At 55.8% G+C, this 57,671-nt stretch carries 51 protein-coding genes and 4 pseudogenes (1 of these 55 running past the window's edge); 17 read left to right on the top strand and 38 right to left on the bottom strand.

Annotation, left to right across the window (positions count from 1 at the left end; all coding sequences use genetic code 11):
- Positions 1-1,635 carry the 5' end (the start) of a GH36-type glycosyl hydrolase domain-containing protein gene (locus tag FHT85_RS17875; protein WP_112410944.1) on the bottom strand. Its footprint begins 6,876 nt before the window's first position, so the window shows 1,635 of its 8,511 coding nt (coding positions 1-1,635); it begins with the start codon at positions 1,633-1,635; its stop codon lies off the left edge, out of view.
- Between the two features lie 572 nt (positions 1,636-2,207).
- On the opposite strand from FHT85_RS17875, the gene FHT85_RS17870 reads away from it, so the two are divergent.
- On the top strand, positions 2,208-2,666 hold the full coding sequence (locus tag FHT85_RS17870; RefSeq protein ID WP_162709652.1) for a hypothetical protein: 459 nt from the start codon (positions 2,208-2,210) through the stop codon (positions 2,664-2,666).
- 81 nt (positions 2,667-2,747) lie between these two features.
- On the opposite strand, the gene FHT85_RS17865 is transcribed toward FHT85_RS17870, so the two are convergent.
- The 10 genes from FHT85_RS17865 to FHT85_RS17820 form a co-directional block, all read right to left on the bottom strand.
- Positions 2,748-2,936 carry a hypothetical protein gene (locus FHT85_RS17865; protein WP_112336151.1) on the bottom strand — a complete coding sequence of 63 codons (189 nt, stop codon included), beginning with the start codon at positions 2,934-2,936 and terminating at the stop codon, positions 2,748-2,750.
- Between the two features lie 161 nt (positions 2,937-3,097).
- Entirely contained in the window at positions 3,098-3,847 is a 750-nt protein-coding gene (locus tag FHT85_RS17860; RefSeq protein ID WP_112410943.1) for an ABC transporter ATP-binding protein, read from the bottom strand.
- Entirely contained in the window at positions 3,844-4,677 is an 834-nt protein-coding gene (locus tag FHT85_RS17855) for an ABC transporter ATP-binding protein (protein ID WP_112336149.1), read from the bottom strand. Before FHT85_RS17855 ends, FHT85_RS17860 begins: the two co-directional genes overlap by 4 nt.
- Positions 4,674-5,600, bottom strand: coding sequence for an ABC transporter permease (locus tag FHT85_RS17850; RefSeq protein WP_112336148.1), 927 nt, complete (start codon positions 5,598-5,600; stop codon positions 4,674-4,676). Before FHT85_RS17850 ends, FHT85_RS17855 begins: the two co-directional genes overlap by 4 nt.
- Positions 5,597-6,664, bottom strand: a complete 1,068-nt coding sequence (locus FHT85_RS17845) for an ABC transporter permease (RefSeq protein ID WP_112410942.1) — start codon at positions 6,662-6,664, stop codon at positions 5,597-5,599. Before FHT85_RS17845 ends, FHT85_RS17850 begins: the two co-directional genes overlap by 4 nt.
- 21 nt (positions 6,665-6,685) lie before the next feature.
- Entirely contained in the window at positions 6,686-8,326 is a 1,641-nt protein-coding gene (locus FHT85_RS17840) for an ABC transporter substrate-binding protein (protein WP_112410941.1), read from the bottom strand.
- Positions 8,327-8,362: 36 nt separating this feature from the next.
- Entirely contained in the window at positions 8,363-9,433 is a 1,071-nt protein-coding gene (locus FHT85_RS17835; protein WP_112336145.1) for a dipeptidase, read from the bottom strand.
- Positions 9,434-9,623: 190 nt separating this feature from the next.
- Positions 9,624-10,649, bottom strand: coding sequence for an ABC transporter permease (locus FHT85_RS17830; RefSeq protein WP_112410940.1), 1,026 nt, complete (start codon positions 10,647-10,649; stop codon positions 9,624-9,626).
- 32 nt (positions 10,650-10,681) lie between these two features.
- Complete coding sequence (locus FHT85_RS17825) at positions 10,682-12,223, bottom strand: sugar ABC transporter ATP-binding protein (protein ID WP_112336143.1); 1,542 nt, start codon at positions 12,221-12,223, stop codon at positions 10,682-10,684.
- Between the two features lie 73 nt (positions 12,224-12,296).
- Positions 12,297-13,223, bottom strand: coding sequence for a sugar ABC transporter substrate-binding protein (locus tag FHT85_RS17820; RefSeq protein ID WP_112336142.1), 927 nt, complete (start codon positions 13,221-13,223; stop codon positions 12,297-12,299).
- 372 nt (positions 13,224-13,595) lie between these two features.
- Between FHT85_RS17820 and FHT85_RS17815 the strand changes: the two genes are divergently transcribed.
- A complete protein-coding gene (locus FHT85_RS17815; protein ID WP_112410939.1) occupies positions 13,596-14,102 on the top strand; it encodes a DUF1993 family protein in 507 nt (168 codons plus the stop codon).
- Between the two features lie 6 nt (positions 14,103-14,108).
- On the opposite strand, the gene FHT85_RS17810 is transcribed toward FHT85_RS17815, so the two are convergent.
- From FHT85_RS17810 to traA, 6 genes are all read right to left on the bottom strand, one after another.
- The gene (locus FHT85_RS17810; protein WP_112410938.1) at positions 14,109-15,677 is read right to left on the bottom strand and encodes an alkaline phosphatase family protein; all 1,569 of its coding nucleotides are present in this window, start codon (positions 15,675-15,677) and stop codon (positions 14,109-14,111) included.
- Positions 15,655-16,638, bottom strand: a complete 984-nt coding sequence (gene galE, locus FHT85_RS17805; RefSeq protein WP_112410972.1) for a UDP-glucose 4-epimerase GalE — start codon at positions 16,636-16,638, stop codon at positions 15,655-15,657. Before galE ends, FHT85_RS17810 begins: the two co-directional genes overlap by 23 nt.
- Before the next feature lie 150 nt (positions 16,639-16,788).
- Positions 16,789-17,472, bottom strand: coding sequence for a YoaK family protein (locus FHT85_RS17800; protein ID WP_112410937.1), 684 nt, complete (start codon positions 17,470-17,472; stop codon positions 16,789-16,791).
- Between the two features lie 145 nt (positions 17,473-17,617).
- On the bottom strand, positions 17,618-18,070 hold the full coding sequence (locus FHT85_RS17795) for a DUF2442 domain-containing protein (protein WP_246780021.1): 453 nt from the start codon (positions 18,068-18,070) through the stop codon (positions 17,618-17,620).
- Positions 18,012-18,257, bottom strand: coding sequence for a DUF4160 domain-containing protein (locus FHT85_RS17790; protein WP_312861352.1), 246 nt, complete (start codon positions 18,255-18,257; stop codon positions 18,012-18,014). The genes FHT85_RS17795 and FHT85_RS17790 overlap by 59 nt, the downstream gene beginning before the upstream one ends.
- A 206-nt stretch (positions 18,258-18,463) precedes the next feature.
- Entirely contained in the window at positions 18,464-22,348 is a 3,885-nt protein-coding gene (gene traA, locus FHT85_RS17785) for a Ti-type conjugative transfer relaxase TraA (RefSeq protein WP_112410935.1), read from the bottom strand.
- Positions 22,349-22,520: 172 nt separating this feature from the next.
- Here traA and FHT85_RS17780 point away from each other — a divergent pair, with 172 nt between their 5' ends.
- Together FHT85_RS17780 and FHT85_RS17775 are read left to right on the top strand one after the other, a co-directional pair.
- The gene (locus tag FHT85_RS17780; protein WP_312861351.1) at positions 22,521-22,763 is read left to right on the top strand and encodes a TraC family protein; all 243 of its coding nucleotides are present in this window, start codon (positions 22,521-22,523) and stop codon (positions 22,761-22,763) included.
- A 49-nt stretch (positions 22,764-22,812) separates the two neighbouring features.
- The gene (locus FHT85_RS17775) at positions 22,813-23,043 is read left to right on the top strand and encodes a conjugal transfer protein TraD (protein WP_095436082.1); all 231 of its coding nucleotides are present in this window, start codon (positions 22,813-22,815) and stop codon (positions 23,041-23,043) included.
- A 204-nt stretch (positions 23,044-23,247) separates the two neighbouring features.
- On the opposite strand, the gene FHT85_RS17770 is transcribed toward FHT85_RS17775, so the two are convergent.
- The 4 genes and pseudogenes from FHT85_RS17770 to FHT85_RS17755 all read right to left on the bottom strand — a co-directional run bounded on the left by FHT85_RS17770 (position 23,248) and on the right by FHT85_RS17755 (position 25,480).
- Complete coding sequence (locus tag FHT85_RS17770) at positions 23,248-23,880, bottom strand: RES family NAD+ phosphorylase (RefSeq protein WP_409527341.1); 633 nt, start codon at positions 23,878-23,880, stop codon at positions 23,248-23,250.
- Entirely contained in the window at positions 23,877-24,497 is a 621-nt protein-coding gene (locus tag FHT85_RS17765) for a DNA-binding protein (protein ID WP_112410932.1), read from the bottom strand. Before FHT85_RS17765 ends, FHT85_RS17770 begins: the two co-directional genes overlap by 4 nt.
- A 372-nt stretch (positions 24,498-24,869) precedes the next feature.
- Positions 24,870-25,283: pseudogene (locus FHT85_RS17760) on the bottom strand (type IV secretory system conjugative DNA transfer family protein); the annotation flags it as partial.
- 8 nt (positions 25,284-25,291) lie between these two features.
- The gene (locus tag FHT85_RS17755; RefSeq protein WP_112410931.1) at positions 25,292-25,480 is read right to left on the bottom strand and encodes a hypothetical protein; all 189 of its coding nucleotides are present in this window, start codon (positions 25,478-25,480) and stop codon (positions 25,292-25,294) included.
- A gap of 266 nt (positions 25,481-25,746) precedes the next feature.
- Here FHT85_RS17755 and FHT85_RS17750 point away from each other — a divergent pair, with 266 nt between their 5' ends.
- Entirely contained in the window at positions 25,747-27,033 is a 1,287-nt protein-coding gene (locus FHT85_RS17750; RefSeq protein WP_112410930.1) for a nucleotide sugar dehydrogenase, read from the top strand.
- 14 nt (positions 27,034-27,047) lie between these two features.
- Here FHT85_RS17750 and FHT85_RS17745 read toward each other — a convergent pair whose 3' ends face one another.
- Entirely contained in the window at positions 27,048-27,983 is a 936-nt protein-coding gene (locus tag FHT85_RS17745) for a UDP-glucose 4-epimerase family protein (RefSeq protein WP_112410929.1), read from the bottom strand.
- Between the two features lie 185 nt (positions 27,984-28,168).
- Here FHT85_RS17745 and FHT85_RS17740 point away from each other — a divergent pair, with 185 nt between their 5' ends.
- From FHT85_RS17740 to FHT85_RS17725, 4 genes are all read left to right on the top strand, one after another.
- Complete coding sequence (locus tag FHT85_RS17740) at positions 28,169-28,744, top strand: sugar transferase (RefSeq protein WP_112410928.1); 576 nt, start codon at positions 28,169-28,171, stop codon at positions 28,742-28,744.
- 219 nt (positions 28,745-28,963) lie between these two features.
- Positions 28,964-30,286, top strand: a complete 1,323-nt coding sequence (locus FHT85_RS17735; RefSeq protein WP_246780020.1) for an O-antigen ligase family protein — start codon at positions 28,964-28,966, stop codon at positions 30,284-30,286.
- Positions 30,287-30,461: 175 nt separating this feature from the next.
- A complete protein-coding gene (locus tag FHT85_RS17730; RefSeq protein ID WP_112410926.1) occupies positions 30,462-31,610 on the top strand; it encodes a glycosyltransferase family 4 protein in 1,149 nt (382 codons plus the stop codon).
- A 436-nt stretch (positions 31,611-32,046) separates the two neighbouring features.
- On the top strand, positions 32,047-32,367 hold the full coding sequence (locus tag FHT85_RS17725; protein WP_246780019.1) for a glycosyltransferase: 321 nt from the start codon (positions 32,047-32,049) through the stop codon (positions 32,365-32,367).
- 88 nt (positions 32,368-32,455) lie between these two features.
- Here FHT85_RS17725 and rfbA read toward each other — a convergent pair whose 3' ends face one another.
- The 6 genes and pseudogenes from rfbA to FHT85_RS30555 form a co-directional block, all read right to left on the bottom strand.
- Positions 32,456-33,340, bottom strand: a complete 885-nt coding sequence (gene rfbA / locus FHT85_RS17720; RefSeq protein WP_112410925.1) for a glucose-1-phosphate thymidylyltransferase RfbA — start codon at positions 33,338-33,340, stop codon at positions 32,456-32,458.
- Between the two features lie 88 nt (positions 33,341-33,428).
- Positions 33,429-34,319: a dTDP-4-dehydrorhamnose reductase gene (gene rfbD, locus FHT85_RS17715; protein ID WP_112410924.1), complete on the bottom strand. Its 891-nt coding sequence runs from the start codon at positions 34,317-34,319 to the stop codon at positions 33,429-33,431.
- Between the two features lie 3 nt (positions 34,320-34,322).
- Positions 34,323-35,378, bottom strand: a complete 1,056-nt coding sequence (gene rfbB, locus FHT85_RS17710; protein ID WP_112410923.1) for a dTDP-glucose 4,6-dehydratase — start codon at positions 35,376-35,378, stop codon at positions 34,323-34,325.
- A gap of 32 nt (positions 35,379-35,410) precedes the next feature.
- The gene (gene rfbC, locus FHT85_RS17705; RefSeq protein ID WP_112410922.1) at positions 35,411-35,983 is read right to left on the bottom strand and encodes a dTDP-4-dehydrorhamnose 3,5-epimerase; all 573 of its coding nucleotides are present in this window, start codon (positions 35,981-35,983) and stop codon (positions 35,411-35,413) included.
- Positions 35,984-36,155: 172 nt separating this feature from the next.
- Positions 36,156-36,293: a hypothetical protein gene (locus tag FHT85_RS30995; protein ID WP_409527340.1), complete on the bottom strand. Its 138-nt coding sequence runs from the start codon at positions 36,291-36,293 to the stop codon at positions 36,156-36,158.
- Positions 36,290-36,415, bottom strand: a pseudogene (locus tag FHT85_RS30555) (IS3 family transposase); the annotation flags it as partial. The pseudogene FHT85_RS30555 and the gene FHT85_RS30995, both read right to left, overlap by 4 nt.
- A gap of 102 nt (positions 36,416-36,517) precedes the next feature.
- On the opposite strand from FHT85_RS30555, the pseudogene FHT85_RS17695 reads away from it, so the two are divergent.
- The 7 genes and pseudogenes from FHT85_RS17695 to rffA all read left to right on the top strand — a co-directional run.
- Positions 36,518-36,753: pseudogene (locus FHT85_RS17695) on the top strand (IS3 family transposase); the annotation flags it as partial.
- Between the two features lie 128 nt (positions 36,754-36,881).
- A complete protein-coding gene (locus FHT85_RS17690; RefSeq protein WP_112410920.1) occupies positions 36,882-38,450 on the top strand; it encodes a hypothetical protein in 1,569 nt (522 codons plus the stop codon).
- On the top strand, positions 38,447-39,142 hold the full coding sequence (locus FHT85_RS17685) for a WbqC family protein (RefSeq protein ID WP_112410919.1): 696 nt from the start codon (positions 38,447-38,449) through the stop codon (positions 39,140-39,142). The genes FHT85_RS17690 and FHT85_RS17685 overlap by 4 nt, the downstream gene beginning before the upstream one ends.
- Positions 39,139-40,062, top strand: a complete 924-nt coding sequence (locus FHT85_RS17680; protein WP_112410918.1) for a glycosyltransferase family 2 protein — start codon at positions 39,139-39,141, stop codon at positions 40,060-40,062. Before FHT85_RS17685 ends, FHT85_RS17680 begins: the two co-directional genes overlap by 4 nt.
- Positions 40,049-40,681, top strand: coding sequence for a class I SAM-dependent methyltransferase (locus FHT85_RS17675; protein WP_112410917.1), 633 nt, complete (start codon positions 40,049-40,051; stop codon positions 40,679-40,681). Before FHT85_RS17680 ends, FHT85_RS17675 begins: the two co-directional genes overlap by 14 nt.
- The gene (locus tag FHT85_RS17670; RefSeq protein ID WP_112410916.1) at positions 40,678-41,343 is read left to right on the top strand and encodes an acetyltransferase; all 666 of its coding nucleotides are present in this window, start codon (positions 40,678-40,680) and stop codon (positions 41,341-41,343) included. The genes FHT85_RS17675 and FHT85_RS17670 overlap by 4 nt, the downstream gene beginning before the upstream one ends.
- A 583-nt stretch (positions 41,344-41,926) precedes the next feature.
- Complete coding sequence (gene rffA / locus FHT85_RS17665) at positions 41,927-43,072, top strand: dTDP-4-amino-4,6-dideoxygalactose transaminase (RefSeq protein WP_112410914.1); 1,146 nt, start codon at positions 41,927-41,929, stop codon at positions 43,070-43,072.
- Between the two features lie 204 nt (positions 43,073-43,276).
- On the opposite strand, the gene FHT85_RS17660 is transcribed toward rffA, so the two are convergent.
- From FHT85_RS17660 to FHT85_RS17615, 10 genes are all read right to left on the bottom strand, one after another.
- Positions 43,277-44,179 (bottom strand): hypothetical protein, encoded by a 903-nt coding sequence (locus tag FHT85_RS17660; protein WP_112410913.1) that lies wholly within the window; start codon positions 44,177-44,179, stop codon positions 43,277-43,279.
- A gap of 139 nt (positions 44,180-44,318) precedes the next feature.
- The gene (locus tag FHT85_RS17655) at positions 44,319-44,819 is read right to left on the bottom strand and encodes a GtrA family protein (protein ID WP_112410912.1); all 501 of its coding nucleotides are present in this window, start codon (positions 44,817-44,819) and stop codon (positions 44,319-44,321) included.
- An 88-nt stretch (positions 44,820-44,907) separates the two neighbouring features.
- A complete protein-coding gene (locus FHT85_RS17650) occupies positions 44,908-45,648 on the bottom strand; it encodes a bifunctional 2-polyprenyl-6-hydroxyphenol methylase/3-demethylubiquinol 3-O-methyltransferase UbiG (protein ID WP_162709654.1) in 741 nt (246 codons plus the stop codon).
- 260 nt (positions 45,649-45,908) lie between these two features.
- Positions 45,909-46,847: a rhamnan synthesis F family protein gene (locus FHT85_RS17645; protein WP_112410910.1), complete on the bottom strand. Its 939-nt coding sequence runs from the start codon at positions 46,845-46,847 to the stop codon at positions 45,909-45,911.
- A gap of 100 nt (positions 46,848-46,947) precedes the next feature.
- Complete coding sequence (locus FHT85_RS17640) at positions 46,948-48,951, bottom strand: class I SAM-dependent methyltransferase (protein ID WP_112410909.1); 2,004 nt, start codon at positions 48,949-48,951, stop codon at positions 46,948-46,950.
- A complete protein-coding gene (locus FHT85_RS17635; RefSeq protein ID WP_112410971.1) occupies positions 48,948-50,273 on the bottom strand; it encodes an ABC transporter ATP-binding protein in 1,326 nt (441 codons plus the stop codon). Before FHT85_RS17635 ends, FHT85_RS17640 begins: the two co-directional genes overlap by 4 nt.
- 32 nt (positions 50,274-50,305) lie before the next feature.
- Positions 50,306-51,355: a glycosyltransferase family 2 protein gene (locus FHT85_RS17630; RefSeq protein WP_112410908.1), complete on the bottom strand. Its 1,050-nt coding sequence runs from the start codon at positions 51,353-51,355 to the stop codon at positions 50,306-50,308.
- Positions 51,352-52,290: an NAD-dependent epimerase/dehydratase family protein gene (locus FHT85_RS17625; protein WP_112410907.1), complete on the bottom strand. Its 939-nt coding sequence runs from the start codon at positions 52,288-52,290 to the stop codon at positions 51,352-51,354. Before FHT85_RS17625 ends, FHT85_RS17630 begins: the two co-directional genes overlap by 4 nt.
- A complete protein-coding gene (locus tag FHT85_RS17620; protein WP_112410906.1) occupies positions 52,283-55,759 on the bottom strand; it encodes a glycosyltransferase in 3,477 nt (1,158 codons plus the stop codon). The genes FHT85_RS17625 and FHT85_RS17620 overlap by 8 nt, the downstream gene beginning before the upstream one ends.
- Before the next feature lie 28 nt (positions 55,760-55,787).
- Complete coding sequence (locus tag FHT85_RS17615) at positions 55,788-56,612, bottom strand: ABC transporter permease (RefSeq protein ID WP_312861350.1); 825 nt, start codon at positions 56,610-56,612, stop codon at positions 55,788-55,790.
- 273 nt (positions 56,613-56,885) lie between these two features.
- On the opposite strand from FHT85_RS17615, the pseudogene FHT85_RS17610 reads away from it, so the two are divergent.
- Positions 56,886-57,107 (top strand): annotated as a pseudogene (locus FHT85_RS17610) (IS701 family transposase); the annotation flags it as partial.
- Positions 57,108-57,671: the final 564 nt, after the last annotated feature.

Raw genomic sequence — 57,671 nt, 5'->3', positions numbered from 1 at the left:
ATCGAGGATTTCCAGATCGCGCTCGCTCTCTTCCTCCTGGCTGTCAGGCCAGTCGCTGAGCAGCGCGTAATAGACTTCGCCGCGCGGATTGGCGAGATAATGGACCTCGAGATTGCGCACGAGCTCGTCGACACTGTCGCGGTTGCCGATCAGCGTCGGCACGACGACCAGCGTACGGGCCTCTTGCGGAATGCCTTCCTTGAATTCGTAACCGACCAGACGCGCCGGCGTCAGATACATGGTGACGAAGAAATTGAAGAGGCCGGTGGCGCCTTCCGATGCCGGCAGCGAGAACATCAGCAGCAAGAGGATAGTCTCGGCCCACCCCATGCCGGCATGCAGCATGAAATAGCCGACGATACCGAGGGCCACGACGGTCAGGAACAGCACCGGCGCCGCGATCGACAGCCAATTGAGCTTGCGCCACTGACGCACGAAACTCACCGAAAGGGGCACACGATAGCCGATTGCCTTTTCCAGCTTCTGCGTCTGCTGGCCCATGATGAAGTCGCCGATATTCGGCTCACGTGCCTGCCCTTCGCCCGATGCCTTGGCGGCTTCGGTCATCGCCATGGCGATCTGGGCAATTTCCATTTCGGTCTTGTCGCAACGGCGCGCGAGCTTTTCGATACGGCGGCGATAGCTGTTGCGCGAGCCGGGATCGAGCTTGGCGTAGTCGGTCTCGTCCCAGAGCAGCTTGTCGACGGCGCTGACCTCTTCGACCCAGACGGACCAATCGGTATCGTCGATGAGACGCAGGCTCTTGATGATGTTGCCCATCGTCACATTGCCGGATGACAGGCGATTATGCTCGGCCATCATGACGCTTTCGGCGTCGGTGCCCGCCTCGGCAAGCCGCTTTTCAAGCCAGGTGACGGCGAGGCCCGACGTATGCGAGCCGTCGCGCAGACGGTAGAGGAACTGCGTGGCGAAGGTATTGTCCGAGGTATAGGGCTCAAGCGTCTTCAGGAACTCCGCGACCTTGGCGTCGTCGTTAAGACGGATCAGTTCGTCGACGGCGGCATTCGCCTTCTTGCGGGTGATACGGCTCTGCTCGACGCGGCTCGAAATGCGGCGAAGGTTTTCAACCAGGATATACCGCACCAGCGAGGGAACGGCCCAAAGCTCGCCGATTTTCAGCATCTCCACCGACTGGAAACCTTCCACGAGCGCCAGCAGGCCCTGATTGGATACGGTGCTATGCGTGTGGGCGACGTAGAGCCAGGCAAGCGCCATGGTGCGCGGCATAACCATGCCGTCGATGGTCAGCGTCTGCAGCTGGTCATAAAACTTCTTCGGAAAATCGCGGCGGACTTCCTGAATGGCCTCTTCGATGATGTAGTGGTTGTCGAGCAGCCATTCAGCCGCCGGCGTGATCGATTCCCCCGCATCGACATCGGCATTGGCCGAGCGATAGACGCGCAGGATCTCTTTCTCGTTTTCCTTGTGCCGGGCGAAGAAATCAAAGGGCGCAAAGCCTGGCAGCTTGGTTTTCGCGCCATTGCGGGCGAAGGCCGCGCCGCATTCCTTTATCTGCTCATTGGAAAAATAGGCGGCGCGGATCGCATCATTATGATCGATCTGCTTGGCATCAGAATCGCGCGGCGTAACGGTGGAGAGATTTTGAGATGTCATGGATTCGGGTTCTGGGTCCAAACAGAGTGAGTGGCATTGTCGCCTTTATCGTTTTTGCCCTGCCCGACGCAAGAATTCACGCATTTGGACCCTTTTGCTTCGCTTCCCGGCGGGCGAAGGGGGTGAATTCGAAGTGACGGCTTAGAACAAACTTATACAGGCGAAGATTTTCACGGGGCGTTCTTAAAGATTGCGGCGACTATTCGTCATCCTCCAAAAGGGTGTCCGTGAAACTGGATACGCGACCAAATGGTTCCGGCAGCGATCCGCAGAGGTCAACGACAATCGATCAAGGTCATGAGGCATTCTCCCTAGGCTGATTCATCCCGTTTCGGAAATTCAGCATGGTTCGGCATATTGAATCCTCCATATCCCGCAGAAGATGAACTTAAACTGAACCCCATAAAAAGATTCGCAAATTCCTGTCGGAGCGCATCGCTTTTCGAAGCTGCGCAGAACTGAGCCCATACCTGCCTGTTAATGGCAACCCCGCAGGGCCAAGACACATCCTCCCTGTCATGCCATCACAGCGATTCGCCTTCACTCCGGAAAGAGAGACAATACGCAATAGCATGGCGACCAGCCGAGCCGCCGAATGGCAACGCGCCAACCGCTTACGCGAACGTATGTTGGGGGAAGTTTACTGTTTTCACACGGCACATTCTATCGGCCGAGCAAATTTCTTTGCGCGGCAAAATGATGCCAGGAAAACGAAGTGGAATTTACCGGGGGTCGCCGAGAAATCGGCCAAACAAGCGGCAGTATTCCCTGCCGCTTCCAAAGGCACCACCTTAAACGACGATGCCGCAAACAATGGCCGCGACAAAGAGGAATGCAGCCGAAAACAGGACGACGTGAACAGCCGTTTGAATCTTTTGCCGCGTATTCGCAGCGCGCTTGGAACCATCGAACTGATTCACATGCGTATTCGAAATACCCAAATTCGCCATGTGTCGCCTCCGTTCGTTTCTTATATGTCTCTCAGGTCAAACCCGGGACGGATATTCATACATATCCTATCAATTAGGTAGAGATGAATTTCCGTCCAGAACGCGAGCCGAGAAAAATTAAACCATTTGAAGTCAAGGACCCGAAAGATCGGCAACGCCTAATCAGCAGAGAATGCGGCGGGCCCAAATCAAGCTACGCTCGATGGCGCTGGTATCGGCCGTCTGCTCTTCGGCAGATCCGGCCTGACGGCGGCTGTTTTCGTCGGAAAGAGAGGCGGACCGTGCACCTTCCTGTTTCGCCGGCACCGGCGGATGAAGATAGCCCATGGTCATGCCACCCATGAAAAACATGCCTGCCTCCACTTAACGTCTGACCCGTCGTCGGGATCACGAAAGTTAACTGCCATTAACGAGATCATGACAGAATTGCGGCAGGTGTCAATAGTCTATACGATTGGTCGTGTTTAACCGCCCCATTCGTTAATGCGGCGAAGGCGCAAGGTGCCGCCCGCTTAGCCGCGGACGAACCCCTTGCTGGCGATCATCAGATTGCGCGTGTAATCTTCCTTCACGTCACCCGCCGAAAGCTCCTTGGCGGTCAATCTCTCGACGACAGCGCCGTTGCGCATGACGGCCAGTCGCTCGCACATGTGGGTGACGACGCCGAGATCGTGGCTCACCATCACGAAAGTAAGATGGCGGTCCTTGCGCACCTGTTCGAGCAGGTTCAGAACTTCGGCCTGCACCGAAGCATCGAGCGCCGAGGTCGGCTCGTCGAGCAGCAGGATCGACGGTTCGACGATCAGTGCGCGGGCAATGGCGACGCGCTGGCGCTGCCCGCCGGAGAGCTGGTGCGGATAGCGGAAGCGAAAACCTGTTCCGAGGCCCACCTCATCCAACGCTCTCGCGATCCGGGTTTCGGCATCGCCGATCCCATGGATCGACAGAGGCTCCAGCAGCAGCCGGTCGATCGTCTGGCGCGGATGCAGGGAGCCGTAGGGATCCTGGAACACCATCTGCACCTGGCGATAGAAGGCCTTGCTGCGCCTGGCGCCCTTCAGCTGCTCGCCGCCAACCTGGATCTTGCCGTCCGTGATGGGCGCAAGACCGGCAACGGCGCGCAGCAACGTCGACTTTCCGGAACCGGACTCGCCGACCAGGCCGAAGGATTCGCCCTTGTTGACCTCGACGCCGACGGCATCGAGCGCATAATAACCGTCATAGACGACACTGAGGCCATCAACTACGAGTGCTGTCGTCATGCCGCCCACTCCGGCTTGCGGTCGAGCACCGGCAGCGGATGCCGGTTTTCGCCGATGACGGGCATGCAGTTCAGCAGGCCGCGCGTATAGGGATGCTGGGCATTGTTCAATTCGGAAGCCTTAAGTTCTTCCACGACCTTACCTGCATACATGACGATCACCCGGTCGCAGAAAGACGACACCAGCCGCAGGTCGTGCGAGACGAAAATCAGCCCCATGCCACGCTCGGAGACGAGCTTGTCCATGATCCTGAGGACATCAAGCTGGACGGTGACGTCGAGCGCCGAAGTCGGCTCATCGGCAATCAAAAGCTCCGGTCCGGCGATCAGCATCATGGCGATCATGACGCGCTGGCCCATGCCGCCCGAAACCTCGTGCGGGTGCAGGTCGTAGACACGACCCGGATCGCGGATCTGCACGGCTTCCAGCATGGCCATGGCGCGGTCCCGCGCCTCGGCCTTGCTCACCTTCTCATGCGTACGCAGGGTCTCAGTGATCTGTCGGCCGATGGTCATGACCGGGTCGAGCGAATATTTCGGGTCCTGAAGCACCATGGCGATGCGCTTGCCGCGCAGCGAGCGGCGTTCCCTGGCCGAAATCGATAGGAGGTCGATGCCGCTGAAATTGAGCCTGTCGGCGGTGACGAGGCCATGCGGCGGCGTCAGCCCCATGATGGCGCGGCCGGTCTGCGATTTGCCGGAGCCGCTCTCGCCGACGATGCCAAGACGCTCGCGGCCGAGCGTGAAGGACACGCCGCGCACGGCATCGATGACGCCAGTACGGGTCGGATAGCGAACTTTGAGGTTCTCCACGGTCAAAAGTGTCGTCATTGCCCGCTCTCCTTCGGATCGAGCGCATCGCGCAGGCCGTCGCCGAGCAGATTGAAGCCGAGGCTGACGATGAGGATCGCAATGCCCGGCATGGCCGCCACCCACCATTGATCGAGATAGTATTTGAAGCCACTTGCAATCATCACCCCCCATTCGGGCAGCGGCGGCTGCGCGCCGAGCCCGAGGAAACCGAGACCGGCGGCCGTTAGGATGACGCCGGCCATGTCGAGCGTGACGCGGACGATCACCGAGGAAATGCAGAGCGGCATGACATGGCGGAAGATGATGCGCAGCGGCGAGGCACCCATAAGCTGCACGGCGGCGATATAGTCCGAACGCCGCACCGTCATCGTCTCGGCCCGCGCCAGGCGCGCATAGGGTGGCCATGAGGTGATGGCGATCGCAATGACCGCATTCTCGATGCCCGCGCCGAGCGCGCCGGCGAAGGCAAGCGCCAGCACCAGCTTCGGAAAGGCAAGGAAGATATCGGTGATGCGCATCAGGATTACATCGACCCAGCCGCCGAGATAGCCCGACACCATGCCGATAATGAGCCCGATCGGCGCCGAGATGATCGCGACCAGAACGACGATATAAAGCGTCCAGCGCGACCCGTAGATGAGGCGCGAAAGGATATCGCGCCCGAGATCGTCGGTGCCGAGAAGATAGCCCGGCGTGCCGGGGGGCTTCAGATAGGCATTGGTCAGGTCGCCGATCACGGGCGAATGCGGTGCGATGACATCGGCAAGTGCTGCCACCAGCACGAGGGCGATAATGATGAGGAGCCCGATCACGGCCAGGCGATTGGCGGAAAACTGCCGCCACGTGACATAGGCGCGCCCTAGCCTCGCCTGCCGGCGCGACTGTGGCCGATCGGAGAGCAGCCAGTCCCTCAAGGTGGGTTGGGTGGTCTCGACAGTCATTTGCGTCGGGTCCTTGGGTCGAGCGTCCGATACAGAAGATCGGAAATCAGATTGATGCCGATGAACACCGTGCCGACGACGATCGTGCCGCCGAGAACGGCATTCATGTCGGCATTGCGCAGCGAGCTGGTGATGTAGAAGCCGATGCCCGGCCAGGAGAAGACGATCTCCGTCAGCACGGATCCCTCGAGTAGCCCGGCATAGGAGAGCGCGATTACCGTGATCAGCGGCACGGCGGCGCTGCGCAGGGCATGCCCCCAGATTACCCGCGTTTCAGAAAGCCCCTTGGCGCGGGCCGCCACGATATATTCCTGGCCCAGTTCGTTCAGCATGAAGCTGCGGGTCATGCGGCTGATATAGGCAAGCGAGAAATAGCCGAGCAGCGACGCCGGCAGGATGATGTGCCGGAAGACGTCCCAGAAGACATCCCATTGCCCCTGCAGAGCGCTGTCGAGCAGGAAAAAGCCTGTAATCGGCGTGAAACTATATTCGAAGGCGATGTCGATGCGGCCGGGATAGGCCACCCAGTTCAGCTTCGCATAGAAGATGACGAGCGAAACCATAGCCAGCCAGAAGACTGGCACGGAATAGCCGACGAGGCCGATCACGCGGACGATCTGGTCGATGAAGCTGTTGCGGCGCACCGCGGCAAGTACGCCGAAGGGAACCCCGAACAAGGCCCCGATGATCGTGCCGACCGTCGCAAGCTCCATCGTCGCCGGAAAGACGCGCCTGATGTCATCCATGACCGGATTGGTTGTCAGAACCGACGTACCGAAATCGCCGCTGAGCGCGCTCACGAGGTAATAATAGAACTGCAGATAAAGCGGCTGGTCGAGATGCATCTCGCGCCGCAGGCGCTCCAGTATCTGCTGCGGCGCATGATCGCCGGCGATCGCCAGCGCCGGATCGATCGGTATGACGCGTCCGATGAAGAAGGTGACGGCCAGAAGACCAAGATAGGTGGTGACGGCCACGACGAGGAATCGTAGTAGCCCCATGAAAAAGGGAGCGGCACGGCCCTTCTTGGGCCGCACCTGCATTTTCCGTTCGACAGTGCTCAAAGACCTAGTCCTGCCGGATCATCACTTGGAGATCGGCCAGACGAAGTTGTTGTCGAAGCTCGGACCAAGCTTGAAGTCCTTCACGTCCTTGCGATAGCCGGCGACTTCCGTCTGCTGATAGAGGATGATGAAGGGGCTTGCTTCCAGGAATTTCTTCTGGATGTCCTGATACATGGCGCCACGCTTGGCCGCATCGCCTTCGAAGAGCGCAGCCTTGGCGAGCTTCTCCAGTTCGGGAGTGGTCCAGGTGTTGCGCCAGACCAGCGTCTTGTTGCTGCTGGTATCGGAATTGTCGTCGTTGGTGGTGAAGGTATCGGCGTTGGAATGGGGGTCCCAATAATCCGGGCCCCAGTTGCCGAAGTAGATATCGTGGTTGCGGGCACGATACTTCGTCAGCTTCTGCTTGCCGTCACCAGGGATGATCTCCACCTTGATGCCAGCCTGGCCGAGCGTCTGCTGGATCGCGGTCGCGATGCCCGTATCCGGCTCGATGCTGCGCACGTCCATGGTGATCGAGAAGCCGTTGGGCAGGCCTGCCTTGGCCAGCAATTCCTTGGCCTTGGCGACGTCGAGCTTGAACGGATTCTCATCCAGAGAGCCAAGCATGCCCTTCGGTTCGAAAGTCTGATGGATCTCGCCGATACCCTTGATCAGCGTCTTGCCGATGGCGTCGTAATCGACCAGATACTTGAACGCCTGCTGTACTTCCGGCTTGGCCAGATTGGCGTTCTTCTGGTTGAGGCTCATATAGTAGATGGTGCCCTTCGGCGCGCTGGTCGAAGCGAGCTGCGCGTTCTTCTCGACAGCCTGGAGGTCGGTCGGAGACAGGTTACGCGCGATATCGATATCGCCGTTTTCAAGCGCCAGGCGCTGTGCCGAGCTTTCCTTCATGAAACGATAGATAACGCGGTTCAGCTTCGCCTTTTCGCCGTAGTAATTGTCATTGCGCTCCAATACGACGGCCTCGTTGGCGCGCCATTCACGCAGCTTGAACGGACCGGAACCGGCAAAGCCGGTCTTCAGCCAGCTGTTGCCGAAGTCGTTGTCATATTTGTAATCGGCAGTCGGCGTTGCCGGCTTTACATGCTGCAGGACCAGCTTCTTGTCGACCACTTCGGCAACGGTTGCCGTCAGGCAGTTCAGTACGAAGCTCGGCGCATAGGGCTTGTCGACGGTAAAGGTGAAGGTGTTCGCATCGGTTGCCTTGGCCTTCTCCGTCACGTTGTCGCCCGTGATGCCGAACTGCGTGAGAATGAAGGCCGGGCTCTTGTTAAGCTTGACGACACGCTCGAAGGACCATGCAACGTCTTCAGCCGTGATCGGATTGCCGGACGCGAACTTCAGGCCGGGCCTCAACTTGAACGTATAGGTCAGATGATCGTCGGAAACCGACCAGCTCTCGGCGAGGTCACCCTTGATCTTGGACGTGTCGTTGATGTCGAGACGGACCAGCAGGCTATAGGTGTTGCCGGTGATTTCCGCAGCCGACAGTTCATAGGCTTCGGCCGGATCCATGCTCAGAATATCATCGAAGGCAAAGCCCTCGACCAGCGTGTCCTTGGGCGTCGCGGCATAAGCGTTCGGCGCCGCCATCAGCAGAAGCGAGAGAGCCACGCCGGCAGACAGTGCGCGCAAACCGCGGTTCATCTTGGTCATCATCATTGTTTTCATTCCCCTTTTTTAAACTCTACGCAATATTCAGGACGCACTCGAACGGCTGCCTTCCTTCCAAGCGGACGCCAGGACGCGAAGCCAGTTCTCCCTGCACAGCTTTACAAGATCGGCCTCACCATAACCAGCGTTCCGAAGGGCTTCAATCAGCTTCTGATTGCCTGCGGCATCGCCGATCTCAGCTGGAATCGTGGCGCCGTCGAAATCCGATCCGAGGCCGACGCAATCGATGCCAAGGCGGCCGACGAGATGATCGACATGCCGCACCATCGCCTCGAGCGGCGTATCGGCATCCGAGCGCGCATCGTCGCGCAACATCGCCGTCGCATAGTTGAGGCCAACGATGCCGCGGCTCTCCTTGATGGCATCGAGCTGCTTGTCGGTGAGGTTGCGCGCGACAGGCGTCAGCGCATGCGCATTGGAGTGGCTGGCGACCAGCGGCTGGTCCGAGGTCTTCGCCACATCCCAGAAGCCTTTCTCGGTGATGTGGGCGAGATCGACCAGGATGCCGAGCTGGTTGCAGGCGCGGACTAGCGCAAAGCCGGCGTCGGTCAGGCCAGGTCCCGTGTCCGGGGAGCTCGGATAGGCGAAGGGCACACCATGGGCAAAGACGTTGTTGCGGCTCCAGACAGGGCCGAGCGAACGCAGGCCGGCCGCATAGAAGGTTTCAAGCGCGACGAGATCGGCGTCGATCGCTTCGCAGCCTTCCATATGCATCACGGCCGCGAAAATTCTTTTCTCCATGCAATCGCGGATCTCGGCGGTGGAACGGCAGAGTTTCCAGGCACCGGCGCGATCGAGCCTCAGCGCGATCGCCGCCATTTCCAGCGCGATGTCGAGGGAAGGCGCACGTTCCAGCGGAGCCGCCAAAGGCGTGGCATAGTGGCCATTGCTATCGGGATCGGCAAAGACGAGATCGCCCGACGGAATGTAAATGGCGCAGAGGCCGCCGGCCAAAGCCCCAGCACGCGCTCGCGGGGCATCGATATGGCCGCTCGACGTCCCATCCCTGAATTCGGCAACCGGATCGGCGCCGTCGCGCGCGTGATGCCAGAGCCTCAAGAGAACGTCGTTGTGACCATCGAATACGGCTTGCATTGTCTATCCCGGACGAAGCGCTCGAGTGAGCGAATGGAAAGCGGCCAGAATAGAAAAGCTGACAGGATTCGCCATACCCAAATGAAAAAAATTTGCATTTGCATGGAACTGCATATTCGAATGGAAAAAGGCGGGGCAAACACCCCGCCTTGAAGGCATGCTTTACAACGCTGATGATGTGTCGGGCATTTCAGCGCTTGGCCCGCTTCTTCTGGCGGTAGACGTCGATGGCAACGGCCGCGACGATGATGAAGCCCTTGGCGATTTCCTGGTAATAGGCATCGACGTTGAGGAAGGTGAAGCCGGAGATCATCACACCGAGAATGACGGTGCCGATCACGGTACCGGCGATGCGGCCGACGCCGCCGGTCAGCGACGTGCCGCCGATGACAGCAGCCGCGATCGCATCCAGCTCATAATTGACGCCCATGCCGGCCTGCGCCGTCTGCACGCGGGCGGCGGTGATGATGCCCGCAAGGCCCGCCAGAAGCCCGGCGATCGCATAGACCTTGACCAGATGCGCCTCGACATTGATGCCAGACACGCGCGCCGCCTGCACGTTGGCGCCGATCGCGTAGGTGAACTTGCCGTAGCGCGTATAGCGCAGCACGATGTGGAAGGCGATCGCGATAATCAGGAAGACGATGACGGGCCAGATGCCGGAGCCGATGAAATTGAACTGATCTGTGAGGCCCGAGATCGGCTGGCCCTTGGTGTAGAGCTTGGACAGGCCGCGGGCTGAGACCATCATACCAAGCGTCGCGATGAAGGGCGGAATCTTCGTCTTCGTGATCAGCTGCCCGTTGATAAAGCCGGCAAGAAGACCGATCAGCAGGCCAATGCCGATCGGCACGAAGAAGGGCATATCGGTCAGCGCGGGATAGACGGCGCGCGCCCATGTCGACGACTGTGCGAAGCTCGCGGCAACCATGGCGGTCAGCCCGACGACGGATCCTGACGACAGATCGATGCCGCCCGTGATGATGACCTGCGTCACGCCAACCGAGATGATGCCGATGACCGACACCTGCAGGATCATGATCTTCAGGCGCTGCAGGTTCATCAGGAAGCTCTGGCCGACGAAGATCCAACCGAGGATCTCGCAGAGAAGCGCGATGCCGATCAGCACCAAGAAGATGCCGAGTTCGGGCGGCACGCGGCGCCTTTTTGGCCGTGTGACTGCCGGAGCGGCCGCCTCTGCAACTTTGCTAACCATGGTTCAGTCCTCCCTTGCGATGATTGGCGGCGTCACTGCGCGGCCAGCTCCATCACCTTCACTTGAGTTGCATCCGCGCGATCCAGGAAGCCGGTGACCCGTCCTTCATGCATGACCATGATGCGGTCGCTCATGCCGAGCACCTCGGGCATTTCCGAGGAGATCATGATCACGGCGACGCCGTTGCGCGCCATTTCGGTGACGAGACGATGGATCTCCGCCTTGGCGCCGACATCGATGCCGCGCGTCGGCTCGTCCAGGATCAGAATGCGGGGATTGGTGAGCATCCACCGGCCGATCAGCGCCTTCTGCTGATTGCCGCCGGAAAGATTTTCGATGCGCTCATCAAGGTTCGGCGTCTTGACGCGCAACTTTCTAGCCATCTCCTCGCAGGCCTCTTCGATCGCGCCTTCCTGCACGAAACCGCCGCGCACGAACTGGTCATGCAGCACCGCGACCTGCATGTTCTCCAGCACGCTGAGGATGAGAAGGCAGCCCGTATCCTTGCGGTCTTCCGTGAGGAAGGCCATGCGGTGGCGGATCGCTGCGGCCGGCGAGGAAATCTCGGTCTTCTTGCCGAAAAGCTCGATCGTGCCGGACGAGGCGGGCGTCACGCCGAAGATGGTTTCGGCAACATTCGACCGGCCCGATCCGACAAGCCCGGCAACGCCGAGAATTTCACCAGCCCTGACGTCGAAGGAAACATTGGAGAAGACGCCATCGAGGCTCAGATCCTTGACCGACAGCACGGTTTCGCCGATCGGCACCTCTTCCTTCGGGAACATCTGCGTGATCTCGCGGCCGACCATCATGCGGATGATATCGTCGCGGGTCACATCGGTCGAAGCGTGCGTGCCGATATATTTGCCGTCGCGGAAAACCGAGAATTCGTCGGCAATCTCGAACAGCTCATTCATCTTGTGGGTGATATAGACGATGCCGATGCCCTGGGCGCGCAGATCGCGGATGATCTGGAATAAATGCGCCACCTCACGCTCCGTCAGAGCCGAGGTCGGCTCATCCATGATCAGCACGTCGGAATTATAAGAGACCGCCTTGGCAATTTCGACCATCTGCCGGCTCGCGACGGAAAGCTCACGGACCTGGATCTCGGGATCGATGGAAATGTTGAGGCGCTGGAAGAGCTCCTCGGTCTTGCGGCTCATCTCCGCGTGATCGACGAGACCGAACCGGTTCTTCGGCTCACGCCGGATCCAGATGTTCTCGGCAACCGTCATGAAGGGCATCAGGTTCAGTTCCTGATGGATCATGGCAATGCCGTTTTCCAGCGCGTCGAGCGGTGACTTCAGCCGGATTTCGACGCCCTTGAGACGTACCTCGCCCTGATCGGGAATATAAATGCCGGCAAGGATCTTCATCAGCGTCGACTTGCCCGCGCCATTCTCCCCCATCAGCGCATGCACCGTCCCGCGCTTCAGGCGGAAGGAAACGTCGTCCAGGGCGACCACGCCGGGAAATTCCTTGCGGATGCCTTCGGCGCTCAGCAGATAGGTGGCATTGGGGACAACGCCGCTGGCGCGCACCGCCGCCATGGTGGATGGGCTCACAACCATTTTTCCCTCCCGGGCAGATCGGATTTCAAGGGATGCGGGCTTTACGGCCCGCATCCGTCGATCACTTTCGTCCTCAGTTCTTCTTGACGAAGTCCTTGACGTTGGTCGGCGTGACGAGCTGGAAGGGGATGTAGACCTTTTTCTCGATCTTATCGCCCTTGGCGAGCTTTAGTGCGGCGTCCACTGCACCCTTGCCCTGGCCGGCAGCATCCTGGAACACGGTGACCTTCAGGTCGCCGGCCTGCATGGCGGCAAGCGCATCCTGCGTGGCGTCGACGCCGGCAACGATGATCTTGTCCAGCGACTTGCCGGACGCCTTCAGCGCCTGGATGGCGCCGATCGCCATTTCGTCATTGTTGGAGATGACGGCATCGAATTCGATGCCACTGGAGAGCCAGTTGGTCATCAGGTCGGCACCCTGGGTGCGCTGCCAGTTGGCGGTCTGCTCCTGAACGATCTTGATGCCCTTGCACTCATCGGTCGCCACGACATCATGGACGTCCTTGGTGCGCATGCGGGCAGCCTGGTTGGAAAGCTCGCCCATCATGATGACGGCCTTGCCCTTGCCGCCCAGCAACCGGCAGACTTCCTTGGCCTCCAGCGTACCGGATTCCTGTTCGTTGGAGGCGACGAAAGCCTGCTTGTCCGGAAGGCTGTCGACGTTTGCCGGCTCGCGGTTGACGTAGACGAGCGGGATCTTGGCATCGGCGGCAAGCTTGGAAATCGCGGCCGTCGCGTCGGTATCGACCGGATTCACGATGATGGCATCGACCTTACTGGCGATGAAGTTCTGGATCTGGCTCTGCTGCTTGGCGATATCGTTCTGCGCGTCTTCAACCTGCAGGGTGACGCCCTTGTCCTTTGCGTAATCCTGCATGCCATTGCGCAAAACGGTCAGAAAGTTGTCGTCGAACAGAGCCATCGAAACGCCGATGGTTTGGGCGTGGGCAGCGGTCGACAGCAGAAGCGCCATCGCAGAGCCAAGGATAAATTTCTTCATGTCTTCCTCCCAGATACGGTGCCCGGCCACACCCCTCCTAAATGCCGGAGCCCCCGGTTTCGACCGCGGGGCCTTTACTCAATCGGCTGTCACTCCCATGGCAGCCATATCGAAAACGGAACAAACAAACCGTAAAATTCTTTATCCGGAATATTCATTCCATTTTTCAAGACAAAGGTCAACAGCAAATTCTCGCCCCCGAAAGGGGCGCGGGCCACGACGAGTTTCTCGTCTCTGCTGCTGTAAGAAACGGCGGCCAAACCCTACATACGGGCGCCGACACCATGGAACGGTTATTCCATCGACATGGGAACGGAGTAGAATGTCGGCAAATCAAACGGCCGCGCCGCGGCCCCGCAATGGAGAACACGCATGCCCTCAATGTACAGTTTCTCGGTCCCGATCTTTCAACGCGGCCTGCAAAACCTTTCGGCCTATCTGGACAAGATCGAAGCCCATGCGGCGGAAAAAAGCATTGAGGCGGAGGAGCTCGTTTCCGCGCGGCTGATCGACGACATGCTGCCGCTTTCCGGCCAATATCAGCGCGCTTCCGATACGGCGAAGCTTACCATTTCCCGTCTCGCCGGCATCGATGCACCGCGTTTCGAAGATAACGAGACGACCGTCGCAGACCTGCGCGAACGTCTGAAGAAAACACAGGATTTCCTGGCGACGATCACCCCGGCGACGATGGAAGGAAGCGAGACGCGGGAAGTGACGGTCACGCCGGGAGGCAACAAGATCGTTTTCAAAGGTGAAGATTATCTGGCGAAATTCGCGCTGCCGAACTTCTTCTTCCACGTGACGACGGCGCACGACATCCTGCGCAGCCGCGGCCTGGCGGTGGGTAAGATGAATTATCTTGGCGCACTCAGCTAAAATTATTTAGGGCCGGAGCGAAACCGGCCCTTTTTCCGTCAACTCCGTATAGGCAAGCGTCTGGTCCAGATGCTCCGCCCGAAGAGAAAGCAGCTTTTCGGCATAGGCAAGCCTGGTTGCCGCGTAGGCGCTGTCATTGGCGACATTCGAAAGCTCGGCCGGATCCTTCTCAAGATCGAAGAGCAGCGGCGGAAGCCCGGCGCAATGGATGTATTTAAAGCGCTCGTCGCGCACGACGGCCAGATTGCAGGCATTGGACCGCAAGTTGAAATGCCGCTCGGGAATGCCCTGCGCAATATCGCGGAAATCGAACTCCCAGAAGGCTGCATCGCGCCAGTTTTCCGGTTCGGAACCGGAAAGGAACGGCAGCAGGCTGTTGCCGTCAACATGGTTTGCCGGCACGACGCCAAGCCGGTTGCACAGGTTCGGGAAAATATCCGCAGCACTGGTGAAATGCTCTACCTGGCGGCCATGGGTGGCGGGTTGGCCGGGGTCACGAATAACGAGCGGCACATGATAGCTGCCATCGAAGAAGCCGCCCTTGCCGAGCATCCAGTGATCGCCCATCATCTCGGCATGGTCGGAGGTGAAGACGATGACCGTATCGTCCCAGGCGCCGGCGTCCTTCAACGCCTGCCAGATCCGCCCAAGCTGCGCGTCGACCTCGGCGATCATGCCGTAGTAAATCGCGCGGATGGCCGCAAAATCCTCGGACGTCCACTCATCGATGCAGCCTTTGCCGCCATACATGAAGCCGCCCTTGCCGATCAAGGGTAAGCCGAACGCGAGCAGCGGATGCGCTGCCATTTCCGTCTCGCGGTCGGCAGCGCGCACAAAAGCCGGGCCGTCGGCCGCCGAGAACATGCGGTTATACGGCTCCGGCACCGAGAAAGGCGGGTGCGGCCGCAGGAATGAAACATGCGCGAACCAGGGCTGATCCTGCTCTCCAAGCCAGCGGATGAACTCGCCCGCCATGAAAGCCGTCTGCGTCTCGTCCTTGGAATAGGCAGGCGCATTGTTGGAAATTTCGCCGGGCTCGGCGCCGACGGGAATGTGGATATCGCGGCTGACGGCATCGGCATGGCCGCGCGACCGCAGCCAGGATAGCCATTGTTTCTCATGTTCAGGCAGAAGCTGCCGCGCCGTAAAGCCCGGCAACACGCCCTCATAGGTCGTCAAATGCGGATCATGGGGATCGCGGTCACGCGGATCCGGTGCGGTGTCGGTATAGCCGAACAGCGTCGGATCATAGCCGGCCCGGCGTGCGGCAAGCGCGATATTGTCGAAACGTGCGTCCAATGGCGAACCATTGCGGCAAACGCGATGGTTCATCTGATAGAGGCCGGTATAGAGCGTCGCCCGCGCCGGCGAACAGGGCGCCGTTCCGGCATAATGCCGCCGGAAGAGCACGCCGTCCTGGGCGAGCGCATCGACATTCGGCGTCTTTACGCATTGATGTCCGACGGCGGAAAGGCAATCTCCCCGCCACTGGTCGGCCGAAATCAACAGGACGTTCGGACGTTTGCCCGCAGCACCAACGAAAGAACGTCGTTCAGTGCTGGTTGGATTTGGCATGCCAGTTCCATGCGGATTGGATGATCTCCGTCAGATCGTATTGCGGCGACCAGCCGAGAACATCGCGGGCCTTGTCATTGTTGGCCACCAGCGTCGTCGAATCGCCCTCGCGGCGGCCGACATATTCGACCGGGAACGGACGGTTCGACACGGTTTCGATCGTGCCCAGCAGTTCCTTCACCGTCGTCCCCGTGCCCGTGCCGAGATTGAGCGCGACGGAATCGCCGCCTTCAAGCAGGTATTCCACGGCGCGCACATGGGCATCGGCGAGATCGAGCACATGGATATAATCGCGCACGCAGGTGCCGTCGCGCGTATCATAATCGCTGCCGAACACCTTGAAGCCCTGACGCCTTCCAAGGGCCGCATCGATGGCGAGCGGGATAGCATGGGTTTCCGGCGTATGCCACTCGCCGATGCGCCCCTCGAAATCGGCGCCGGCAGCATTGAAATAGCGCAGTATGACGGAGCGCAGCCCCTTGTACTGGTCGTAATCGGCAAGCGCCTGCTCGACGATATATTTCGTGCGGCCGTAGGGATTGATCGGCACCTGCTGGTGGCTTTCGTCGAGCGGCACGCTCTGCGGCAGGCCGTAGGTCGCGCAAGTCGAGGAAAAGACAAAAGCCTTCACACCGGCCGCCTGGGCCGCCGAAAGCAGGGTCAGCGTGCCAATGACGTTGTTTTCATAGAAAGAAACGGGATCCTTGACCGACTCGCCGACCTCAATCAGCGCGGCGAAATGCAGGATGGCGGCGGGCTTGTGCTTGGCCAGCACCTCGTCGAGACGGGCGCGATCGCGGATATCGCCTTCCTCGGCGGGACCCCATTTGACGAATTCACGATGACCGTTGGAGAAATTGTCGTAGACGACGGGCTTGAACCCCTTGTTCGCCAGATCCAGACATGTGTGCGAACCGATATATCCGGCTCCGCCGACCACAAGCACCGTTTCTCCTGCCATGACCATCCCTTCTTAACTCACAAGGATTTGCCGCCTAAAGCGCGACGGACCAGTTCGATCCGACGGTTACACTTAGAGAGCTGTAGCCGACTTGCAAGGCGCAAGAAAGGAGCAAGATTGGTAGTATCAAGAGCAAGCCCAGGCCGAAAGCTAAGCCGGCTTCACCTCCACCTTGCCGGTATGCATGAGAATTCCCGCAAGCGCCAGAACCGGCGGCAGCAGGAAACAGGCCATGCCGACAAACAAGAATAGCGCCGCCGCCAGCGCACAACCGAAGGCAAAACCGCCGACCGCAGTCCCCATGCGGCCCAGCCGCGCTTTCATTGCCGCTTTTTCCTCCGCCTTGGCGCCTCGCAGCAGATCGGCGATGTCGATCATGATCTGCGTCGTCGTGCCCGTCATCATCGTCGTCGGCGGCGTCGAGCCGAGGTGAATGCGGTGCGCCGTCGTCTGAATGGCCATGGCGGCGACAAGCGTCATGCCTATCAGAAGCGGCTGCCAGCCATCTCCATCGCCGAACGGGCCAAAGCGCAAAGCGAGGATCGCCGCAAACGCGAGTAGCAGGAATTTCAGCGTCAGGATGATCCGCAGCGTCGGCAGATTGCGCCGCGAGAGCTCGCCGCCAATGAGACGTGCGAGGATGACGACGGCACAGAAGGTCGGCAGCGCCAGAAGCTTGGCCAGCGCGCCCGAGGTTCCAAGCGCCAGTGAAGCGCCGAGCGTGACGAAATTGCCCGTCACATGCGCTGTGAACAGTCCATGCAGGGCAAGGAAGCCGGCGGTATCGACATAGCCGCCATTGATGCTCAGAAGGGTAGGCAGACTCGGCTTCATCGCTTTCTCGCTCGCTTTGATCGTCTCCGACCTTATCGCGCCGAACAGCCGCCGATGTCGAGATATTTGCGGAATTAGGTAGCAACTGCCACCAGCGAAGTACCTGCCTACCAAGGCCTCCTTTTCAGGCGGGCTGGAGGAGCGACTACGCGGCTGCACTCTTCTTAGGGCGACCACCCTTTAGGCCATTGAGTCTCGATGAACTAGCTTTCGCACCGGACTTTGCCTTCCCACCAGTCGAACCCAATTGCGCTGCCATCCATTTTCTGGAACCCAAAACTCCGTCCATCAGAGCTGGCACATAGAGATCGGCATCGATATCCGGCCAGTGAAGCCCAAGGCCCTTGGCCTCGACAAGGACGTTGTTCAATTGCGAAGCGTTAGCACCTTGGAGCCCTTGCAGTTTCTCGACGGGGAAGCCCAGGAACGATCCGTTGTTGAGCACCACAACAATGGCGTCATGCTCTGCGTCGTAGCGGGCCGACGTGGCATATGGCCCCATCTGCGACTTCATTCCGCTCATGTTGGCCATGTCGAACTCAAGATCGGAAATCTCCATGGATGCGTCTCCACGCTTCGCAGATACTTTTTCGCGCATCGTTCAAACTCCTTACGATCCTACCGAGTTCTGGTTTTCCGAACCCTCTGTTCTCTCTCAGCTCTGGCGGCCCATCAGGGCAGTTCATAATGAAAACCGCAGAGCAGCCGTTGCCAATGACGTGTACATGGGCAGGCCGATGATCGTTGGGATAAATGACCGCTCGCAGCCCTGCGAAATTCAACACCGTTGGCACCTATGTTCACTTTATATCAAAACCTAAGCGCTTAGGAAAGCGGCCTCTTTCGATCGCTGAAGAATTGAAGTCATGGACCGTCGCACTTAATCAGTGGTTGAATTGTCCACATTGATTTCGATCGACTGCCGATCACCCTGGCATAGTCCGCGGCATGTTCAGACCCTGTCATTTTCCTTTTAAATCTTTGGACGTTCTCAGAGATCAATACCACGGGCACGGTTGATCGTTCGACTTTGGCGCTCAGCGATAATCTCTTCTGTCCTATCTATAGCGACGGCACGCTGGACTGTGCGCAATTGACCAAGGATGGCTTTGAAGACCGCTTGCTGAGACTTGGAGACCATATTGGCAACATCGGTCTCGTTGCGCAAAATTGCGCCCGGTCCGAAGCGAGCATCAAGTGCCTTGCTGACAAGAGAAAATTCGCGTCGGACATCTCGTGACAAAGACCGGACCAATCGTGCCAGCTCGCGCGGGCTCTTCTCAGCCTCGGACGTGATGTGCCGCAGCTCATTCTGGGCAATTCTCGTCAACCCTGGAATAGCTATTGCCATCCGTTGCCGCTCGATGACGACCGCCGCTTTTTCGGCCTCAAAAGCGCTCAAGTAATATCGACCAAGAGAGTGAATGTCGGCACCAACCGTGTTAACCGCCTGCAATGCTTTCCTGCGCTCCCGGCCACCAGCGAGCAGCCTATCCATCGTTCTGCCGCTACCGCGCAAAGGGCCATAGGCCGTTGGCTCTGTGGCAACAGCACGTGCGATACGCTCAGGGTCGATCTGCTTCAGCACCAGATCTTCGATCATCGTCACGGCTGTTGCGGGATCGCGCCAGATCACGGATCCCGTCGCGGCGAGTGCTGCTCTTTTCTGTTTGTAATGCTCAGTCTCGGTCACGCGCATTCGCGCCTCCTCGTCGAGGCTTTCCTTGAATTTCGTGACCGCCGGCAACATTGCGGGAGATGCGAATTGGGCGAGACGCGCCTCTTCTGCAAACGATCGGGTAAGGGAGTTCCCTGCGGGTAATAGATCGGAAGCATCCGCCCCCGGAGCGGGCAAGGCGTCTTTGTCGTGTGTTGCGTGAATAGCAGCATTCCGCTCCGAAGTTTCGATTGCGACCCCGAAGGGCACGTTCGCCCGTTGCCAGAGCCGCGCCAGATGATCACTTTGTACGGTGAGCCAATTGGATAGACGCTCAACCTGTACCTCGACGGCGTGACTATAATCCGCGATGGTGTCGATGCCGCGCCGCCGTGCGAAATCGAACGCCACGGATTGGTAAGACGCCTCGTTTTCGAAATCGAGCGTTGTCGTCTTGTCGCCGGGGCGCGACAGGCGTTCGACCAGTTGCGCATAGAGCGTCGGAGGGCGATGTTCGGCGGCAAGCTGCTCTGTCCGAACCTCGGCCTTATCAATTGAATATGCCGTCCAAATATTGCGGTCGACAACGCGATCCTCAAAATGCCTCGCGCCGGTTTCCTCATTAACAACAGGCATTTTAACGGTGACTTTTTCAGTCCCCTCCTTGCGCACGGTCACTGTATCGCCGACCGCCACGCCGGCCTCCTCAAGGGCCTTGGGCAGATTGACGCCCCAAAGGCGATGCGTGGTTCCATCGTTCGTTCTGACGTCAACATAAGGGGAAGGACCGGCGTCGTCCCGCCTGCGAAACTTCGCAAGCCCTGTTTCAACGAGTTCGCCGGTGATGCCAGCGGCATGTTCGACGCGCGCCGGCTTGCCCCATTCGAACTTTGGTTGAAAATCTTCCCTTGCCGCATAAAGATCGACACGCTCGCGATGACGCGTCATGGCAACATAAGTCAGGTGTCGGTCCATCATGCCGGTTGCCAGCACGAAAGTGCGGTCGAAGGTGGATCCTTGGGTCTTGTGAATCGTTGCGGCGTAGCCGTGGTCGATATTGCGATAAGTATCTTCGGAGAACATGACATCCTGGCCACTGTCCAACCGAACGAAAAGAAATGGTTTCCCACCTCGAGCCGCGGTCGATATGACCGTTCCAAACATGCCGTTCTTGACATGCTGAACAGTCAGGTGAGGGGCTTTGGGTTCGACGAACCGCGCATTTTCCAGGAAGATGATCCGGTCTCCCTCACGGAACTCACGCATGCCGCGTTCTGTGCGAAACGACCTACCCTCCCCAAGCGCATCCTGGTGCAACATGACGGCACGGATCGCGTCGTTGAGGCGCCTCACATCGCTATTGGTGTGGGCGAGAACCATCAACTCGTCGCCACGCAATTTTCGACCTTCGGCCTGCGCCTTCGCAATGGCATTAAGACGAGCGCTGGCCCAATCGGAGACGATGTGCTGAACCGCATCATTGCGCGTGTCACTTTCGAGGAGATGGCCATGGTCGCTATAGGCCCTCAAGGCTTCCCCAACATTTCCACGGGCAAACAGACGGGACGCCTCTCGCGCCCATTCATATCTCTGGCGGCGAACGCCGACCAATTCGGCAGCGCCGATGCGCTCGACGATGGCGCGGAAGGCAGCACCCGCCTGGATCGGCTGAAGCTGCATCGCGTCGCCGACAAGAACCGCTTTTGCGCCAGCATCCTCGACGCGTTTGAGAAGACGCGCCATCTGTTCCGACGATACCATGCCCGCTTCGTCTAGAACCAGCACGTCGCCCTTCTGCAGCAGGTCATAGTCGTTTTTCCAGGCAAGCTCCCAAGCAGCAATCGTACGCGAACGGATCCCGGAACTACCGGTCAATGCCTCCGTCGCCTTGCCGGCGAGCGCCGCTCCGAGAACGCGCCTGCCGTCTCGCTCCCAGGCGAGACGTGCCACGCTCAGCAATGTCGATTTGCCAGCGCCCGCAATACCGACGACTGCGGCAATGGCGCTATCGGCCGTGATATGCCGAACCGCGGCGACCTGCTCAGCGTCCAGGCGAATGGCCTTATCTGACGCTGCCTCAATCTCACCCATCACGGCATCAACTTGGGACGGCGATACCGCGAAACCACCGATGTTCGAAAGATTGAATGCCGACCGCGCCATGTGGAATTCGGTTCTGATCGTCGCGCGCGTCGTGAAGACTGCCGGCAGCTCGACCCCACCGGTTTCCGCACTGATCTGCTGCGGTCGCAGCATTACCAAATCGTCCGACGCCATCAGTTTCGCGCGGATATTGGCAAAGACGATTGGATCATCAACGTGGCGGTGGAGCGCACGGGCGATCTCGGCCTCATCGAAGGTCGAGCGCTCGTTGCTGAGTTGCCTAAGCAATAGACCGGGGTCGGCAGCGAGGCGATCCGCAGCCTCGTAACGCTGCGCCAATGCTGCAGGGGCGGAGTAGATATCGGCACCTTTGCGTAGAAGCGCCGTGCGGGTGGGACCGAGATGGCGCTGCCCCATTCCCTGAAACCCCTGCTCCTCGTAGGAGCGGCCGTCTATGCGGATATCGTGACCGGCAAGTGCCAGATGGTGGGTTACCGTTTCAGCCCAGGCAAGCTTCCACTCCTCCATCGTTTCCTTGTTGCCCGCCCACGGACGGTAAACAATTGCTCCTTTCGGCCTATCGGGGGTTTTGAGGCGCAGCGGCTCGCCCCGGTCGTCGACGACAGCGACGTGCTTTGGCCCAAAACCTTCCGCGGTCAGTGGACGCAGCGTGGTCATAACGTGGACGTGCGGATTGCCCTTCTTGTCGTGATAGACCCAGTCTGCCACCATTCCACGCGACACTAGGTTCTCGCGAACGAAGTCGCGCACGAGGGCGATATTCTCCTTACTGCTGAGCTCGTTTGGAAGCGCAAGGATGAGCTCGCGGGCTAACTGTGCATCACGCCGGTTCTCGAAACAATCGACAGCATTCCAGAGCGCTTCGCTGGCGCCGGCAACCGATCGTCCGTCGATTGCGGTTCGCAACCATGCCGGCGTATCCTCGGGCAGAGCAAGTTCCTCGTGGATGAGTTCGTCCGCCCTTGCGAAGTGGCGGAAGTTAGTCCCCGCCTGCTCATCCATCATCTTGGTACGATGACGATAGGCTGCGGCCGAGACAATGCTCTGTCCCGCTCCGCGGCTGATCAATTTCGCTCTCAAAAACATAATAGCCATTTTTGACTCTATCTTTTCAAGCACATCAGTACCGGACAGATATCAAGACATCTGGCGAAAAGGCCTAGAAAGAGACCAATTTCCGGGATGAATTCCACTTTTCCTATATGATTTCAGTCGATTTGACTACCGTATTTAATTCAATATAAAAGATCCATCAGACTCGACCCTGATGAAAGAAAGGACAGATATGCGTGCAAGAACCACGGTGTCCGAGATCGACACACAGATCGAGCAGCTCAAAGAGAAACGAAAGACCGTGGTCGCCAAGGCCAATGACCGTTTCGCTAGCGCGGCACGGAGGGCAGGTCTCGCCGAACTGAACATTTCCGACGCCGAGCTCAATGAGGTTCTCGCCGAAATCACAGCGCGATTTCGCGACCGCGAAAAAAGGACAGCGGGCGAATCCGCTTAAGAGGCTCGATCAGCGGATTATGCTTCTCGAACGAAGGCGGCAGCGCGAGATGACAAGCGATCGCAAGCGTGAAACGCGCGAAAAGATGATCTTCGGCGGATTGATCATCAAGGCTGGCTTGAGAAAAGCCGATCGCGCGTTCCTGCTCGGCGCCTTGATCGAAGCCAGCCGGATCCCGCCAGATACCGCGCAGTACCGTGAGCTTCACAAGATTGGTATGGAAGCGTTCCGAGCCGATGCACGCATGAATAATTCGGAGAGCAAGGATCTGGATGTTTGACCCAGGCTTTGATCCCGCCGGCGATACCCCCTCTGACACGTTCGTCTTTACATCGAGGCCTTTGCCTCGCTCGGTCTTGGGACGATGATAGGGGGCAATAGCTTCGCGCGTTGAATCCACTGAAAAACAGCATGGTTCGCCGAAGCGGACGTAGCCGCCGATCATGACCGCGCACCGCTGATACTTCCCGCAGTTGCTGTAGCTTTACACGTCAGCAGAAAGGGACTTGCCATAGCGGTGGAGCAGCTGCGCGACGTCGCTTTGCATGGCAGACAGGGGATGCGTCGCCTTCGCCTCGAAGGCGATCGGTTTGCGCTCGAAGACCGCGTAGCAGACCTCGCTGGGATCATGCCGGGACAGATAGGCAATCCCGTCCGGCTCCTCCGGATGCTCCCAGAGCGCATCGGCCCATGCGCCGCATGGCTCATAGGGGCCGGTGGAGATTGAATTATCCGTGCCGAGGATCTGCAGCCCGGCGCCGTGCATCGTCACCATGCGCAGAGCCGTCCGGCTGGTGAGCTCCGTTACCGACCGGGTGACAATTTCGCGTTCTGCAACCATCAACCGTTGCGGGTTGCGCAGGATCGTCTCGGCGAACGCGCCTGCGAAGGCGTGGCCGATATAGAGCACGCCGAATCGTCCACTTGCGCTATCGAATCGATAAATTGGATCTTGGCCGGCTCCCGGTCCGAAAAACACCGGATCAAAGTTCGATCGGTGAATCCGATGCAACACCGATCCGGCCGGAATGATCGTGATCGGTAAGTTCGCATTCTTCAACCAATCGGGCGGCGGCGCCGCCGCCCCGGACGGTCCTCGCACCGGCGGAGCCATCAGGCGAAGCCGTCGCCGGTATTGGCGCGGACTAGCCGCTCGACCGCGCCGAGATCACCCTGGCGCAAAGCCTCCAACGGCGACCGGCCGCCGAGCGCGCTATCCTGCGCAAGCAGGAAATCGAGCGTAGCCCAGGCGCCTTGGTCTGCGAGACCGCGAACGACCTCGGCTATCCCCGGCAAAACCTCTCCGTCCCGGAACTGGCAGGCTGGATATTTCCAGTCGCTTCCCTCCCGGACGCCAAGGATCGCGTTGCCCCGACGCCGCTTGTCGATCGCTTGGCGGGTGATGCCCGCAATTTTGCCGGCTTCTTCGGCGGAAAGGACGCCGCCGGCACGCAGGAGCAGTTGGTTCCGATGCTCGACATTGCGCGCGAGCGCCGGGACCATCGGGTCGAGATTGCTCACCGCCTCCCCGATAAACTCGGGATGGCTGAGGATTTGCGCGAGCGTTCCTGCGCCCGTCGGCGCGCCGAGAGCCGCCGTGAGCGCCTTCGACGGTGTTGTCGCGGCAATCCGTTCGAGTGCCGACATTGCACGACGCAGAAATGCGGCCTGAACGGAATCCGGGTCGGTCTGGAAACTCAGCACGAGCTCAGTTGGATGCGGGGCGCGAGGCATAGTGGCCTCCTCTGGTTGTCTTAGGATTTATATAGTAACGAAAACTACTGCGTCAACTCGCTCGATGGGGTTCTTTTTACATCATTGACGAGAAACGAGGGCTTCGTCTGCATAAGTTAGGGGCGATCCCTCTTCAGGGCGCGGCTCTACTCGCGTCCTGCCGGTCACTGCCGGAGCCCGCAAGCGGTCTCCGCGCATGCGGTCAGGCTCCTCTCGCGGGGGTATGATCAGCGGGCGGCGAGCGTCCGGCAGGGCTCGACGAGTGCTCATGACGAAGCGACCCCTGCCTGTGCCGGTCGCTGGAGTGGTCGCAGCGTCGGCGGCACGGTTCGGCGTTGAGCGGCGCCGGGCGACCGGGAGGGCCGAGGAAGTGCGGCCGGGACGAAGCGGTGCATTGCCCGCGGTGAAGACGATCTGCTCGTCGGCCCGTATCCGCAGCACTTCATGCGGCTGGATCAGCGGCCGCGCTGCAAGCTGCTTCGATCGCGTGCGCGACGAACCTGACGCCCGCGACGACCGGCTGACCTGGTCGATCTCGACCGTGGTCGTGCCGCAGCGCTTCGAGATGTAGTCGGCCGTCTCCGGATCATTCACTGCCGCGAAGCTAATCCAACTCGCGCTTTCGAACCATTTGCTGGCGGCATCGCGCCCGCCATAGGTTTCGCGCATCTGGCCGATGCTCTCAAACAACAGCAACAGCGTGATGCCGTACTTGCGGCCTTCGTCGCGCGCCGTCTCCAGGATCCGCATGAAGCCGAGACGCGCGACCTCATTGAGGAGGAACAGGAGCAATCTTACTCGCCGCGCTCAGCCTCGAGAGCGGCAATTTCGTCGGAAATTTCCTCGATCCGTTGCCGGAGCTCCGCTTCGGTACCGTCGTCCACCTCGCCTTCGCCGAAACAATAGCGCGCTATATGCAGCTCAAGCCTGGCTTCGAGCTGCTCGCGCTGGGTACGGAGTTGTTTAAGATAGCTGTTTCGCATTGCGAACCGCGCTTTCAGAAAAAATAAAATAAGCCTCACCCAAATAAGTGGGGTCGAAACCAGAAAGTTTCGATAGGCATCCTATGCATTTGCGCCAAGGCTGCAGCCCAACCTGCGACAAGGCCATATTTCCAAGCCATTGCAAAGCGGCTGATCGGTCATCACATTCATGCGACCCACACCTGAAATGACCCGGAAGGCAGATATTAGGCACTGACATCAGCTTTAAATTCGGGCTAATTCAGGCGGAGTGTTCGAGGTATGTTGTGTTGAACGAAAAAATTGCCGTCATTGGCCTCGGTTATGTGGGCCTGCCCGTCGCGATTGCGCTTGCCGAAAAATTCCATGATGTCGTTGGCTTCGACATCAAGGGCTCCCGTGTCTCCGCGCTGAAAGCGGGTGAGGACGATACCCGGGAGGTTTCCACCGAACGGCTGCGGTCGAGCGGACTGCGCATCAGCAGCGAGATCGAGGATCTTAGGGATCGCGATATCTTTATCGTCGCCGTGCCGACGCCGATCGACCAGAACCGGCAGCCGGATCTGCGGCCTATGATTTCGGCCTCCCGCACGGTGGGGAAGGTTCTGCGCAGGGGTTCGATCGTCGTCTACGAATCCACAGTCTATCCCGGCGTCACTGAAGACGTTTGCGGCCCTGTGCTGGCGGAGGTTTCCGGGCTGCGTCAGGGCGAGGATTTCCATGTCGGTTATTCGCCGGAACGCATCAACCCCGGGGACAAGGAGCACACCTTCGAGCGGATCGTAAAAGTCGTCGCCGGCGACGACGCGGAAACGCTGGAAAGGATTGCCGCCATCTATGGCGCCGTGGTCGAGGCCGGCATCCACCGCGCCCCCAGCATCAAGGTGGCTGAAGCCGCCAAGGTGATCGAGAATACCCAGCGCGACGTCAATATTGCACTGATGAACGAGCTTTCGATCATTTTCGAGAAAATGGATATCCGCACCGCGGATGTGCTGAAGGCGGCGCGGACCAAATGGAACTTCCTGCCCTTCACTCCCGGCCTGGTCGGTGGTCACTGCATCGGCGTCGATCCCTACTACCTGACGGCCAAGGCGGAAGAACTCGGCTACCACCCCGAGGTCATCCTTTCCGGCCGCCGCATCAATGACGGCATGGGTGCCTTCATTGCCCAGAAACTCATCAAGATGCTGGTCGCGGCGAAAAAGCCGATCAACGGGGCGCGCATCGGCATATTCGGGCTGACCTTCAAGGAAAATGTACCCGACCTGCGCAACAGCCGCGTGCCGGACATTATCAGTGAACTGCGTCAATTCGGCCTCGAGCCGCTGGTGCACGACCCGATGGCGAGCTATTCGGAAGCTGAAGAAGAATATGGCATAAAGCTCAAAGAACTGCAGGATTTCGGCAAGCTCGACGCCCTCGTGCTTGCCGTTCCCCACAAATCCTATTTGGCCGAAGGGGCCGCCCAGATCCTCGATCTCTTGAGCGAGAACGGTGTCGTCGTCGATGTGAAGGCGGCGCTCGATCGAGCCAATCCTCTGCTGGAAGATCATTCGGTATGGAGCCTGTAAGCTGAAAGGTCAGTTCAGCGCCCCTCCGTCCCCGCACCGGCGACGGTTGCCGTCAGCCCTTCTTCAACCGAGTAAGGCGGCGACCAACCGGTGAGCGCGTGCGTCTCGCCGATGTCGACCTGAAGCGAGCCAAGCAACCGCTGCGCGGCGGCTCGACGTCCCAGAAGTGCGGCAAGTCCCTCGAGCAGCGCAGGCGGTACCGACAGCATCCAAGCCTTGCGCCCCGCGGCAAGAGATACTTTGGCGATCAGCTGGCCGATCGAAAGATCGTCGCCATCACTGATCAGGAAGACGCGGTTACCGACGGACAAATGCTTCGCGCAGAGCAGCATGAAATCGACGAGATTGCCGACATAAACGAGCGACCTGCGGTTTCGAACCGCACCGAACGGCCAAGGGAACGGCCGGGCAGCCCATTTCATCAGGCTAGCGAAATTCGCCTTGACGCCGGGACCATAGACGAGCGGCGGCCGGATGATGACGACCTCCATGCCCGTTTCGGCTGAAATCGCGAGCAAGGCTTCCTCGGCCTCCAGCTTCGAGCGGCCATAAGCATCTTCCGGATGCGGCACATCCGCAGCCTTGAAGGGCTTTCCCTCCGCCGTCTCTTCGCCGTTGACCTTGATCGAGCTTAGGAAAATGAAACGTTTCACGCCCGCGCCGGCTGCCTGTCGCGCCAGGTTGACGGTCGCATCGACATTGACGGCGCGGAATGCGGCCAACGGATCGGCGGCGCTCTCGTTCATGACATGGACGCGGGCCGCCAGATGGATAACGGTACCGACACCGGTAAGCGCGTCGGACCAATCCGTGTGGCTATCCATAGCCCCGATGGCGACGAAGCCCGGGCGGAAGCCGCGGCTGACCGGCCGATACTCCATCCGCCGGCGGGAAAGCTCCGCGCACAGAGCCTGCCCGACAAAACCCGTCGCACCCGTCACCAGGATCATCCGTGCACTGCCTCCGCTGTCTGCACCAAGATTAGCTCAGACATGCTTTGCACGGGATACTCGCTCGGAACAAGGGCGGGGAATCTTGCGGTGTATGGTTGTGCTTAGAATCTCAATATGAGATGCACAGGCAATGACGACCTTCATCACCCTTAGACCAGAGGGCGATGCAACGATAAGAGACGATGCTTTATACGATCGCCAAGCGCCTTTTCGATTTTCTCGCCGCTCTCGCCGCGACCATCATCTTTTTCATTCCGATCCTGATCGTTGCTCTCGCAGTGCGGCTGACCTCGCCAGGTCCGATTCTCTATTGGTCCGATCGGGTCGGCCGGAAAAACAAGATCTTCCGCATGCCGAAATTTCGCAGCATGCGCACCGATACGCCGGCGGTCGCGACCCATCTGCTCAAGGACGCGAATATCTATCTGACGCCGATCGGCTCCTTCCTGCGCAAGTCGAGCCTCGACGAGCTACCGCAGCTCTGGTGCATCCTGAAAGGCGAGATGAGCATCGTCGGCCCACGCCCGGCGCTGTTCAATCAGCACGACCTCATAGCCCTGCGCACGGAACGCGGCGTCGACGCGCTGCTGCCGGGCTTGACCGGCTGGGCGCAGGTCAACGGCCGTGACGAACTGCCGATCCCCGAGAAGGTGGCGCTGGACGAAGACTATCTGCGCCGACGCTCTTTTTTCTTCGACCTTAAGATCATTTTCCTGACAGTCTTAAAAGTGGTTCGACGCGACGGAGTTGCCCATTAACAAACAATCGGCAAAATCGACATCGTTGACGCATCGGCATGGGAAAATTGCCGTATTCCTGCCCCTTTGCGGCCATAGGGCCCGCCCTGGGAGCGAGAAATGCCGAATGATGAACCGATTCTGGGATGAAGGCGGACGACATTGGACGACTCGCGCATGAACAAACCGCATGCTGACCTTGCAGCCGAGCCAATCGGCGTCACAAAGGCTGGAAGCAGCATGACGAAACCGGTCGCGATCATCGGCGGCATTCTGTGGCTGCTGGTCGCCTCGCCGACCGTGGTCGAAAGCGACGCCTATCGCTATGCGACGGCGCTTCTCTCCCTGATCGCCCTCTATTATTACATGAAGGCGCCCATACGGCCGCGCACGGACTGGATCGGCTGGCTTTGCATGGGCTGGGCCTTCTATGTCATGGCACGGTTCCTCATTACCTTCTGGCTGACGCCGCAGCACGATATCGGCGCCTCGGATTGGCTTTATGCCTTCCCCTTCTTCTTCCCCATCATGGGCGTCGCCTTCCTGCTTTATGAGGAGCTGATGGAGAAGATCGTCGCGGCTTATTTCGCCGTGGTCCTCATCATGCTGGTCGCCACCCAGCATCTGCGCGAGGTCTTTGCCGGCGAAACCATCCGGCCGTTGATCATGAACAACCAGATCCACGGCGCCGTTGCCTGCGGCATGATCGTGATCTTCACCCTGTTCTGGCTGCTGCACAACCTGACGGACAAATCGAGTGACCGCCGGATCGCCCGCTTCGCCTGTATCGTTTCGCCCTTCATCTTCGCGCTCTGTTTCATCGCCATCTACGGCGCCAAATCGAAAGGCGTCTGGCTGGCACTTGGCATAACACTGCCTGTCCTGGCGCTCATTACGCTCACCTATTTGCGCCTGAAGAGCGGCGTCACCATCATCATCGCCGTCGCAGCCGTGTTGATCGCCGGCATCTATGGTGTCAGGCACAATCTCGACAAGACGGCCGGCCCGACTGTATCGGCAGCCATTTCCATAGTCGAAAATGTGGCCAACGGCCATGAGATGGGCGGCGTGGTTTCGAACGCCATCAGCTCGAGCAATACGCCGGTGTCGATGGACGAACGCCTGCAGCTCTGGTCGAACAGCTGGGAAGTCTTTTCCTCCGCACCGATCTTCGGCTGGGGCAATCGGTGGTTAGAGCGCTGGGCCGAGACGCGCTATTCCCATGTCCAATACACGCTGCTGCACAACGGCTACCTGGAAATCCTCGTGCGCTACGGCCTGTTCGGTGCAGCAATCATGGGCTTCATGCTCGCCACCTTCATCCGAGCCATCTGGCGCGCCCGCAAGGCCGGCATCATCCCGCGCGCGGCATGGCACGCCTATATCGCCTGCCTGTTCTTTTTCTCATTGACGCTCCTCAGCAACTCCAACAACCGCCTGGCGATCGGCGAAAGCCTGGCCTTCGCAAGCTCCGCCTTCGCCTGCTGGTGCCACATGCGACTGAAGGGGGAGTATTTGACGGCAGGGAAGTCTGCGCCGAGAGCCGCGACAGCCGCCATCTAAGCAATCACATATATCATTGAGAGCTAAACATTAAGGCGCGGGAGGTCTCATTGAGCCACCAAGAAGAGAACACTGACCACGAGATCTCACCCGAAACGATGCACCAAAACTTGAGTTGCACAAATGACGTGGCTCATCGCTCCAGGCGGGCGTCCGATTTTCTTGAGTCGTCACAATGGCTAAGATAGCTTTCATAGTTGCCGAGGACTGGTTTTTTGCCTCACATTTCCTCCCCATGGCACGGGAGGCAGTGGCGCTCGGTTTCGAAGTGGTCGTCATGACGCGGGTTTGCCGCCATGCCACGGCAATCGAAGCGACCGGTGCGAGAGTCATTGCCATCGACCTTAACCGCCGCAGCCTTAACCCTTTGGCCGCACTCGCGGTGATTAGACGGCTAATCCATATCTTGAAAACAGAACGCCCGTCACTTGTGCATTGCATTTCTTTGAAACCAATTCTGCTCGGTGGAATGGCCGCTGCCGCATCGGGAATCAATAAGCGCATATTTGCGATCACGGGGTGGGGTTATCTTGGTGTGCGGCAGAATATCATCAGCAAAACCGTTCGAGCCGTGGTCCGTTTGCTCATTATGAGGTTGATACGTTCGTCGGAAACAACGTTTCTATTCGAAAATGACGACGATCCAAGGTTTTTGGGACTTCATGCACACGACGACGCAGTGGAAATAGTGGGAGGAGCCGGCATCGATCCGGATGATTATCCGATCCAGCCGCTTTTGGAGGGGAAGCCACTTCGCATCGCTGTGGTCGCCCGGATGCTATGGTCAAAGGGCGTGGACACGGCTGTAGAGGCTGTCCAGCGCGCGCGCGCCAACGGCGTGGATGTGGAGTTGTCCTTATTTGGCAATCCGGATTTGGCCAATCCAAAGGCGATCACTGAGGCAAAACTCCGTGAATGGTCGACAGAGCCCGGCATAACCTGGCGCGGCGCAACGTCGGATATCTTAAGCGTTTGGCGCGAGCATCACGTCGCTTGTCTTCCATCCCGAGGCGGAGAAGGCTTACCGCGCACACTGCTGGAATCAGCCGCATGTGGTCGTCTGTCTCTGACAACGAATGTTCCTGGCTGTCGAGGTTTTGTGCGCCACGGGATAGACGGCTATGTTTTGCCGGTTGCGGATTCAGTTGCTTTCGCGACCGCAATAGCTGAGCTGGCCGCGCGTCCGGAGCAGATAGGCTTGATGGGCTTGAACGCGGCTGAACGCGTTCGAGAAGGGTATACGACCGCGAAGGTCGCCTCCGCTGTCGGCCGTCGTTACCTGACGATGATACAACCTACTTGGCGGAGCAATCCGGGCAAATAAATCAGCGCTGGCCTTAATGAGATCGCCTGAAGGCGCGGCGCCCATCTCCATACAGGTGGCAAAATTTTAGAGCAATCCGACGTGGTGCAAATCTGTTTCGACACCATCCGTGACGGTGTGAGTAAGGGAAAATTGTTGGTCCCCTACCATGGCATTGAAGGGAAACCCAGGCCGGCGAAAGCAGGTTCGCTTTGCAAACACGGTTCGATACTCAAATACCTACAAATGTCATATAACGGCGGAGGCGACAAACCATTTCCGAGCGCGTGAGAGCTGCACAGGTCAGTACCAGCCTTAACGTCGGAGAGGCCCGAACGCCTGATGCATACGTTGATCGCCAAAAGCGACCGCAGCCGCTTTAAGCATAACGTCGTCAGTCTGATGTCGATGGAACGCCGTGGCAGCACAAGCGACGTGCGGCAGGTCTGGGTGGCCCATGATCTTGCCTGCTTGCCGACAAGGGGACGAAGGGCTGCCGCGTGCCATTCTGGAGGCGGCTGCCTGCGGCCGGGCGATACTTACGACCGATGTGCCGGGCTGCCGTGATCTCGGGCGCGATGGGCTAGAAAGCTGGCTGGCGCCACCGTATGGTGCCCGTGCCATCGCGGAGCGCATCTGTGCGCTCGCGCAAGATCGGCAGTTGTTGGGGCAGGCGAGTGTCGATGCGCGCCAGCGGATCGCCTCGGATTTTGCCGAGGCGCATGTGATGGCACAGGTATTGGCGCTCTATCAAAGTTTCGCGGCAAAGCCAGCCTGATGTCCAGAGAAACAAACCGGAAGTCTGACGAGCCTACCGTCCGCCTGAACCGCCGCTAAAAAAGCAGCGGTTCACTCGATTGGCCAACTCAAAAAGTGATGTCATTTCGCGCTGTCGCGAGCTTCATCAGATACTGACCATAAGCGCTTTTGCCGAGTTTGATGGCGAGCTCTTCGAGCTGATCATCGCCAATATGACCCATGCGGTAAGCCACTTCTTCCGGGCAGGCGATCTTGAAGCCCTGACGTTTTTCCAGCGTTCCGACAAAGTCTGCGGCATCGAGCAGGCTGTCGGGCGTGCCGGTATCGAGCCAAGCGTAACCACGTCCCATCAGTTCCACCGACAACTGGCCGCGCTCGAGATAGGTGCGGTTGACGTCGGTGATTTCGAGCTCGCCGCGCGGCGACGGCTTCAGATTAGCGGCAATATCGATGACTTGTTCGTCGTAGAAATAAAGACCGGTGACCGCCCAGTTGCTTTTCGGCTGAGCCGGTTTTTCTTCGATCGACAGCGCCTTCATCGAACTATCGAACTCGACCACGCCGTAACGCTCGGGATCGGTGACATGATAGGCGAACACGCGCGCACCCGTGGTGACATCCGCTTTCGGGCGCATCAACTCCGGCAGGCCGTGGCCGTAATAGATGTTGTCGCCGAGGATCAACGCCGAAGGATTGGAGCCGACAAAATCCGCACCGATGATGAAGGCTTGCGCTAGGCCATCCGGGCTCGGCTGCACGGCGTATTTAATCAAAATGCCCCACTGGCTGCCATCACCCAGCAGGCGCTTAAAGGCCTCGTTGTCGTGCGGGGTGGTTATGATCAGGATTTCCTTGATCCCAGCCAGCATCAGCGTTGTTAGCGGATAATAGATCATCGGCTTGTCGTAGACCGGCATCAGCTGCTTGGAGACGGCCATGGTGATGGGGTAAAGCCGCGTGCCGGAACCGCCGGCGAGAATGATACCCTTCATGCTTTTTCCTTCGTGTAAGGGCGGACTTTCTGATCCGCGCTGATCGCTGGAATGCCTTGGCACCAAGAGGCGCACAGGCGAGATCCTTTTAACCTTTTGTACCACCCAGAAGCCGGTCTAGAACCACCGTTGTTGACTGTTTCCAGTCGGGCAAGATGATGCCGTAAGTGTTTGCCAGCTTGTCGTTCGACAGCCGCGAATTTGCTGGCCGTTTGGCCGGCGTCGGATACTCTTGCGTTGTGATGCGCTTAACGGAGATTTGCTTGCCGCTCTTTTCCTTGAGGCCCACAAAGATTTCCTCGGCAAAGTCCGCCCAGGTGGCTTCGCCGCTGCCGGTGAGATGGAAAGTGCCACGAAGTTTTGGATCGCTATTTGTCGCCAGACGTTTGGCAATAGCGATCACAGCATCAGCGATATCGAGTGCGCTGGTCGGCGTGCCGTGCTGGTCGGCAACAACATTCAAGGCATCACGGGTTTCCGCCAGCCGCAACATCGTTTTTACGAAGTTGGCACCGAAGGGAGAATACACCCAGGCGGTACGCAGAATGACATGATTAGGTGTTCCTGCTGCAACGGCTTCTTCACCCGCAAGCTTGCTCTGGCCATAAACGGAGACCGGACCGGTCGCGTCGTTTTCCCGATAGATGCCATTTTTGTCGCCCGGAAACACGTAGTCCGTTGAAAGATGCACGATAGGAATGTTCAGTTCGGCAGCCACTTCCGCCAGCACTCCCGGTCCCTTGGCATTAATGGCAAAGGCTAGTTCTGGCTCGCTTTCAGCCTTATCGACAGCCGTATAGGCGGCAGCCGACACAATCGCATCCGGCTTCACTGCGGACAGGACACGGCGGATTGAGGTCGGATCGGCAAGATCCAGTTCAGGCCGGCCGACGGCGACGATTTCCACGTCCGCCTGCTTCCCGCGCTCAATCATCGCGGTTACCACCTGCCCTTGTCTTCCGGTAACGGCAATGCGCATCACTCAGCCTTTCTTCAGAACGCCAAGACGTTCCCCAGAATAAACACCCTGACGCAGCGGCTGCCACCACCATTCATTGTCGAGATACCAGCGCACCGTGCGCTCGATGCCGCTGTCAAAATTCTCCTGCGCTTTCCAGCCCAGTTCCGTTTCAAGCTTGGTGGCATCGATGGCGTAACGCGCATCATGACCTGGACGGTCGGTGACATAGGTAATGAGATCCGCATGGGGTGTCGCCTTCGGGCGCAGCTGATCCATGAGGGAGCAGACGCGTTTGACGACGTCGATATTGCGACGCTCGTTGCGACCGCCGACATTGTATTTTTCGCCGAGGCGACCACGCGAAGCGATCAAATCGAGTGCGCGGGCGTGATCCTCCACATAAAGCCAGTCGCGGATGTTGATACCTTCGCCATAGACCGGCAACGGCTTGCCATCCATGGCATTGAGAATGATCAGCGGGATCAGCTTTTCCGGGAAATGATAAGGCCCGTAATTGTTTGAACAATTTGACACCACTACCGGCAGGCCATAAGTGCGGTGCCATGCAATCGCCAGATGATCACTTGCTGCTTTCGAAGCGGAGTATGGTGAGGACGGATCGTATGGCGTGACTTCCTCAAACAGGCCTTCATCACCCAACGAACCATAAACCTCGTCGGTTGAGACATGTAGGAAGCGGAAAGTTTCTTTAGGTGCCGGCGACAAGTCGTTCCAATAATGGCGGGCGGCCTCCAGCAGCGAGAAGGTCCCTATGACATTGGTCTGAACGAAATCGGCAGCACCGCTGATCGACCGATCGACATGGCTTTCCGCTGCCAGATGCATAATGCGGTCGGGCTTGAACGACGTCATCGCCTCCGACATCTTTTGCAGGTCACAGATATCGGCCTGGAGGAACTGGTAGTTCGCAGCCCCTTCGATTTCCTTCAGTGAGGCGAGGTTGCCGGCATAGGTCAGCTTGTCGACATTGAGCACTTCTGCGCCAACGTTTTTGATGAGGTGGCGCACGAGTGCCGAACCGATAAACCCCGCTCCGCCGGTCACGAGAATACGCATATGTCTACTCCGTTTTTCGTCAGTGCTTGTGGTCAGTTCCGGGTGAGATCAAAAGCGAAGGCCGGCGGCAGATCCGCCAGCTTCGGCTGTTTGGTGTCCTTGTCGGACAGGATCGCATTGTCAAGCGGCAGGGGCCATTCAATCCCGATAGCCGGGTCGTTCCAATAGAGGCCACGATCATTCTCGGCGCTATAGGCCGCAGTCACCTTGTAGAAAATGACGCTATCCGGCTCGAGCGTGGCGAAACCATGCGCGAAACCGGCCGGCACCCAAAGTTGCTCGCCGTTTTCCCTGGAAAGCTCGACGCCATACCACTGGCCATAGGTCGGCGAACCAATACGAATATCGACGGCGACGTCGAAAATTCTGCCCGCCAAGCAGCGCACCAGTTTGCCCTGCGCAAACGGGTCGAGCTGGAAATGTAGGCCGCGCACCGTGCCAACAGCTGCCGAAAGAGACTCGTTTTCCTGAACGAAATTAACGTCCGCAATATTCTCGCGGAACCAGCCATCCTTGAAAACTTCGGAGAAGTACCCCCGGTGATCGCCCAGTCGAGTCGGTATAATCTTGGCCAAACCAGCCAGCGGCAATCGTTCAATCTTCATAACGCACCCATCAGTTCATGAAATCTTTTTATAGTTTAGGTCTGTGGTTGCAAGTGTGGCATCCAGTGAAGCCTCGCCTTCTTACACGAAATTTCGAGAAAACCAGCTGGACGGTGGTCCGAAATGACGTGTTCTTATCGATCTAGCTATATTAATGATGACAGCTTGATAACTAGCCTTGTCCCAATCCGTCACTGACACTGAAGATATCGTCTTCGCCGAGATAGCATCCAATCTGCACTTTGATCATTTTCAACGTGATTTTCCCAAGATTGGCCTGCCCCCATGGGTGATCCGTTTGGAATGTCAGTGCATGCGTGGCCTGCTGGCCACCGTTGGCGTTGAAGCCGGTCCGCTCTGGCGAGACCAAATGGTCGGTTCGGGTGCCGGTGGCTTGTAGCCAAGCGATGGGTGCGGCCGCCCGGTCTTGTACAATCCTGTTTCATAACATTCATCTCTCTATGTTGTTGAAGAGAATAAGGTTTCCTGATCTCGATGCGATCCTGTAGGGTGTCGAAGGTTCTGCCGGGCATGATCTCGATCTGGCGTGCCCGCGGGGCGCTGAACTTCGATCGTTCGACCTACCACTACACCTCTCGCCGCGCCGATCAGGCGGCGCTGGAACGTCGCATTCGCGAGATTTGCGAGATCCGTGTGCGATATGGATATCGCCGCGCGCATGTGCCCATGGAACGCGAGGGTTGGGGCACCGAACCTACCGCATTTTCAGAGACTTGGGCCTGCAGTTGAGGAACAAGACACCGAAACGAACACGAGCCGGAGCTCCGGCTGCCCCCTGTTTAGGCGTCAACGCACTTGACGGAGCAATTTCAAATAGAGATTGGTTAGCCACCGAAGCGGCCTTTGCCCTGCGGGAGAGTATTTGGAGTTGTCTTTGATGAGCCCTTTCGAAACGCAGAAGCACGCAATCCCTTTCAGATGGCTCAATGCATTAATGTTATCCTGCTTGACTGTTTCTTTGGTTTTCTTTTGGCAGGGGCATATCGGGTTTAACCTGTGGGACGAGGGGTTCCTCTGGTACGGCGTGCAGCGTGTCCTTAATGAGGAAATTCCTATTCGGGACTTCATGGCCTATGATCCGGGTCGATACTATTGGTCTGCAGCACTGGCTACCATCATTGGAGATGGCGGGATTATCAGCGTCCGCGTCGCTGTCGCTGTGTTTCAAGCACTGGGTCTGTTCATTGGCCTTATGCTGATCACTCAGTCTTCGAAAAATCGGACTTGGAACGAACCTCTTTTCTTGGCCATCGCCGCCATCACATTGGGGGTATGGATGTTTCCGCGCCACAAGCTGTTCGATATATCGCTTTCGATGCTCCTAGTAGGGGCTTTGGCGTTTTTGATCCGAAATCCAACACCCCAGCGCTATTTGGCAGCTGGAATTGCTGTCGGCCTTGCCGCTTTTTTTGGACGGAATCATGGAGTTTATGGTGCTATTGGCAGCTTTGGCGTGCTGCTTTGGCTGGGAGTTCGTCCAAGATCCGGCATTGTGAAGGGCGCATTTTTTTGGACAGTCGGTGTCGCGATTGGTTTTTTGCCGATCATCCTGATGCTTCTTCTAGTGCCAAGTTTCCCCCTCGCCTATTTGGAGAGCATTCGCTTCCTATTTAAGCAGAACGCGACCAATTTGCCACTGCCTGTTCCGTGGCCATGGACCGTTGATTTCATGACATCTTCGATCAGTGACGCGATTCGGGCCTTCTTGGTGGGACTGTTCTTTATCGCCGTGCTTGCGTTCGGGTGGCTGGTATCCCTGTGGGCCTTGGCGCAGCGTCTAAAAGGAAGATCAGTAAGTCCGACACTCGTTGCGGCTGCTTTCCTCGCTATTCCATACGCGCATTATGCCTTCTCCCGAGCTGACGTCGGCCACCTCGCACAGGGCATCTTTCCCATGTTGGTAGGTTGCTTCGCGATCTTCGCGACATTAGGCCTTCGAGCGAAATGGGGGCTATCCATGTTCTTGTGCAGTACCAGCTTGTGGGTCATGAGCGTACAGCATCCGGGCTGGCAATGCATGGTCAGCGGGGGGTGTGTAAACGTCACGGTCGCAGGTAGCGTGCTGCAAGTTGATCCAGCGACCGCGAACGACATTGCATTGCTCCGGAGCCTGTCGGATCAGTTCGCTACCGGTGGCAAGGGCTTTGTTGCCACACCATTCTGGCCGGGCGCCTACGCTCTGCTTAATCAAAAATCGCCAATGTGGGAGATTTATGCACTTTTTCCTCGGCAGGAGAACTTTGAGCGCACCGAAATTGACCGGATAAAAGCGTCTTCCCCAGGCTTCGTTCTTGTTCTCAATTTACCGCTTGATGGGCGCGAAGAGCTCCGGTTTCAAAACACTCACCCACTCACCTATAAATTCATCTCCGACAATTTTGAGCGGGTTCCATCTCAATCCCCTCCAGACTATGAGATATACAAAGCCAAGGGCTCCAATCCATGAAAAAGATCGCGATCCTCCAATCCAACTACATTCCTTGGAAGGGCTACTTTGACCTGATCGCAGCGGTGGATGAGTTCATTCTCTATGACGACATGCAGTTCACGCGCCGCGATTGGCGCAATCGCAACCAGATAAAGACCCCTCAGGGCCTGTCCTGGCTGACCGTACCTGTAAAGGTAAAGGGCAAATATCACCAAACGATTCGCGAAACCGAAATCGACGGGCGAAAATGGGCAGCGTCGCATTGGAAGTCGATCGTCTCGAACTACAGGAAGTCGCGCCACTTCGACGAGGTCGCCTCGTTCCTCGAACCAATCTACCTCAACAGCAACCACGATTTTCTCTCGCCACTTAATCGCGAACTACTGGAGGCGATCTGTCGCTATCTCGGCATTACCACCTCCATCACGAATTCTTGGACTTATGACCTAGTCGAAGGTAAGTCCGAGCGATTGGCCGAACTTTGTGTTCAGGCCGGAGGAACGGAGTACATTTCAGGACCAGCGGCCCGAGACTATATCGAGGAAAGCGTTTTCCGCGAGCGCGGCCTTGGCTTAAGTTGGTTCGATTATCGAGACTACCCGGAATACCCTCAACTCTGGGGAGAGTTCGTGCATACGGTTAGCATTCTTGATTTGCTGTTCAATTGCGGAAAAGAAAGCCCAGCATTCATGAGATTCGTCCTCAAATGAAACTCTCGATCGTTACAACTCTATATCGTTCCGAGCGGTACATTGAAGAATTCTACCGCCGGGCAAGCGCAGCCGCCCGTGAAATTGTCGGGGACGACTACGAGATCATATTCGTCAATGATGGGTCACCTGACAATAGCCTCGACCTAGCCGTAGAGATGCTGGATTCAGATGATCATGTGGTTGTGGTTGACCTTTCGCGCAATTTTGGCCACCACAAGGCAATGATGACCGGTTTGGCTCATACCGTAGGTGAGCGGGTGTTCTTGCTCGATAGCGACCTGGAGGAAGAGCCGGAATACCTGCGGGCGTTCGCTGAACATATGAGATCGGGTTCGGCCGATGTCGTCTACGGTGTGCAGCCACAGAGGAAAGGCGGTTGGTTTGAGCGCATCAGCGGAGAGCTGTTCTACAGGTTTTTTGATGCTCTGACGGGTACTGCCCTGCCAAGGAATGTCGTGACAGCGCGTCTTATGAGCCGAAGATATGTTGATGCGCTCCTGATGCATGAAGAAAGAGAAGTATTCATGGCTGGACTTTGGCACATCACAGGTTTTCGGCAGCTACCCATGCAGATGACCAAACATAGCACGAGCGAAACGACGTATACGTTCAGAAAGAAGATGTCACTGCTTGTTAACTCTGTAACTTCTTTCAGCAACGCTCCCCTGATCGGCATATTTTATATCGGCGCTATGATTTCGTTGATTGCTATAGCGTATATCCTGTACTTACTTTTGCATTGGGCCTTCTTTACTCGGCCCCTCAGCGGCTGGACATCGGTCATCGCATCGGTATGGCTGCTTGGGGGAATGATCATCTCGTTCATTGGCGTGGTCGGCATCTATCTTTCGAAGATATTCTCCGAGACAAAGCGGCGCCCTTACACCATTGTGAGACACATTTATGCAAGACGATAACGATGCGATCTTAGAGAAGGTCGCAAGCTACTATTCCAGCAAGCTCGCCGAGCACGGCCAGTCCGCACGTGGCGTTGACTGGAACGGCGCAGAAGGCCAAACCCTTCGATTCGAGCAATTGAGCAAGGTTATTTCTCTGTCGAGGGAATTCTCGGTCAACGATTTGGGGTGCGGTTACGGCGCCTATTTCGACTATCTCCGATCGAGACATGATTTGCTTCATTACCGCGGCTTTGATCTTTCCGCAGAAATGATCTTTGCAGCGCAACAGCGTTTTGCAGGCAATGACGAGGCGCATTTTGCGGTGACTGGAGAACCGGATGCCGTGGCCGACTACGGGGTAGCCAGTGGGATATTTAATGTTCGTCTTGATAGCACTGACGATGCCTGGCGCTCACATGTGCTACGGACGCTTGATATGCTTAACAAGACCAGCCACCGGGGTTTTTCGTTTAACTGCCTCACATCATATTCCGATCAAGACCGAATGCGGGATTATCTTTACTACGCCGATCCATGTGACCTGTTCGATCATTGCAAGCGCACCTACTCCCGTGATGTGGCGCTATTGCACGACTACGGACTCTACGAATTCACAATAGTGGTGAGGAAGTCATGAAAAAACGACTAGTAATTTTCGGGACTGGCGACATCGCCCAGATCGCCCACTCTTACTTCTCAACGGACTCGGAGTATGAAGTTATCGCCTTCACAGTCGATGGAGCATATTTGAGCGAAGCTGAGTTTTGCGGATTGCCGGTCGTTCCATTCGAAGCAGTAACCGAAACGTTCCCTCCCTCTGACTGCGCCATGTTCGTCGCCCTGAGCTACACGAAGCTGAACGCGCTACGGCGCGAGAAATACGAGGCCGCCAAGGCTAATGGTTATGAAATCGCAAGTTATGTCAGTTCCGGCGCCAACGTGCTGAACGGCGGGCACATCGGGGAAAACTGCTTCATTTTTGAAGACAACACAATTCAGCCATTTTCCACTATCGGCGACAACGTGATACTGTGGAGTGGAAACCACATCGGGCACCATTCAACGATCGGCAACCATACATTCATAGCTTCACATGTTGTGGTATCGGGTGGCGTAGAGATCGGAGAGCAATGCTTCATCGGAGTAAACGTCACCCTGCGTGATCATATCAAGGTCGGGGATCGCTGCGTGATTGGCGCTGGCGCGCTCATTCTCGCCGACGCAGAACCCGAAGGAGTATATATGGCGCAGGCTACCGAACGCTCACGGGTACCCAGTACAAAGCTGCGGAAGATATGAGTAGGAGGCGGATTAAGCTGGGGCGCATATTCAGCGCGGAATCTAACTCCGAATGGATGTACTCACATGCTTCGGTGCCAATCGGTGAGCATCTCCACGATAATACATTCAAAATATACCTCAGCACCCGCGGCCGGCAGAATAGAAATTATACCGCTTACGTCACGATCGATATAACTCAGCCTAGGAAAATTTTTAGAGGTATTCGCAGCGCCGATGCTTCAGCCAGGCGCAAAGGGAGAATTTGATGACAGCGGTGCCATGGCCGACTGGTTGACCACACAAGCCAGCAAGAGGTATTTGTACTACATTGGATGGAATCTCGGCAGCACGGTCCCCTTTCGAAATTCGAAGGACTCGCACAATCTTGTGAAGGAGCTCCGTTCACAAGACTAAATTCCCCGGCCCGATAGTAGATCGGGCCGCCACAGAGCCACACATCTGCGCAACCTGTTGCGTCCTGCAGGACGGTGAGCTTTGGCGAATGTGGTATCTTTCCTGTACAGGGTGGGAGCTACGACGAGGGTTACCGGAGCACCGATACCACATTAAATACGCAGAATCCGATTACCATTGAGGTCGTATGAATAGAATAACCGAAAGAATCCCTTTCAACTGGCCCCACATGACCGGCAAGGAGCTCTACTATATCGCGGAGTCTCACTTTAATGGTGCGCTAGCCGGTGACGGTCCATTCACAAAGCGATGCCATTCATGGATTGAGGCACAGACAGGGTGTGCCAGGGCGCTGTTAACACATTCATGCACTGCGGCATTGGAAATGGCCGCTTTGCTGTTGGATATCTCGCCGGGCGACGAAATTATCATGCCGTCCTATACCTTCGTTTCGACGGCCAACGCCTTTGTCTTACGCGGGGGCGTGCCGGTTTTCGTCGACATCCGCAGCGATACGCTGAACATTGACGAGACTTTGATCGAAGAGGCGATCACGCGACGGACAAAGGCGATTGCCGTTGTCCACTATGCCGGTGTGGCCTGTGAGATGGATACAATTATGGCTATCGCGAAACGCCATGGCCTCAAGGTTGTCGAAGATGCCGCGCAAGGCGTTCAGGCCACCTACAAGGGGCGCGCCTTGGGAAGCATCGGCGATTTGGGCGCTTACAGTTTTCACGAGACGAAGAATGTTATCTCCGGGGAAGGTGGTGCTTTGCTCGTCAACGAGGACGCATACATCCCACGCGCTGAAATCATCCGCGAGAAAGGAACCGACCGCAGTCGTTTTTTCCGGGGGCAAGTCGATAAGTATACCTGGCAGGAAGTAGGTTCGTCTTTTCTGCCGGGAGAAATAATCGCCGCCTTTCTGTGGGCTCAACTGGAGGAGGCTGAGAGGATCACACGCGAACGTTTGGGAAACTGGCAGCGATATCACGAATTGTTGGCGCCTCTGGAAGCGAGTGGCCTCTTTCGGCGGCCGATCGTACCCGATGAATGCCAACAGAATGCGCATATGTATTACGTACTATTGAACGCTGAAATTGATCGAGAGAACCTGCTCGCTGAATTAAGGCAGATGAATATCGGTGCATTCTTTCATTATGTGCCGCTGCATTCGTCGCCGGCTGGCCAGCGGTATGGGCGTGTACATGGCAAAATGACTGTGACTAATAAGCAAGCGGCGCGTCTGGTTCGATTGCCGCTATGGGTTGGATTGACCAATCAACAGCAGGACCGCGTCGTTGAGGTATTAGAGAGTGCCGCGCGGTAAGCGCCTGAAAAATCGGCTCGATCCAATGCGCTGGCGATGATATGCCTGCCAATCGTTGGCAGGAGGAGTGTACATAATTGGTAGGACCATATATCCTTCTTCGTAGCTTGGTGGCTCGCCTTGCACTGGTATTCCGTGGGTTGCTCAGAGGCCTGACTCCTGTAAGCGCCAACGTCTTTTCGATCTTAGCAACGCGCGGGAGGCTTAAGTGAGAATGGCCAAGCCAAATCCGCTACGGCCATAACCGGCGCCGTTGTAGAGCATGTAAGTCTCGCCTTTCACAGAGAAGAAGCTTGGGTATGTTTGTTCCCGTGCTTCCCACTCCTGTTCTTCGCCGATAAACGGGAAATCGGTGTCGTCTCGGCTCCAGTAATGACCATCTTGCGAAAAAGCGCGCCCGAGCCGGTATCTCGAATAACGTCGAGCGTAGAACATTTGGTATCCATCGGAATGCTTACAGACCCAAGGCCTCGAAACAGCGAACTCCTCGCCGCCTAGGACAGGAATGCAAATTTCGTCGGATGGCGTCCAATTGATGCCGTCTGTAGAACTCGATTCACGAATCACATGCGTCATCTCAAGGCCGGTCTCTCTCCATTCAAGGTGTGTGCCATACCACATTCGCCAGCGGTCGTCGTCTTTCATGACGAACGGATAACCGACCGAGAACGGGTCTTGCTCGGAGCGTCCGATAACGGGAGCTTTGCGAATTCTCTCAAAGTGGTTGCCTTCAGCATCGCCCACAGCAACGCCGATGAAGTTGGTGAATGGGACAGTTTTTGTGAGCGTCCAGCCGAGATAGTAGGCTAGCAACTTGCCGTCGTGAGGAACGACACATCCGATCGTCACACCGTCACAATCGAAACCGCCGCGGGGACCAGGAGCGAAAAGCGGCCCGTTCACGTCTGAAACCTGGGTTACCTCTTCACCATTGATACGGAAATCGACGCTGCCAGCATGCGCGCGATTGTCTTTGTCTCGAACGCTGAAGAATACGCGAACTGTATCGTCATTGAGCGCAAGTGGCACCGGGTATGAAGCATGGGAAACACACCAGTCCCCAAGGTGCCGCGGCTCAAAGAGCCGGCCAAGTCTTTTCCAAGGCATAGCGTTTATTTCCTCTCTCTTCTGGCGAGGTAGTCCTCAACTGAGGTTAGCTCCTCTCGCAAAGAAGTGATCAATCGTTTCGGCTACCAAAAGGTTGATATCGCACCGACTTTATTGCTTTAGCGGGGCAGGTGGATTGCTACTGGTGAACGCTTGGTTGGCTACTAGGAAAGACCAAGAAATTCAGGATGAGATATGAGACTCCCGCGGCAGTTCCCGTTGTCACAAGAGCAGCCAACCATGACGAAACGCCGATCGACTCCTGTAGCCAAGTGAAGCTGACGGCCCCGGCGTAAGACAGCGCGCATGTGATCACATACTTTCTAAACTGGCCACCCGTCTTTTTTGAATCTTGAAATGTCCAGTTGCGATTTGCGATAAACGAAACGGTCATTGCGATTGGGCTCAGCAGCAAAACTGCTCTCCACGCTGGCCATCCAAGCGAGATGAGAAGCAGCAGCAGGCAGTAAGAGGTCGCGTTTTGTAGCAGCCCTACAACGGCAAATCGCCAAGCCGACTTGAGGTTCAACCGGATCAGCGCTATCTGCAGACGCTCCGATGCAAGCCCGCTTTCAGGAAGTTCATTTTGTCGATCTCGGGTCATCTCTGGACGATAGCGAACGAAACGACGCGAATCCATACCGCTTTCCGAAACAAGCGACAGAAATACCCTCCTTCGGACAGGCAACTCTCAGTTCGCGTGCCAACTTCTACAGCTGGGAGGTGCATCACGTTCGCTTGACGGCCGCGACAAACCTACTTCCTCCGATCGGGAAGGATATGCCGGCAGAGATAAGCCGGCGCTCCACTTCGAGAACGGCTTCCAGCCCAGAGTTAACAAACCCGGATATCTTTAACTCTGCGGCTGCGTCGAGGGTGTTAGCATCCTTCTTCTTCAGGCGAGCCAATGCCATAAGCGGCAACAGGAAGCTCACGAAAGAAGTCGTCCTCATAATGTTGAATCCGGCGTCCCGGCATTTGTCCTGAAGCTCCTGGGCCGCGTACCGCCGCTTATGGAACGAGCAATCATCGACCGCGCTCCAGAGGGCTGGATGTTGCGGAACGGACAGCAAAACGCCGCCTCCTGGCTTCAATGCCTCATGCATTTGGGAAAGAACGTCGGTGTCTTCGGTGATGTGTTCGAGGACATCGAACGCGCATATTAGGTCAAATTCTTCTCTGAACGGGATCTTTCTCGCGTCCATTTGGAGAACTTCGCCGCTCCCGGACAGTCGCTTTTGTGCTGGACCTAAACCACTAGCGTAGATCTCACTTCCGGTTATGACGCCGCTTGGGAAGGCTTGACGAAGGGCGACGAGAACGAATCCAGTGCCGCAACCAACCTCCATGATCCGATTGGCCGATGGAAAGAACTGTTTCGCCAGATCTCGGACCAGTCGGTTTCTGGCTTTGAACCAGAAGTTCTTGTTCTGCAATTGATCTAACTGCGCGTGGCTGGCGGCGTCCATTCCATCATTTTGCTCGGCGAGATCCGGGGCGAACGCAAGGTATCCTCCAACGGTCTCAGGCTCGAATCCGCAAGATACACACTTCCATGAGGCCGTATCGAAGCGCTGAGCACAGTTAAGGCAGAGTTTCATTCCTACGCTTTCACATCCTGAGATCGTGGCACCGCAGCTTTCTCATAATGATCTGGAGCGTTCAATGGATCGAACAGCCTTTTTCGCTTCGGTGCGAACCTCTATTTTGGAGGAAAGGCTTCCCATGATTAGCGCCCTTGAACACGCCGTCGCGAACTATGGATAAACCGCACAACTTTTTTCGGTAATCTCGCGTAAATAACGTGTAGCAGCCTCAGTAAATACGGATGCTTACGCCAGAAAGCAGGGAGTGCAACTGCGAACTGGTTCTGATGCACGAGTGTCTTTTCGACAAGCTTGAGTAAGTCACTGCTCGTCATTGCTTCGTGTGGAGCACTCAAAATGGGAATGGCATTCTCCATTCCCGCAGCAAGCAACCCTTGTCTTTCAACGACAGTCACAAAGAGGCGCTCCAGCGCATGCGCTGCGGTCCCATCAAGCTGACCATGCTCTTGGGCAAACATGTATTCTGTTTCTTTTTCAATTAAACGTTCAAGACCCGCACGTCTAAACCAAAACATAGATCCAGCAGCGAATCGGCGCGCAGGATGCCCTGCGCTACTTTTACCGTATAGCGCAATAAGGACTTCAGATATTCCAGCCCCGTTAATTGACGTTCGGCCATCAAGTGCCAACAAGTGTGCTTCCGGTGCAATCAACCCGACCCGATGTTCACGCTCCAAAAGACTATGGCCTAGAAGCCTGCCTTCTCCATCAACGCGAAGTAACGAAGCGCAGAGAAATCTGCGCCAGTCTGCACCGTCTACACGGTGCGGAGAATATTTCGTATGCAACTTCAAACCGATATCACTTGCCTGCTTTTCGTCCGCCCTCAGTGCTTTCAAAAATGGAAGAATGTCACGGCCACGATTATCGACCTCAAATTCTTCTGCCGAGTGCAAGTAAGATGTATTCGGGATAGCTGCCGGCGTGCTGCCCACAGGTCTTGTGATGACGAGACGAAAAGGTTGTTTGATGATCCGTTCCAGATCTTTGAGCATCTCTTCCCAGATCTCTGGATAGTAGACGTGCGCAAAAATTGTAAAGGCGGGCAATTGTTCATTCATTTTTCATTGTCCAGCTCGTCCCAGCCTCGAAGCTTCCACGCATTCGGAGGCGGTACAATACTAAACGATGCGACCACCGTTAACTTTGTCATTCTCATAGTTAAAAGAGGCTCTTAAGTCGTTCAAGTAGGCTATTTTGCTGACGTGCAGCCTCGTCTTCCTGAATTTTTCTCTCCATAGAAGTTAGCTGCTCGTGTAGAGAGCTATTCTCCGATTCAAGCCGCCTAATTTGATTTAAATGCGTATCATTGGCATCCTTGAAGACTGACAAATTATTTTCCAACTGTTCATGCAGAGAACTATTCTCAGACTCCAGCCATTTAATTTGCCGTAGGTATGTCTCAGACAGGTCGGATAGCGCGTTAATATGATCGACAAAGGAACGATCACTCAACCTATCAATGTAACTCGGAATTATCTGTGAGTGCCAATCTCGGTATGCGATCGGTCTTGGATCAGCATCCGACGCAAAAGTCATGAATGCAGCTTCTTGCATCGCGAAATCTAAATAATGCTCTTCAAGCAAGTCAAAATCCAGATGCGAGAAAATGTCTTCGAAAAGCCTACCTATAGACAGCCAGCGCAGATCAGCTGGAATTGAAAAACTGGATATCATTCTGATGCAAGTGGTCAGAGCACGAAAGCTGAGGTAGGCAAGAGAAATCTTGTTTTTGCACTCCCATTCCTGGTCAATAACATGAATGGCATTATCGCGTAAAATTATGTTCTGCGGTATCAAATCCAGAAATTGGCCGGATATTGACTGCTCGAGCCGCAATTTTCCGGTGGTCATTTCCCCGGAGCCAGCGTGCATTACCACGATATCTAAATATTCGCGAAGTAGATCAGCTACTTCTTTTGCGGTCCATCCAGGCGTTTGAAAGACTCTTATAAATTTTTCACTGAAGAGAGATCCAGAGTGATAAGCATCTTGCGGTAAGCGATGGGCGTACTGAGAAGAGTTAGCGGCCTGCTCAGCATCGGGGTAAATAAATTCGTTTGTAACGCCTATGCCATGGACATCATCTAATAAAAACTTAGCGGTTTTACAAAAACCAGGTCGTCTTGAGGTTGAAAAATGGTAGGCGAGCACGTTTTCTTCAAAAAGAGGGACTGCCCCGTCCGGGTACGATCTTCCGAGGACCAGAAAGGAGTTTGCCAATTCTGGAAGAAGCGAATTCTCGCCGACAGTTCCCCATGCTCTTTCCAGTGAGAACGATAGATTAAGCGAGGAGAGTTGCAAATCCCTTGATGAGACCTGAGCCGCCAGAATGCCTCCTTCAAATCCGTTGGTTCGATCGTATCCCGCTGGCAGGATGACGCTCGTGGGCAACTTGTAGTCGGGGAACGGCAGTGCAAATTCTACGTCTTCCAATCCGGCTGATTTTAACAATTGTTCAAGCGCAAGACGTCCGTATGTTCTCACTCCCGGTCGATTGTACAGATCGTGAACGCCGACAAAGGGAGATCCAATATGATCTTCCGGAGCTCCTGCTAAATATTTAAGCCCCAGTTGGTTTTCGATGGCAATAATAAGTACGCCACCCGGCTTGAGCAGTCGACGGGCAGTCTTCAACATCTGCAAAGGAGCGTCTTCGCTGCGATTGAACTCACCTGCGTACTCCAAGACACCGATCAAAGTGACCGCGTCGAAAAGAGCTTCCGTATCGAATTCTTCGAATTTGTCATTAATTACAGTGACATTTACTAGATCCCGCGTGCGCTGTGCAGCAATAGCAGCCCGTCGTTGACTGCCCTCCAGGGCCAACACGTTTGCACCATTTTCTCCAAGAAATCGCGTTATGGCACCGCAACCTGCACCAATTTCAAGCACGCTCCCTCGAAGGAGGCGTGCGATCGGCCTCAACAGATTGCCTCTTGCGGGACTCAAATGATACGTGGTCGGCCAATCCTTGCTAGCGGTTCGCAATTCTTGGGAGAAAAGAGAAACATCGGCCGCCTCTTGAAGCGTTCGGAGGAGATTTTCCTCCGTCTCATCTCCATCGCTGTAGCCAAATGATGTCGCATCTTCGCGCGCCCAGACGCCGACATCAGGCAAGAACGAATAGCCCTTCGAGATCAGATATGTGTCGTACCTGCTCATGCAAGACTCATGCGCATGTTAAGATTGGTTAGCCCGAAGAACCGTGAATCAGTCCCGACAGTGATGTGAATAGCGTCATATCTTCTGTCATGCGGGATTATCTCCTCACCGTTTCGAGTTGCCAGACCTAATGAAACGAAAAAATCCCCCTCTCCGAGAGAGCATTCGAATTCCACCGTCGCAACAAAAGTTGTGCCTTCTGTGTAGGCATCTACGGGCGCCGCGCATTCAAGCAGTTCGGAGTTACTACCATATAATGTCACGCCGTCTTTAGTTTTTATGGTCACGCCAAGGATCGGCCGGATAAGGGGGCGTACGATCTTCACCCCAACCAAGAGCTTCACTTTGGATCCCTCGCTAATCATCGCTGGGAACGCAACGCCTTCGCTTGACAGATGAAAATCCGTTATCTGCGCGGATCCATCACCCCACCGGTATTCGTAACTATTGTAAAGTGGGCGCGTTGCGAACGGGTCCGAGGCTACGCCGCCGAAGTCCACTTCTCTCCGCTCAAGTGCCGCACTGTCATTATCCGAATTCGTCTCTTTTTTCTCAACATCTTGAGAATTTTGCCGCTCCTGGCCTCTCCCAAATAAAAGATCGAGATATTTGTTTACGACATCCCGTGGCTTCCCCTGTAACACCATTTGCCCTGCATCGAGCAAAACAGCACTCGAGCAATGTGTCACGACCTGCTCGCTGCTATGCGTGACCAGAAGAATGCTGGTACCGGAGTCTTTTAATTTACTCAAACGTTCAAAACATTTTGCCTGGAACTTGGCGTCCCCTACGGCGAGCGCCTCGTCGACTATTAATATCTCCGGGTCAACTTGCGCCTGCACTGCGAACGCTAGACGCACGATCATTCCGCTAGAGTAGGTTTTTACGGGTTGATCAATGAATTGCCCAATATCCGCAAAGGCGGCAATGCTGTCGAACCGGTCATCAATCTCTTTTTGAGTCAGACCAAGCAACGCTGCATTGAGATAAACGTTCTCCCTTCCGGTGAAATCCGCACTGAAGCCGGACCCCAATTCGAGAAGAGCTGCGATGCGACCGCTCGTTTCTATCGTCCCGCCCGTAGGCGCCAGCGTTCCGGCAATGATCTGCAAAAGAGTCGATTTACCCGATCCATTGCGGCCAACAATTCCAACCGTCTCCCCACGAGGAACTTCAAAACTAATGTTCTTCAAAGCCCAAAATTCGCGGTGGAAGTTTCGTCGGCCACGAAACAGCATTTGTTTCAAGCGATCTTTTGGATCCTCGTAGATATTGTAGCATTTGCTGATATTGGAAATTCGAATTGCGCTTTCGGATTGCATTACGTACCTTTTATCCGTGTCGGAGCTCTGCATCAGGTAAATCGATGGCCAAGCAGCCTTCCCAAATACGGTCGCACACGATCCAAAAGAGGGTTAGATCGTATTACTTCCTGGACATTGCTGCCCTCCAGATGATCAATAACAATATTGTCGATAAAATATCTACGCAAAGCATCATCTTCCAGCAAAATCAACTCGGGAGAATCTATATTCCGCCGCTCCATTGAAGAAATAAACTGACGTATCATCCAGAATACTTTATCATTGCCCTGCAAGTTTATCGAGCTGTGAAGTTTTATTGCGTCGGCTACCCACGTTGAGGGATGTTCGTCAGCGTAAAATTTAACACCTTCAAAGCGACGCATGCCCGTCGCCAACACCCAGCATATTTCAAAAAGCATCCAGGCCCGATTACTCGATATCGTATTGCTACCATGAACGCGGTATTTCATAAGTGGTTGATTTACTAATATGCAGTCGAATTTTTCGGCTGCGCGGAAAAGGAAGTCCCAATCATGGGCAAATCTTAGATTTCTCATTCCGCCAATATCATTGAAGAGCCGGCGAGTAAAAATCATGTTGCTCGTCGTAGAAACGAAGTTTGAAACCAGGAGGTTCGTTGCGAAATCGTCAGACGTTAAAAAAGATGCCGTGGTATCCGGTATCGGCCAGGGCTGCATATTGGACCAACCTTCTTTCGTCCCTAGCACGACCCCGTTTTCATCGATTATGTCGATCCAAGTCGCAGCTAAATCAGCTCTCGTCCTCTCAAGCTCTCCTATGCACGTGCTGAGGCGATCCGAGTGAAAGACGTCATCGGAATTCAAGACGGCAAGAAAATCTCCTTTGGCAAGTTCCAGCCCCCGATTTATTGCGTTGTGGGCTCCAGCATTAGCTTGCTCAATCACTGTCATGCGGCTGTCGGCGTACGCGCGCAGTACCTGCGGAGAGCCATCTTTAGACCCATCATCGACCACGATTAACTCTAAATCGACGTTGGTTTGGTCCAATACGCTTTGAACAGCCTCGCCTATAAAATGTTGATGATTGTAGCTCGGGATGATCACTGATATCTGAGTCATTCGTACAGTGCCCTATTAGCCAATATCCACTCCCATGTCTCTCTTAATCCCAACTCAAGCGGTATTGGAGTGTAACCTGTGCGCTGAGCGAGTTTTTCGATGTTCAAAACGTTATAGCTGACGTCAACGCTACGCTCTGGTAAGCGCCGAACTTCCAGCGTGTGCCCATGCTTAGACACCAAAGGTAATATATGCTTCTCAAGCAAATCTACCGTCGATGTGCCTACTCCGCTCCCGATATTGTAGATCTGACCCGGTTCACCAATGTTTATTAGATCCGCGATTGCGTTCGCAACATCGGTTACGTGGACATAGTCTCTGACCGGAGATCCGTCGCCAAACAAATTAACCGGTTTACCGATTGCCGCAGATGCCAAGGCTGTTGCAACAAGACCTTGTCCCTTAAAGGGTATCTGCCCTGGGCCGTAAGCATTTGCTGGCCGAACTATAAGGGCCGGCAAATTACGCTGGGCAACGTGTAGCTTAATCATGTGCTCTAAGATGAGCTTAGTGGTTCCATAAAGCGAGATAGGGGCCGTAACACTATCCTCCACCAGCGGAATCTTTTTCAGACTCTCACCGTAGACCGTGCCCCCTGACGACACGAAGATGAATCGCTTAATGCCATTCTTCAGGCATTGCTCCATCAACATGACTGTCGGTGCGATATTTGTCTCATACTCAGCGGTTAAGTCTAAACTTTGACTGAGCTGCAAGCTCCCATGTGCAAGATGTACAACGACATCAACTCCCTCCAAGGCGCGATTAAGAGTGTCGCCGTCGCGATAATCACCAACGTAGAGCGCGGCATACACATCTTTGATAGCCGCCTGACTTCTCGCTAGACTCACCACCTCATTGCCAGAAAGCGCAAGGACCTTTCCTAGGTTCCGACCGATGAAGCCGTTTCCGCCAATCAATAGAATTTTAGCCATCGTTTCTCTCGGCGTACGCCAGTGAAGCTTTGTCGAAGCACGCAATATACTGTTGCGCGATGCGGTCGCTGGAAAAACGTTCCAATATGCCTGATGATTGCTGTAGTAAGGAAGCCTTATATTGTGTCAGATTTTTGTGCCATTCATCGAATATTAGCTCTCGCTCCTGTCCGTCCAAGTCAACGGGGATTGTCACACCACCTTGATAATCATCCAGAACCACGCGAATGTCGCCTGTGTCAGTTGCAAAAACAGGGACAGCGAAATTGAGGACCTCTAGCATGGCGATCGGAAGCCCCTCATAAGCCGACGTTATGACGAGGCCAGAAGTCACGCTCGCCAGCTCTAAAGTGTTTGAAATGTATGGTATCCGCAGAACATTCGTGAGGCGTTCCCGCTCTATAAATTCGGCGCACTCAGCCGCGAGCTCTCCATCACCGATGAGGACATATATTTCATCTATTCTACCGAGGCGAGATTTTGCCAGCTTCAAAAACTCGATAGGTCTTTTTTGATTGGTTAGACGCCCCACAAACGTGAATATTCTACCGTCTGCTGGCAAACCGAGTTTTCTTCGAACACTCGCATCCGATAGCAGTCGCGACTTAAATTCTGCAATCCTAGACGCATCGACTGCCGAGTAGATTAGATCGACCTTCTCAATTGGTAACGCCAAATCGTTTACGAAACGGTCCTTGATCCTTTGATTGATTGCAATAAATCGATCAAAGGTACGTATGCCGGGCTCATGATAGCGGTTTATCCACCCCTCCCGAACATCGTAAACCTGTTGGTCAACGATAGGGATATCCCTGAATAAGTTCCGAATGTTATGCGCGTTATCGCCCAACCAGGGCGATCCATTGCAGATCCAGATAAGATCGGGTGATAACCACGATCTAAATCGAATAAGCAGCCGCAGATATTCTGAGTGCGGAACGATCTCAGCCATCTCAATCACTCTCGCACCTGCCTGCTGGAACTGCGCGGCTAAGCTCCCCTGAGATGCGCGCAGGCGCTCCATCGTTATGACTACAAAGTCATAGTGGTCGCGCAATTTTCTTACTATCTCGATCGTATTTCTTTCAACTCCACCGACGGCAACGAAGATCGGAAAGATAAAAACGCATGGCTTAGTTTTCTCAATTTTAGGCAGTCTTGGGGCAGCCGCGACATAGTTCCGCGGGCTGGCACCAGGTGTGTGGAACCGCGCACTCTCTTGGTCATAAATTATGGGCTGATCGAAAATCTCAGCAAGAGAGACGGCCATGAGGGCCGATGCCGTGTCACCGACATTTGTCCGGTAGATTTTGCCTGTAAGGTCAGCGATGGAGCGATGGTTCAGAAGATCATGCAACACTCGGTGAGAGAAAACCGTACCGTTGCGACGGCCCTGCCAGTGTATCAGAGGTCCATCCTCGAGACTTAAAGAGATAAGAGCGACGTCACAATTATTCTCGATAACGGTTAGCCATGCGCCGATGATGTGATCAGAATTTGGAAACTCCTCGGCAGCCGAGAACCAAAGGTAGCACATATCTGCTTGTGGCTCATGTCCAGAATCATTTTCGGCAAGCAAGCCACCCTTCCCATCATGAACGAATATCGGTGAATCGGCGCCCATTAGACTGCGGAAGTTTTCGACCATCTCGCCGTACTCATCTTCGGCGTCCACGATCAGCGCTAGACGACTGTTTGCCATGCGCGTGCCTGGGACACCAACCACTAACGGTTGCTTCCGTCGCAGATGCAGGACATCAAAGAGTTTTTTTAGAAGGTACCGTGGATCCTCTCTCAGCCAGTACAATATGCGAGAGATGCGGTATTTTAAGGTACTCCCAATGTTCTTTGTGGCATTTGCTGACTGATCGATTCGGCCGAGCAGCTCTAATTCCCGATAGGCACGGGTTTGCGCTTCCGAAAAAGCTGTTCCGGTATAACCCGCTGAAAGTGCGTCGAGAACCTCGATTACCTCGGCCCTGCTTAGATCTGGATTTGCTTGAGATTTCGCAGAGACGAATTCCCAGTATGGATCCCAGGCTCTGTTAAAGTGCCTCTCCATCGCGAGGGCGAGTATTTCAGGTTTCGAAGAAAGTTTCTTAAGCACGCCAAAATCATACATCGCTCGAAAAAGGAGGGTATAGCATAGCGTAAGATGAGAGGTTATCGTTCGAGCTGAACGCGTTCCGATAACTGACACCAAATCTTCGAGCGCGTTTAGCCGCGCAACCAGTCCGTCAACTCGCTTCTGCCATTCGACAGATGGTTCGCGAGTACCTCTTGATCCCAACTTTGACAGGGCTGTTTCGAGCAAGCCTATGCCCAGCATTTGCCCCACGCCCGGGTGAATATCCCGGAATACCACGGCCATCTCACCCGACGAGGTCTGGCGCTTGCAAAATCCTTTTACCTCGTACGGATGATAGTGCTGACCCCGAGCATCGGTAGTGTAAAATATCTTCATACCCTGCAATGATAGACGATACCCTAGTTCCGTGTCCTCAAAACCATATTTATCAAATCTATGATCAAACAATGCCGCCTGTTTTAGTAAAAATGACCGATCGATACAAATGTTGCACGTATAGAAGTGCCTAAAATCAACAAAAGAATTACTCTCTAGTCGATTAAAACTAAACTGCTCATTCCCAATCTCGGTAATGTGCGTCATTAAATGGTTTAATTTCAAGTCGTCAGCCCATTCGACAAGGCCTAGAGTTGCTACTGATTTGCCAAGCTCACGTCCAAGTCTCGCATGAACATTAATTATTTGCTTGTCGGGAAAAATGTCATCTCCGACCAATAGTAGCCTCTCACCACGGGCTCTGAGAATTGCTGCATTCCTCGCCGCGGAGGCCCCACCATGATCATTTCTCAGAACAACGATTGGCAGATCTGCAACGCTTTCTAGGTATTCTACAGATCCATCATTTGAGCCATCATCCGAGAATATCAACTCGAAGGGATATTCCGAGTGGAGAGCAACTTCGCGCCACGCTGAGACGGCCTTTTGGAGCAGAGATATCCTGTTATAGGTCGGAACTATGACGCTGATTTCTGGTGTCGTTCGAGATATATCCGCAGCTGAAACGCTCCGATTGACGTCGGTAGTTTGTTCACGATATTCATTCTTGATCCAGGGAAGGTCCAAGGAGGAGTTTATATGCCTTCCCTCCAGCCTTCCGTGCAACTCGTAATGCACCAGCGGAGGTACGTTGAGTGAAGCAACATCCGGATATCTTTGCAGATAATACGCGGTATTGAACTCCGAGCCAGGATTCCTAAGCTCCCTCCACCCAATTGCGAGATAATGAGCTAGAGCGTCTACTCCTGCATTTTTTACATCGGGGTAGTTCTCATGATACCACTTCGCATTAAAGAGGCGACTCTTACGCAACGCTGCTCGCCACTTGTAATGCTCTGCAAGATCTTCGACTTTTTGCCCCATTGCCAGAATGATATTCACCATACGTCTCGATTCCTTTGCAGGCTTTTCATCACAATACGTCGGCGAATCCGCGACGCGTCTTCTGAAACCAAATGAACCCTAGCAAAGACACAATTATACTAGCCATGTAGTAAAGCGCGAGATACCGCAGTGGGGGCGAGGTCCCCCAGATTAGTACATCTCGGCTGGCTTCAATAACAAAGGTTAATGGGTTGAGATACATTAGGGGTCTGTATTTCTCGGATATGGCTGTAATTGGGTAAAACAACGGCGAGAGAAACATAAGAGTCGTTATGATAATACCTGTTATTTGCGAGATATCCCGCAAGTAAACACCAGTAGCAGCAAGAAACCATGACAATCCCATTGTCATAAAAACTAATGGGATCAAAATAAAAGGAAATAAAACTACCGAAAGAGGAACACTGCCGAGCAAAAACGTCTCGGCTACTAGAAGGACAATCAAGCTAACAATTGTGTGAAAAAGTGCGCCTCCCATTGAAACCCATGGTAGAATTTCGAGTGGGAAGATTACCTTTTTGACATAATTCGGATTATTCACAATAAGAGAAGGCGCGCGAGTAACGCATTCAGCAAACAAACCGTGCACGACCATCCCGGTAAAAATAATGACAGCGAAGTCGCCGGTATCATGTGGCTCTGTCGTTCCCCATCTAGATTTGAACACAACCCCAAAAATAAATGTATATACAACCAGAAGCAGAATTGGATTAAAAAATGACCATGCAAGCCCCATCAATGATCCACGGTAACGGCCAACGACTTCTCGCTTTGTCATGGTAGAGATGATGGCACGGTTGGTCCATAAGCTGCCAATCAACGCACGCGAATCTAGGATTCTCTGATAAATCACACCGTAACTCCAGATTGGGGACGTGTCTGGCATACCTGCCGCAGGTGCTTTACAGGCAACCGGATACAATCTCAACCTGATTCGGTGGCAGCTGACCTTCTGAAGCGCAACACAGCGGCGCGGCACTCATATTGGATTGAAGTTGGCAGACTTCATCGTCCCGCGGGCAGAGATGCTGAACCACCCCGGGTTTGCCGCAGAGCGTTTGGTTTAAGTTATTCCGCCATGGCTGGCACATCCGGCATGGCGTCGCGGCGTTCTTGGGCCTCTGCTGAGGAGGTCTGGGTCATTGGCGAGCATCGCTCTACTGGTGAGCGCAAATATTATCTCTCCAATCTTCCCGCCAAAACTCCGCTCAAGCAGCTCGCCGGCGCTATCAAGGCACACTATGCGAAGAAGGCGCGTCAGCAACTCAAGGAAGAACTCGGCCTTGATCATTTCGAAGGACGCTCCTGGATCGGCCTTCGCCGGCACGTGTTGATGACGATGATCGCTTAAGCCTTCCTATAATCTCACCGCCTCATACAAGCGGCAGGGAGAAAAAAGAACCAAGGCCCTTCGCCACAGCCAAGCCTTCCAGCGGCCCGGGTGGCTATTCTAAACGCGCTCGAACAGCCCCGCCAAATTTCTGCCCGCACTGCAGGAAATCCATCCTTTCTAAAAATCTGCCAAAGTAGTGATGGGCGCTGTCGTCGGTGCTTTGCTTGTTCTGTTTGGGATTTGTGTCGGATCGCTCTTTGTTTGGGCGAGCGGCACCGTTTCTGCGATTGTCCGCCCTTGATTGAACCTTTGAGGCTGGCGCGATCGTCAGCCTCTAGGCCGGTAGCCATATGGCGGTTAACTGGCAGCGGCTGGAGTCAACAATGAGAAGTCCGGCATAACAGCAGGCTTTTATGCTGATGCGCAATCATATATGGCTTGGCGCTCGCCGTTTTGCGCCGATGGAAATTATCAAGTGTGCTCGATGTCCCTAACTGCGCTCGCCGAAACTTCTTTTACACCGTCACAAACCATGCCGGTCTATCTTATCAATATCGACCGGGCAGCCGAACGACTGAC

Source organism: Rhizobium sp. BK312 (assembly GCF_014193605.1).
GTDB lineage: Bacteria > Pseudomonadota > Alphaproteobacteria > Rhizobiales > Rhizobiaceae > Rhizobium.
The sequence above is the reverse complement of the archived record's forward strand: the minus strand, read 5'-3'. Positions and strand labels throughout refer to the sequence as shown.

What these genes read in the sequence shown, in the direction of transcription:
- FHT85_RS17870 (WP_162709652.1), top strand. Translation starts at nt 2,208, where the DNA reads ATGGCGACCAGCCGAGCCGCCGAATGGCAACGCGCCAACCGCTTACGC.
- FHT85_RS17865 (WP_112336151.1), bottom strand. Translation starts at nt 2,936, where the DNA reads ATGTTTTTCATGGGTGGCATGACCATGGGCTATCTTCATCCGCCGGTG.
- FHT85_RS17860 (WP_112410943.1), bottom strand. Translation starts at nt 3,847, where the DNA reads ATGACGACAGCACTCGTAGTTGATGGCCTCAGTGTCGTCTATGACGGT.
- FHT85_RS17855 (WP_112336149.1), bottom strand. Translation starts at nt 4,677, where the DNA reads ATGACGACACTTTTGACCGTGGAGAACCTCAAAGTTCGCTATCCGACC.
- FHT85_RS17850 (WP_112336148.1), bottom strand. Translation starts at nt 5,600, where the DNA reads ATGACTGTCGAGACCACCCAACCCACCTTGAGGGACTGGCTGCTCTCC.
- FHT85_RS17840 (WP_112410941.1), bottom strand. Translation starts at nt 8,326, where the DNA reads ATGATGATGACCAAGATGAACCGCGGTTTGCGCGCACTGTCTGCCGGC.
- FHT85_RS17835 (WP_112336145.1), bottom strand. Translation starts at nt 9,433, where the DNA reads ATGCAAGCCGTATTCGATGGTCACAACGACGTTCTCTTGAGGCTCTGG.
- FHT85_RS17830 (WP_112410940.1), bottom strand. Translation starts at nt 10,649, where the DNA reads ATGGTTAGCAAAGTTGCAGAGGCGGCCGCTCCGGCAGTCACACGGCCA.
- FHT85_RS17825 (WP_112336143.1), bottom strand. Translation starts at nt 12,223, where the DNA reads ATGGTTGTGAGCCCATCCACCATGGCGGCGGTGCGCGCCAGCGGCGTT.
- FHT85_RS17820 (WP_112336142.1), bottom strand. Translation starts at nt 13,223, where the DNA reads ATGAAGAAATTTATCCTTGGCTCTGCGATGGCGCTTCTGCTGTCGACC.
- FHT85_RS17815 (WP_112410939.1), top strand. Translation starts at nt 13,596, where the DNA reads ATGCCCTCAATGTACAGTTTCTCGGTCCCGATCTTTCAACGCGGCCTG.
- FHT85_RS17810 (WP_112410938.1), bottom strand. Translation starts at nt 15,677, where the DNA reads ATGCCAAATCCAACCAGCACTGAACGACGTTCTTTCGTTGGTGCTGCG.
- galE (WP_112410972.1), bottom strand. Translation starts at nt 16,638, where the DNA reads ATGGCAGGAGAAACGGTGCTTGTGGTCGGCGGAGCCGGATATATCGGT.
- FHT85_RS17800 (WP_112410937.1), bottom strand. Translation starts at nt 17,472, where the DNA reads ATGAAGCCGAGTCTGCCTACCCTTCTGAGCATCAATGGCGGCTATGTC.
- FHT85_RS17795 (WP_246780021.1), bottom strand. Translation starts at nt 18,070, where the DNA reads ATGCGCGAAAAAGTATCTGCGAAGCGTGGAGACGCATCCATGGAGATT.
- traA (WP_112410935.1), bottom strand. Translation starts at nt 22,348, where the DNA reads ATGGCTATTATGTTTTTGAGAGCGAAATTGATCAGCCGCGGAGCGGGA.
- FHT85_RS17780 (WP_312861351.1), top strand. Translation starts at nt 22,521, where the DNA reads ATGAAAGAAAGGACAGATATGCGTGCAAGAACCACGGTGTCCGAGATC.
- FHT85_RS17775 (WP_095436082.1), top strand. Translation starts at nt 22,813, where the DNA reads ATGACAAGCGATCGCAAGCGTGAAACGCGCGAAAAGATGATCTTCGGC.
- FHT85_RS17765 (WP_112410932.1), bottom strand. Translation starts at nt 24,497, where the DNA reads ATGCCTCGCGCCCCGCATCCAACTGAGCTCGTGCTGAGTTTCCAGACC.
- FHT85_RS17755 (WP_112410931.1), bottom strand. Translation starts at nt 25,480, where the DNA reads ATGCGAAACAGCTATCTTAAACAACTCCGTACCCAGCGCGAGCAGCTC.
- FHT85_RS17745 (WP_112410929.1), bottom strand. Translation starts at nt 27,983, where the DNA reads ATGATCCTGGTGACGGGTGCGACGGGTTTTGTCGGGCAGGCTCTGTGC.
- FHT85_RS17740 (WP_112410928.1), top strand. Translation starts at nt 28,169, where the DNA reads ATGCTTTATACGATCGCCAAGCGCCTTTTCGATTTTCTCGCCGCTCTC.
- FHT85_RS17735 (WP_246780020.1), top strand. Translation starts at nt 28,964, where the DNA reads ATGACGAAACCGGTCGCGATCATCGGCGGCATTCTGTGGCTGCTGGTC.
- FHT85_RS17730 (WP_112410926.1), top strand. Translation starts at nt 30,462, where the DNA reads ATGGCTAAGATAGCTTTCATAGTTGCCGAGGACTGGTTTTTTGCCTCA.
- FHT85_RS17725 (WP_246780019.1), top strand. Translation starts at nt 32,047, where the DNA reads ATGATCTTGCCTGCTTGCCGACAAGGGGACGAAGGGCTGCCGCGTGCC.
- rfbA (WP_112410925.1), bottom strand. Translation starts at nt 33,340, where the DNA reads ATGAAGGGTATCATTCTCGCCGGCGGTTCCGGCACGCGGCTTTACCCC.
- rfbD (WP_112410924.1), bottom strand. Translation starts at nt 34,319, where the DNA reads ATGCGCATTGCCGTTACCGGAAGACAAGGGCAGGTGGTAACCGCGATG.
- rfbB (WP_112410923.1), bottom strand. Translation starts at nt 35,378, where the DNA reads ATGCGTATTCTCGTGACCGGCGGAGCGGGGTTTATCGGTTCGGCACTC.
- rfbC (WP_112410922.1), bottom strand. Translation starts at nt 35,983, where the DNA reads ATGAAGATTGAACGATTGCCGCTGGCTGGTTTGGCCAAGATTATACCG.
- FHT85_RS17690 (WP_112410920.1), top strand. Translation starts at nt 36,882, where the DNA reads ATGAGCCCTTTCGAAACGCAGAAGCACGCAATCCCTTTCAGATGGCTC.
- FHT85_RS17685 (WP_112410919.1), top strand. Translation starts at nt 38,447, where the DNA reads ATGAAAAAGATCGCGATCCTCCAATCCAACTACATTCCTTGGAAGGGC.
- FHT85_RS17680 (WP_112410918.1), top strand. Translation starts at nt 39,139, where the DNA reads ATGAAACTCTCGATCGTTACAACTCTATATCGTTCCGAGCGGTACATT.
- FHT85_RS17675 (WP_112410917.1), top strand. Translation starts at nt 40,049, where the DNA reads ATGCAAGACGATAACGATGCGATCTTAGAGAAGGTCGCAAGCTACTAT.
- FHT85_RS17670 (WP_112410916.1), top strand. Translation starts at nt 40,678, where the DNA reads ATGAAAAAACGACTAGTAATTTTCGGGACTGGCGACATCGCCCAGATC.
- rffA (WP_112410914.1), top strand. Translation starts at nt 41,927, where the DNA reads ATGAATAGAATAACCGAAAGAATCCCTTTCAACTGGCCCCACATGACC.
- FHT85_RS17660 (WP_112410913.1), bottom strand. Translation starts at nt 44,179, where the DNA reads ATGCCTTGGAAAAGACTTGGCCGGCTCTTTGAGCCGCGGCACCTTGGG.
- FHT85_RS17655 (WP_112410912.1), bottom strand. Translation starts at nt 44,819, where the DNA reads ATGGATTCGCGTCGTTTCGTTCGCTATCGTCCAGAGATGACCCGAGAT.
- FHT85_RS17650 (WP_162709654.1), bottom strand. Translation starts at nt 45,648, where the DNA reads ATGGACGCCGCCAGCCACGCGCAGTTAGATCAATTGCAGAACAAGAAC.
- FHT85_RS17645 (WP_112410910.1), bottom strand. Translation starts at nt 46,847, where the DNA reads ATGAATGAACAATTGCCCGCCTTTACAATTTTTGCGCACGTCTACTAT.
- FHT85_RS17640 (WP_112410909.1), bottom strand. Translation starts at nt 48,951, where the DNA reads ATGAGCAGGTACGACACATATCTGATCTCGAAGGGCTATTCGTTCTTG.
- FHT85_RS17635 (WP_112410971.1), bottom strand. Translation starts at nt 50,273, where the DNA reads ATGCAATCCGAAAGCGCAATTCGAATTTCCAATATCAGCAAATGCTAC.
- FHT85_RS17630 (WP_112410908.1), bottom strand. Translation starts at nt 51,355, where the DNA reads ATGACTCAGATATCAGTGATCATCCCGAGCTACAATCATCAACATTTT.
- FHT85_RS17625 (WP_112410907.1), bottom strand. Translation starts at nt 52,290, where the DNA reads ATGGCTAAAATTCTATTGATTGGCGGAAACGGCTTCATCGGTCGGAAC.
- FHT85_RS17620 (WP_112410906.1), bottom strand. Translation starts at nt 55,759, where the DNA reads ATGGTGAATATCATTCTGGCAATGGGGCAAAAAGTCGAAGATCTTGCA.